The organism is Microcoleus sp. PH2017_35_SFW_U_B (assembly GCF_020737865.1).
GTDB lineage: Bacteria > Cyanobacteriota > Cyanobacteriia > Cyanobacteriales > Microcoleaceae > Microcoleus.
The window spans coordinates 1-57671 of the sequence record NZ_JAEQDE010000023.1; the positions used below are offsets into that span (position 1 = coordinate 1).

At 44.4% G+C, this 57671-nt stretch carries 53 protein-coding genes (1 of these 53 running past the window's edge); 30 read left to right on the plus strand and 23 right to left on the minus strand.

Translation table 11 applies throughout. From position 1 onward, the window contains the following. From JGK36_RS03895 to JGK36_RS03915, 5 genes are all read left to right on the plus strand, one after another. On the plus strand, positions 1-2176 hold a 2176-nt coding region (locus JGK36_RS03895), incomplete at its 5' end, for a CHAT domain-containing protein (protein WP_293196137.1). 195 nt (positions 2177-2371) lie between these two features. Next, positions 2372-2689 (plus strand): hypothetical protein, encoded by a 318-nt coding sequence (locus JGK36_RS03900; protein WP_293184294.1) that lies wholly within the window; start codon positions 2372-2374, stop codon positions 2687-2689. A gap of 16 nt (positions 2690-2705) precedes the next feature. Continuing rightward, complete coding sequence (locus JGK36_RS03905) at positions 2706-4109, plus strand: hypothetical protein (protein ID WP_293184297.1); 1404 nt, start codon at positions 2706-2708, stop codon at positions 4107-4109. A 248-nt stretch (positions 4110-4357) separates the two neighbouring features. Then, positions 4358-5368, plus strand: coding sequence for a tryptophan--tRNA ligase (gene trpS, locus JGK36_RS03910; RefSeq protein ID WP_293184300.1), 1011 nt, complete (start codon positions 4358-4360; stop codon positions 5366-5368). 179 nt (positions 5369-5547) lie between these two features. Further along, the gene (locus JGK36_RS03915) at positions 5548-6438 is read left to right on the plus strand and encodes a methylenetetrahydrofolate reductase (RefSeq protein ID WP_293184303.1); all 891 of its coding nucleotides are present in this window, start codon (positions 5548-5550) and stop codon (positions 6436-6438) included. Between the two features lie 204 nt (positions 6439-6642). Here JGK36_RS03915 and JGK36_RS03920 read toward each other — a convergent pair whose 3' ends face one another. Then, a complete protein-coding gene (locus tag JGK36_RS03920; RefSeq protein ID WP_293196139.1) occupies positions 6643-6825 on the minus strand; it encodes a hypothetical protein in 183 nt (60 codons plus the stop codon). A gap of 294 nt (positions 6826-7119) precedes the next feature. On the opposite strand from JGK36_RS03920, the gene JGK36_RS03925 reads away from it, so the two are divergent. Continuing rightward, on the plus strand, positions 7120-8556 hold the full coding sequence (locus JGK36_RS03925; RefSeq protein WP_293196141.1) for an alpha/beta hydrolase: 1437 nt from the start codon (positions 7120-7122) through the stop codon (positions 8554-8556). 425 nt (positions 8557-8981) lie between these two features. Next, positions 8982-10646, plus strand: a complete 1665-nt coding sequence (locus JGK36_RS03930) for a mucoidy inhibitor MuiA family protein (protein WP_293196143.1) — start codon at positions 8982-8984, stop codon at positions 10644-10646. Positions 10647-10898: 252 nt separating this feature from the next. Here JGK36_RS03930 and JGK36_RS03935 read toward each other — a convergent pair whose 3' ends face one another. From JGK36_RS03935 to JGK36_RS03965, 7 genes are all read right to left on the minus strand, one after another. Then, positions 10899-11879: an SGNH/GDSL hydrolase family protein gene (locus tag JGK36_RS03935; RefSeq protein WP_293190812.1), complete on the minus strand. Its 981-nt coding sequence runs from the start codon at positions 11877-11879 to the stop codon at positions 10899-10901. Positions 11880-11883: 4 nt separating this feature from the next. Beyond that, positions 11884-12375 (minus strand): YajQ family cyclic di-GMP-binding protein, encoded by a 492-nt coding sequence (locus JGK36_RS03940; RefSeq protein WP_293184314.1) that lies wholly within the window; start codon positions 12373-12375, stop codon positions 11884-11886. Between the two features lie 215 nt (positions 12376-12590). Continuing rightward, positions 12591-13007 carry an MAPEG family protein gene (locus tag JGK36_RS03945; RefSeq protein ID WP_293184317.1) on the minus strand — a complete coding sequence of 139 codons (417 nt, stop codon included), beginning with the start codon at positions 13005-13007 and terminating at the stop codon, positions 12591-12593. Between the two features lie 15 nt (positions 13008-13022). Then, a complete protein-coding gene (locus JGK36_RS03950; RefSeq protein ID WP_293131869.1) occupies positions 13023-13526 on the minus strand; it encodes a DNA recombination-mediator protein A in 504 nt (167 codons plus the stop codon). Between the two features lie 314 nt (positions 13527-13840). After that, positions 13841-14938, minus strand: coding sequence for a phosphotransacetylase family protein (locus tag JGK36_RS03955; protein ID WP_293184320.1), 1098 nt, complete (start codon positions 14936-14938; stop codon positions 13841-13843). Between the two features lie 1217 nt (positions 14939-16155). Then, complete coding sequence (ebsA, locus tag JGK36_RS03960; protein WP_293184323.1) at positions 16156-16530, minus strand: type IV pilus biogenesis protein EbsA; 375 nt, start codon at positions 16528-16530, stop codon at positions 16156-16158. Between the two features lie 100 nt (positions 16531-16630). Further along, the gene (locus JGK36_RS03965) at positions 16631-16834 is read right to left on the minus strand and encodes a hypothetical protein (protein ID WP_293184326.1); all 204 of its coding nucleotides are present in this window, start codon (positions 16832-16834) and stop codon (positions 16631-16633) included. Positions 16835-17057: 223 nt separating this feature from the next. Between JGK36_RS03965 and JGK36_RS03970 the strand changes: the two genes are divergently transcribed. The 3 genes from JGK36_RS03970 to JGK36_RS03980 all read left to right on the plus strand — a co-directional run bounded on the left by JGK36_RS03970 (position 17058) and on the right by JGK36_RS03980 (position 21465). Next, a complete protein-coding gene (locus tag JGK36_RS03970) occupies positions 17058-18581 on the plus strand; it encodes a glycosyltransferase family 2 protein (RefSeq protein ID WP_293184329.1) in 1524 nt (507 codons plus the stop codon). A 673-nt stretch (positions 18582-19254) separates the two neighbouring features. Next, entirely contained in the window at positions 19255-20484 is a 1230-nt protein-coding gene (locus tag JGK36_RS03975) for a succinate--CoA ligase subunit beta (protein WP_293184331.1), read from the plus strand. A gap of 84 nt (positions 20485-20568) precedes the next feature. Beyond that, positions 20569-21465, plus strand: coding sequence for a CoA-binding protein (locus tag JGK36_RS03980; protein ID WP_293184334.1), 897 nt, complete (start codon positions 20569-20571; stop codon positions 21463-21465). A gap of 427 nt (positions 21466-21892) precedes the next feature. On the opposite strand, the gene JGK36_RS03985 is transcribed toward JGK36_RS03980, so the two are convergent. After that, positions 21893-22468, minus strand: coding sequence for an alpha/beta hydrolase (locus JGK36_RS03985; protein WP_293184337.1), 576 nt, complete (start codon positions 22466-22468; stop codon positions 21893-21895). Between the two features lie 261 nt (positions 22469-22729). Between JGK36_RS03985 and hpsL the strand changes: the two genes are divergently transcribed. Continuing rightward, positions 22730-24394 carry a hormogonium polysaccharide biosynthesis protein HpsL gene (gene hpsL, locus JGK36_RS03990; protein ID WP_293184340.1) on the plus strand — a complete coding sequence of 555 codons (1665 nt, stop codon included), beginning with the start codon at positions 22730-22732 and terminating at the stop codon, positions 24392-24394. Between the two features lie 352 nt (positions 24395-24746). Here hpsL and JGK36_RS03995 read toward each other — a convergent pair whose 3' ends face one another. The 4 genes from JGK36_RS03995 to JGK36_RS04010 all read right to left on the minus strand — a co-directional run bounded on the left by JGK36_RS03995 (position 24747) and on the right by JGK36_RS04010 (position 27969). Beyond that, a complete protein-coding gene (locus tag JGK36_RS03995; protein ID WP_293184342.1) occupies positions 24747-26018 on the minus strand; it encodes a DPP IV N-terminal domain-containing protein in 1272 nt (423 codons plus the stop codon). A 101-nt stretch (positions 26019-26119) separates the two neighbouring features. Beyond that, positions 26120-26572 carry a hypothetical protein gene (locus tag JGK36_RS04000; RefSeq protein ID WP_293184345.1) on the minus strand — a complete coding sequence of 151 codons (453 nt, stop codon included), beginning with the start codon at positions 26570-26572 and terminating at the stop codon, positions 26120-26122. After that, complete coding sequence (locus JGK36_RS04005) at positions 26569-27441, minus strand: ParA family protein (RefSeq protein WP_293184347.1); 873 nt, start codon at positions 27439-27441, stop codon at positions 26569-26571. The genes JGK36_RS04000 and JGK36_RS04005 overlap by 4 nt, the downstream gene beginning before the upstream one ends. Before the next feature lie 303 nt (positions 27442-27744). Beyond that, positions 27745-27969, minus strand: coding sequence for a helix-turn-helix transcriptional regulator (locus tag JGK36_RS04010; protein WP_293184349.1), 225 nt, complete (start codon positions 27967-27969; stop codon positions 27745-27747). A 223-nt stretch (positions 27970-28192) separates the two neighbouring features. On the opposite strand from JGK36_RS04010, the gene JGK36_RS04015 reads away from it, so the two are divergent. The 3 genes from JGK36_RS04015 (at position 28193) to JGK36_RS04025 (ending at position 29080) form a co-directional block, all read left to right on the plus strand. Beyond that, a complete protein-coding gene (locus tag JGK36_RS04015) occupies positions 28193-28426 on the plus strand; it encodes a hypothetical protein (protein WP_293184352.1) in 234 nt (77 codons plus the stop codon). A 136-nt stretch (positions 28427-28562) separates the two neighbouring features. After that, positions 28563-28913: a hypothetical protein gene (locus JGK36_RS04020; RefSeq protein WP_293184355.1), complete on the plus strand. Its 351-nt coding sequence runs from the start codon at positions 28563-28565 to the stop codon at positions 28911-28913. Further along, positions 28910-29080, plus strand: coding sequence for a hypothetical protein (locus JGK36_RS04025; protein ID WP_293184358.1), 171 nt, complete (start codon positions 28910-28912; stop codon positions 29078-29080). Before JGK36_RS04020 ends, JGK36_RS04025 begins: the two co-directional genes overlap by 4 nt. Positions 29081-29297: 217 nt before the next feature. Here JGK36_RS04025 and JGK36_RS04030 read toward each other — a convergent pair whose 3' ends face one another. Next, positions 29298-29513, minus strand: coding sequence for a hypothetical protein (locus tag JGK36_RS04030; protein WP_293184360.1), 216 nt, complete (start codon positions 29511-29513; stop codon positions 29298-29300). Between the two features lie 106 nt (positions 29514-29619). Here JGK36_RS04030 and JGK36_RS04035 point away from each other — a divergent pair, with 106 nt between their 5' ends. The 3 genes from JGK36_RS04035 (at position 29620) to JGK36_RS04045 (ending at position 34309) form a co-directional block, all read left to right on the plus strand. Beyond that, positions 29620-32784 carry a HEAT repeat domain-containing protein gene (locus JGK36_RS04035; RefSeq protein WP_293200807.1) on the plus strand — a complete coding sequence of 1055 codons (3165 nt, stop codon included), beginning with the start codon at positions 29620-29622 and terminating at the stop codon, positions 32782-32784. Beyond that, complete coding sequence (locus tag JGK36_RS04040) at positions 32739-33836, plus strand: HEAT repeat domain-containing protein (RefSeq protein ID WP_293200809.1); 1098 nt, start codon at positions 32739-32741, stop codon at positions 33834-33836. Before JGK36_RS04035 ends, JGK36_RS04040 begins: the two co-directional genes overlap by 46 nt. A 149-nt stretch (positions 33837-33985) precedes the next feature. Further along, on the plus strand, positions 33986-34309 hold the full coding sequence (locus tag JGK36_RS04045; protein WP_293184365.1) for a hypothetical protein: 324 nt from the start codon (positions 33986-33988) through the stop codon (positions 34307-34309). 20 nt (positions 34310-34329) lie between these two features. On the opposite strand, the gene JGK36_RS04050 is transcribed toward JGK36_RS04045, so the two are convergent. Continuing rightward, a complete protein-coding gene (locus tag JGK36_RS04050) occupies positions 34330-34632 on the minus strand; it encodes a hypothetical protein (protein ID WP_293184368.1) in 303 nt (100 codons plus the stop codon). Positions 34633-34738: 106 nt separating this feature from the next. Beyond that, positions 34739-36529: a translational GTPase TypA gene (gene typA / locus JGK36_RS04055; RefSeq protein ID WP_293184370.1), complete on the minus strand. Its 1791-nt coding sequence runs from the start codon at positions 36527-36529 to the stop codon at positions 34739-34741. Between the two features lie 313 nt (positions 36530-36842). Here typA and JGK36_RS04060 point away from each other — a divergent pair, with 313 nt between their 5' ends. The 7 genes from JGK36_RS04060 (at position 36843) to JGK36_RS04090 (ending at position 43306) form a co-directional block, all read left to right on the plus strand. Beyond that, positions 36843-38522 carry a hypothetical protein gene (locus JGK36_RS04060; protein WP_293200811.1) on the plus strand — a complete coding sequence of 560 codons (1680 nt, stop codon included), beginning with the start codon at positions 36843-36845 and terminating at the stop codon, positions 38520-38522. A gap of 99 nt (positions 38523-38621) precedes the next feature. Further along, on the plus strand, positions 38622-38969 hold the full coding sequence (locus tag JGK36_RS04065; RefSeq protein WP_293184420.1) for a type II toxin-antitoxin system RelE/ParE family toxin: 348 nt from the start codon (positions 38622-38624) through the stop codon (positions 38967-38969). Further along, positions 38953-39306 (plus strand): transcriptional regulator, encoded by a 354-nt coding sequence (locus tag JGK36_RS04070; protein ID WP_293184375.1) that lies wholly within the window; start codon positions 38953-38955, stop codon positions 39304-39306. Before JGK36_RS04065 ends, JGK36_RS04070 begins: the two co-directional genes overlap by 17 nt. A 440-nt stretch (positions 39307-39746) precedes the next feature. After that, positions 39747-40547, plus strand: coding sequence for a D-alanyl-D-alanine carboxypeptidase family protein (locus tag JGK36_RS04075; RefSeq protein WP_293200813.1), 801 nt, complete (start codon positions 39747-39749; stop codon positions 40545-40547). A gap of 215 nt (positions 40548-40762) precedes the next feature. Then, entirely contained in the window at positions 40763-41341 is a 579-nt protein-coding gene (gene coaD / locus JGK36_RS04080; protein ID WP_293184379.1) for a pantetheine-phosphate adenylyltransferase, read from the plus strand. Next, the gene (locus JGK36_RS04085) at positions 41224-41910 is read left to right on the plus strand and encodes a DivIVA domain-containing protein (RefSeq protein ID WP_293184382.1); all 687 of its coding nucleotides are present in this window, start codon (positions 41224-41226) and stop codon (positions 41908-41910) included. The genes coaD and JGK36_RS04085 overlap by 118 nt, the downstream gene beginning before the upstream one ends. 343 nt (positions 41911-42253) lie before the next feature. Next, entirely contained in the window at positions 42254-43306 is a 1053-nt protein-coding gene (locus JGK36_RS04090) for an acyltransferase (RefSeq protein WP_293184384.1), read from the plus strand. A 14-nt stretch (positions 43307-43320) separates the two neighbouring features. Here JGK36_RS04090 and JGK36_RS04095 read toward each other — a convergent pair whose 3' ends face one another. Then, positions 43321-44052, minus strand: coding sequence for a TIGR04283 family arsenosugar biosynthesis glycosyltransferase (locus JGK36_RS04095; protein WP_293184386.1), 732 nt, complete (start codon positions 44050-44052; stop codon positions 43321-43323). Between the two features lie 93 nt (positions 44053-44145). Here JGK36_RS04095 and ubiG point away from each other — a divergent pair, with 93 nt between their 5' ends. The 5 genes from ubiG to JGK36_RS04120 all read left to right on the plus strand — a co-directional run bounded on the left by ubiG (position 44146) and on the right by JGK36_RS04120 (position 49576). Beyond that, on the plus strand, positions 44146-44991 hold the full coding sequence (ubiG, locus tag JGK36_RS04100) for a bifunctional 2-polyprenyl-6-hydroxyphenol methylase/3-demethylubiquinol 3-O-methyltransferase UbiG (RefSeq protein WP_293184388.1): 846 nt from the start codon (positions 44146-44148) through the stop codon (positions 44989-44991). 349 nt (positions 44992-45340) lie between these two features. Beyond that, positions 45341-45667, plus strand: coding sequence for a cupin domain-containing protein (locus JGK36_RS04105; protein ID WP_293184390.1), 327 nt, complete (start codon positions 45341-45343; stop codon positions 45665-45667). 162 nt (positions 45668-45829) lie between these two features. Further along, positions 45830-46342 carry a flavodoxin FldA gene (gene fldA, locus JGK36_RS04110; protein ID WP_293184392.1) on the plus strand — a complete coding sequence of 171 codons (513 nt, stop codon included), beginning with the start codon at positions 45830-45832 and terminating at the stop codon, positions 46340-46342. Positions 46343-46613: 271 nt separating this feature from the next. Further along, positions 46614-47351 carry an alpha/beta hydrolase gene (locus JGK36_RS04115; RefSeq protein WP_293184395.1) on the plus strand — a complete coding sequence of 246 codons (738 nt, stop codon included), beginning with the start codon at positions 46614-46616 and terminating at the stop codon, positions 47349-47351. A 230-nt stretch (positions 47352-47581) separates the two neighbouring features. Beyond that, a complete protein-coding gene (locus JGK36_RS04120; protein ID WP_293184397.1) occupies positions 47582-49576 on the plus strand; it encodes an ATP-binding protein in 1995 nt (664 codons plus the stop codon). 97 nt (positions 49577-49673) lie between these two features. On the opposite strand, the gene JGK36_RS04125 is transcribed toward JGK36_RS04120, so the two are convergent. The 5 genes from JGK36_RS04125 to JGK36_RS04145 form a co-directional block, all read right to left on the minus strand. Continuing rightward, entirely contained in the window at positions 49674-51887 is a 2214-nt protein-coding gene (locus tag JGK36_RS04125) for a cation-translocating P-type ATPase (protein ID WP_293196148.1), read from the minus strand. Between the two features lie 240 nt (positions 51888-52127). Beyond that, positions 52128-52394, minus strand: a complete 267-nt coding sequence (locus JGK36_RS04130; RefSeq protein ID WP_293184402.1) for a FeoC-like transcriptional regulator — start codon at positions 52392-52394, stop codon at positions 52128-52130. Between the two features lie 119 nt (positions 52395-52513). After that, positions 52514-54853 (minus strand): Fe(2+) transporter permease subunit FeoB, encoded by a 2340-nt coding sequence (gene feoB / locus JGK36_RS04135; protein ID WP_293184405.1) that lies wholly within the window; start codon positions 54851-54853, stop codon positions 52514-52516. Continuing rightward, entirely contained in the window at positions 54850-55095 is a 246-nt protein-coding gene (locus JGK36_RS04140) for a FeoA family protein (RefSeq protein WP_293184408.1), read from the minus strand. Before JGK36_RS04140 ends, feoB begins: the two co-directional genes overlap by 4 nt. 428 nt (positions 55096-55523) lie before the next feature. Beyond that, positions 55524-55892: a FeoA family protein gene (locus JGK36_RS04145; RefSeq protein ID WP_293184410.1), complete on the minus strand. Its 369-nt coding sequence runs from the start codon at positions 55890-55892 to the stop codon at positions 55524-55526. A gap of 503 nt (positions 55893-56395) precedes the next feature. Between JGK36_RS04145 and JGK36_RS04150 the strand changes: the two genes are divergently transcribed. Next, on the plus strand, positions 56396-57295 hold the full coding sequence (locus tag JGK36_RS04150) for an alpha/beta hydrolase (protein WP_293184412.1): 900 nt from the start codon (positions 56396-56398) through the stop codon (positions 57293-57295). A gap of 87 nt (positions 57296-57382) precedes the next feature. Here JGK36_RS04150 and JGK36_RS04155 read toward each other — a convergent pair whose 3' ends face one another. After that, positions 57383-57671 carry the 3' portion of a DUF4079 domain-containing protein gene (locus JGK36_RS04155; RefSeq protein WP_293196150.1) on the minus strand. The gene runs 155 nt beyond the window's last position, so only the last 289 of its 444 coding nucleotides appear in the window; its start codon lies off the right edge, out of view — the gene reads right to left on this strand; its stop codon occupies positions 57383-57385.

Consider the following 57671-nt stretch of genomic DNA (forward strand, 5'->3'; position numbering starts at 1 on the left):
AGCTTATCTGGCATCCTTGGAGATTTACACCCGCGACGCATTTCCCGAAGACTGGGCAAGGAGTCAAAATAATTTGGCGAATGCCTACCTCTACAGAATTAGAGGGGAAAAAGCAGAGAATCTCGAAGCCGCGATCGCAGCTTTTGAGGCATCCTTGGAAATTTGGACCCGCGACGCATTTCCCGAAGACTGGGCAAGGAGTCAAAATAATTTGGCGACTGCCTACCTCTATAGAATCAGAGGGGAGAAAGCCGAGAATTTGGAACTGGCGATCGCAGCTTTTGAGGCAGCCTTAGAGATTTACACCCGCGACGCATTTCCCTTTGAATGGGCAAGGAGTCAAAATAATTTGGGGATGGCCTACCAAAACAGAATCAGAGGGAAAAAAGCCGAGAATTTGGAACTGGCGATCGCAGCTTTTGAGGCAGCCTTAGAGATTTACACCCGCGACGCATTTCCCTTTGAATGGGCAACGTGTCAAAATAATTTGGGGATGGCCTACCAAAACAGAATCAGAGGGGAAAAAGCCGAGAATTTGGAACTGGCGATCGAGGCTTATCTGGCAGCTTTAGAAGTTCACACTCGCAAGGATTTTCCGATCGAGCATGCTACAACTTTATATAATCTCGGAGTTGCCTACTGGGATAATTCCCAACTCCCAGAAGCTTACAATACCCTTAACTCTGCCATCGAGACAGTCGAATTAATGCGGAGTGAAATCATTATCGGCGGCGAAGCAGACAGGCAGAAATTAGCCGAAGAATGGAATGACCTTTATCAGGTAATGGTAGAAGTTTGCCTAGCAATGGAAAACTCCACCGCCGCCCTAGAATATGTCGAACGCAGCAAAACCCGAAACCTCGTAGAACTGTTTCACAAAGCCCGCAGCCTCCCCGATCGAGTACAGCGGATTAGTTTTGCAGAAATTCGCAGCCTGCTAGCTGAAAATGAGGCAATTTTGGAATGGTACATTACCCGATACAACTTTAAAGTTTTCATTATTACCCGCGACTCCACCAAACCCGATGTCTGGGAATCTTCCGATGCAGGCTTGCAAGCATTAGAAGAGTTTCAGCAGGAATATATCGATGACTACACCGACGAGGAAACCGACAACTGGGGAAATCAACTAGAAGCCCGCCTGGAAAAATTAGCCGAGATTCTCCACATCAATGAAATAATCGCCCGCTATATTCCCGAAAACTGCCAAAAATTAATCTTAGTTCCCTTCCGATACTTGCACCTATTCCCCCTACACGCCCTCACCAGCAGCCGACAAAAAGCAGACAAAACCGTAGAAACTGGATGTCTTCTCGAACTTTTCCCAGGCGGCGTGAGATACACACCCAGTTGCCAACTTTTGCAATTATCTCAGCGGGAAAACTTGACAGCCGAAGACACATCACCCAGCAAATTTTTTGCCATCCAAAACCCCACAGAAGATTTAGACTTCACCGACATCGAAGTCGAAGCCATTGCCAAATCCTTCAATCCCGCCGAAGTATTGATTCGGGAAAAGGCAAGTAAAGCAGGATTGCAACAACAAATTGCCAGCTTGCAAAATGCCGATATCGCCCACTTTTCCTGTCACGGCTTCTTCGACTTTCTCAATCCCGAAAAATCATCCTTAATCCTAGCCGGCGCCAAAATTGCCACCGATGGCGTTCCCTCCGAAGAAAAGCGTTATATTCGTTCCCGCCGAGGCGAAACCTACGACATCGCAGAATGCCTGACTCTGACAGAAATCTTCGATTTGCAGTTAAGTAAGTGTCGTTTAGTAGCCCTTTCTGCCTGCGAAACTGGGTTAACCGATGCCAGGAATAGCACAGATGAGTATATCGGATTGACTAGCGGTTTTTTGTACGCCGGAACCACGAATGTGATTAGCACATTATGGGCTGTCAATGATGTATCTACGGCGATTTTAATGATAAGATTTTATGAGTTATTTCGTTCAGAAAGTCGGCCCGCTGTGTCGATTGCTTTGCGGGAGTCTCAGTTGTGGCTGCGGAGTTTGACTGTTAAAAGTTTGCTAGAATGGGTGGAAGTGTCGCAGTTGCTGAGTCACGAACATAAACAGACAATTCAAAACAGATACAATCGCGGTTACAAACAAGATTATCAACCTTATGAGTCTCCCGTATACTGGGCCGCTTTCTGTGCAGTTGGACAATAAGGGTGGGTATCAGAAACCGGGTTTCTGCGGAGATTTTTTGTTCCCGTTGAGATTTATCATAGAAACCCGGTTTCTTTTCGGCAATAAGTGTGGGTATCAGAAACCGGGTTTCTTCCGAGATTTTTTGTTCCCGTTGAGATTTATCATAGAAACCCGGTTTCTTTGACCTTAGTATAATGAAAGGAGAAATTAGCAATGACAGATGAACAATTTATTGCAGGCTTCCTAAAAGTCTTTGAAACCAAACCCGAAATATTTGAACAAGGCGGGGCGGTTGACGCTTTAGCAAATCTCAGCAACACGATATCCCAGATGGCGGATTCATCCAACAAGGAAGTAGCCGATGCCATTGGTAATTGGTGTGCAGACTATCCTAAAATAACAGATGAAATCAATTTAACGGCTAGAAAACTAAAACCAGAAGCCACCAAGACAGAAGGAGTAAACGAAAGACTATCAAACCGCTACCCAGAATTACCGGAAAATCTCAAAAAACGCCTTCCCAAATCCTAGCCACCGCGCCAATAACATGAGTGATATAATTTCTGCCCCCAATGTTTATTTATACGCTTTCCAACTGCAAAGAAACAGTAAGGGCAGCAATAATCCTCTCTGGAAACACTGCGACAATATCCTCGCCAACTTCACCGATGAAAGGGTAACACCCAATCTAGTTTTTCCCCAAAATTCCCACAGCAACCGCAACGATTTACTTCCCAATGTCTCCCTAGGATTCAACAGCTATCCACCCATAGAAGGTTTTGTACAACCGCTACAAATTCAAAAAGATAGCTATGCTTTCTGCTTAAACATCGGTTGCCCGGAAGATGGCACGGCTGATAATGTAGATGTCGATTTAATCCAGAAATTTAACCCAAATCAAGCCTTACTTATCGATGGCGATGACAACTTTTTAGGTCAAACTCTCCTGATTACCGCATGGCTTCCCGAAAACTCATCAGATAATTTAGATGCCCTCAAACCTCTTGCTGATAATTGCCGCAATGCTTTATTCCAAGGCGATTCACTACCTCCATTCTACTGTTCCGGGAAATTATTCGGCAGTCCAATTTTTGAATACGGTTCAATTATCGATATTGCGAATTACCGCCATTTGCTTGTCTGGCTGCTTGTTGACAAACAAACCGACGAAAATTTTAACACTTGCCAGGAAGAAATATTTGACCTACTATTTTACCGCAACAAAATCATCAAAGTTTTTCAAGACAGCCGCCTGATTTACGACGAACTCGATCGCGAATACGGCATTATTGAGAAAAATGTGGAGATATTGCAGGCTCAATTTTCCAGAGGAACCCTCTTAACTGCCGCCCAATTGCAAGAATTTCAGGAACAGCTAAAGCAACTCTTCAGCAAAGCTGTAACTTATACTCGCCTGCTGCGGAAACTCGAAGATTATGACAATACAATTGCCCTAAATCTTAACAATTACACTGACATTTTGCAGAAAATATGTGATATACTAGGAACCGATAAGGAAGAACTATCAATATTAAATAACTTCAGTAGAAAAACGGCTCCTTATATGCGATCGCAAATAGCAGGCGACTTAGGATATTTCCGCCACGGGACAAACTTAATCGACCAGGCGATCGCCTCAATTCGCGGCATAGTAGAAATAGAACAAGCCAGGAGCGATCGCACCAACCAACTCGCACTCCGCAACAGCGAGGACAAAGAGAAATATCGGGACGATCGCCTACAAAGCACAGTACAGGCGATCGGCGTCGGTTTAGCAGCCGGAGGTATCGCAGCATCAAGTGGCACTGACCAAGTATTCCAGACAGTTCAAAACCATCAAATCCCAGTGTTAATGCAGTGGCATCCCTTTGTATTTTCCTTTGCCTTGAGTTTTGCGATCGCCCTTTTCGCAGCCGGCATCACTTGGTGGCGCACTAAACCGAAAAAATAGTTGATCGTTGATAGTTGACAGTTGACAGCGAACTCTTTAAGACTGGAATTTAAACCTATTTCTAAAAACAATCCACCTTAAATACCCCGTTAATTCTTCAGTCCGCGAAGGCGGACTTCGTTTGTGTAGACGCGGTTTCAACCGCCGAGTCATCTTCCCCAAATTTTTTATAAATTTCAACAAAAAGTATCTTAGATCGAAATAACGTGTCAATATAGAGAATGTGACTTCAATTCCCTTCTTTCCCCATGAGCAAACAGCGCGTACTTTCAGGAGTTCAGCCAACAGGCAATCTTCACCTCGGTAACTATCTCGGTGCCATTCGCAACTGGGTAGAAGGTCAAAGCCAGTACGAAAATTACTTGTGCGTAGTCGATTTGCACGCAATTACGGCACCGCACAATCCAGCAACCCTAGCCTCCGACAGTTACACACTCGCCGCTCTCTATTTAGCTTGCGGCATCGATTTAGAATATTGTACTATTTTCATCCAATCCCACGTCTCGGCTCACGCAGAACTAGCATGGCTGCTCAACTGCATTACGCCGATTAACTGGCTCGAAGATATGATTCAGTTTAAAGAAAAAGCAGTTAAACAAGGAGAAAATGTTAACGCCGGCTTGTTGAATTATCCCGTGTTGATGGCAGCCGACATCTTGCTTTACGATGCCGACAAAGTGCCTGTGGGAGAAGACCAAAAACAGCATTTGGAACTCACCCGCGATATTGTCATCAGATTAAACCACCAATTCGGTACACCAGAAAAACCCATTTTGAAACTGCCCGAACCGTTAATTCGGACTGAGGGCGCGAGGGTAATGAGTTTGACAGATGGTACGCGTAAAATGTCAAAATCTGACCCTTCAGAACAAAGTAGAATTAATTTGTTGGATTCGCCAGATACAATTAGCAAAAAAATCAAGCGCTGCAAAACCGATGCCGTGCGGGGCTTAACTTTCGACGATCGCGATCGCCCAGAAGCGAGAAATTTGCTAACACTTTATCTCCTGCTTTCCGGCAAATCGAAGGAAGAAGTAGCAGCGGAATGTGAAAATATGGGTTGGGGAGATTTCAAACCATTGTTGACAGAGACGACAATTAATGCCCTCAAACCTATTCAGGATAAATACAAAGAAATAATGGACGAACCGGGATATTTAGAATCTGTACTCCGTCAAGGAAGAGAACAAGCAGAAACTATTGCCAACCAAACTTTGAATAAGGTTAAAACTGCTTTTGGTTATTCTCTACCTAATTAGTCAGTAGTTATTAGTTATTGGTTATTGGTTATGGGTTATTAGTTATTGGTTACTGGTTATTGGTTATTGCAAAACTTCAAAAACAACAAATAACAAATAACAAATAACAACTAACAAATAACAACTAACAACTGTCAACTGCCAACTGTCAACTGTCAACTGTCAACTGTCAACTAACTATGAACCGTTTTCGCACAGCCTGTACAACTCCCGGAGAATTCATAATTACCGCCGAAGTTGCCCCGCCCAAAGGTGGCGATATGGCGCACACCTTGGCAATGGCTGAACTTCTGAAAAACAGAGTGCACGCCATTAACATCACAGACGGAAGCCGCGCAGTTCTGCGAATGTGTCCCCTAGCCGTTTCCGCAATTCTATTGCAGCGGGGAATTGAGCCGATTTGTCAAGTTGCTTGTCGCGATCGCAATCAAATAGGCCTGCAAGCCGATCTCATGGGAGCGCACGCCTTAGGCATCCATAATATCTTGGCACTCACCGGCGATCCAGTCAAAGCAGGCGACCATCCAAAGGCCAAAAGTGTATTCGATTTAGAATCAGTGCGGCTGCTACAAGTCATTCAAAAAATGAACGGCGGCCTTGACTGGAATGACAAAGCTTTAACAGACGGAGTTACCGATTTATTTGTCGGTGCCGCTGTCGATCCGCAATGCCCCAGTTGGTCGGGTTTACAAAGCCGATTTGAGAAAAAAGTCGAAGCTGGAGCCCAGTTTTTTCAGAGCCAATTAATTACAGATTTTGACGTTTTAGATAAGTTTATGCAGCAAATTGCTGCTGGCTGCAACAAACCAATTTTAGCAGGAATCTTTTTGTTTAAATCAGCTAAAAATGCTGAATTTATAAAAAAATACGTACCGGGAGTTCACATACCGCAAGAGACGATCGACCGTTTGGCAAACTCCCCACAACCCTTGCAGGAAGGCATAAGAATTGCAGCCGAACAAGTCAAACTAGCGCGGCAATTGTGTCAAGGAGTGCACATGATGGCCGTCAAGCGAGAAGATTTGATTCCGCAAATATTGGATTTGGCTGGTATCGAGCCGCTGAGCTAAAATTGAGTTACTGCTAGCATTTTAAAATCCACAGGACAGTCATGGTTCGGGAGCATCTCAGTTTTGCATTTACAGCGCTGTCCCCGCGTGCTTCTACACGCGAGCGGGGACAGCACGGAAGATAAAAAATGCTTCTTGCAAAACAGAGATGCTCCCCGCACGACCTCCGTCAATATGAGATTATAACTAATAACTTATATCCGGTCACGGTTCGCCCTCTTTAAAAACCAGATGCAGCCCTCCGCCAGAAGTCGCACCACAATAATAAACCCGTAGTACCAGCCATTTACTTGCAACAAAGCCGATCGCATTTCTCACTCTCAACTCACAGAATCCCGTTTGCAGCACTGAAATTCTAGGAGTGCCACTCAAATGAGTGTCACTCAAATGAGTGTCACTCGAAAATGCGACTGGGCGATCGCTCGGTGCGATCGCTACAACAGTTGTAGATGCTTGGAAACAAAGGGATTGAGATATTCAGGCTTTGTTTATTTGGTACATCAATCAAAAAAAAAGCTTCTTTATGGAAAAAATCACAAATTGATTTAGGAAATCTCTGAATAGTAACTTGTAAAAAAGTACAAAAGACAATGAATGATTAAACAATTAACCCAAAAGGCTTAGTTGCTCACCTACTAATATATAATCGTCGAAACTACGTTCAAATTAAGGACTTAAGTTATGCCGCGCCCCATAGTTCTCATACACGGTTACTCAGCTAATTCAACGGCTTTTAGTGAGTGGGAAAAAATTCTTGAAACTCACTACAAAAACAGAGAGATTATAGTCCTCCATACAGCTAGCTATAAATCTCTTACTAATGAGATAACCATCAAAGATATTGCTGAAGCATTTGACCGAGTGCTTCGCTCCTATATTGAAGATGATGAATTTGATGCCATTGTTCATTCAACTGGAATGCTAGTTATTCGCGCTTGGTTAACTACTTACGCCTATGCTGCTAATGTCAATCGTCGGAGTCGCCTCAAACACTTGATTGGATTAGCACCAGCAACTTTTGGCTCTCCTTTAGCCCATAAAGGAAGAAGTTGGTTGGGTTCGGTTATAACCGGACATAAAATACTTGGGCCTGATTTTCTCGAAGCTGGAAATCTGATTTTGGATAATCTTGAATTAGGTAGTCGTTTCACTTGGGATCTTGCTCATCTTGACTTAATTGGCTCTGCCCAAAATAAACCCAAAAATGAGCCCTACTATGGCGAAGATAACAAGACGCCTTATGTGTTTATTTTCTGTGGCAATCAGGGATATGACGGATTGAGGGGATTAGCTAATACTGCTGGATCTGATGGTACTGTGAGATGGGCAGGTTGCGCTCTTAACAGCCGCAAATTAATTCTTGATTTGACGCAAGATCCATCTCAAAATAAAGACAAGCCTGTAGAAGAACGAGGCAAATCAGACGAACATCCAGAACACCAGATTGATATTCCACTGGTGCTAATTGATGGTCACAATCACAATACAATTGTGCATAATCCTAGAAAAAATCCAGACTTTATTGAGTTGGTTCTACAAGCTTTAGATGTTTCTGATAAAGACAGTTTTGGTAGCTGGACAGCTAAGGCTCAAGCTCATATGGAGAGCATGAAAAATACAAAAGGAGAGCAATGGGAAGAATGGCAACAGTTTATTATTCGTGTTGTAGATGAGCGTCTCGATCCAGTTACAGATTGGAATGTTCAGTTTTTGATGAAGGATAAAGAGGGCAAAGAATTTTGGTTAGATGACAAGTCATATTTAGATGTTCATACCTACACTAAGGACAAAAGTTTGCGATGTTTTCATGTCAATTTAAGTAAACTGAAGCCGGAAAGCCTTTCTGAATTATGTATGAAGTTGATTGTTTCATCTGGAACTAGCCTTGTGGCGTATTACGGTTGTGGAAGTGGAAAAATTACTCTAGAGGGCGAGCCACAACAGTCAGATGGAAGATGGGATGCAGAATTGAACTTAGATCATCTTCTAAATGCAAAAGTTAAATTTTTCTGTCCTTTTACAACTACTCTTATTGAGATTCGTCTGAATCGCGAACCAATGCCAATAAACAGAGCGAAAGAAAATTCTATTTTAACTTTTGTAGAGAAGCCAAAGTAAGGTTTGTAGAGCAAGAAAGCGATGCTCTCACTTTAATCTGGTTCTTACCAAAAATATAGCGGGACTGCTATTGGTATATAGCGATTCTCAAAAATATGAGGTACGTTGTTGGGAAGAGAGCCCTATACGTTTCAGTCGTTATATAACCTGTCAGTCATACCTCACCTTTTTGAGAAAGGCTATAGGTAAGTAGACAGGAAAATTTATCGTGGAAACAAGGCAGATGGCCGAAGGGAGAACGGAAAAGGGTTTTAGTTAAGTTTACTTTTCGTTACATATTTCTATTTATTGGGGCGTTTCTACTGATGAGGGAATTGCTAGCAGCGAATTGCTGCCTGAGTTAGACTTATCTTTATGGAAGCGCTACATTTTGTTGGCGCCGCCATTGGAACCATTAAAAGAGTTTCGTAAAGGCATTAGTAGCAATGACTGATTCAAATTTGCTCGATCGCGATAATATCAAAATAGTAGAATCGCAAATTTCAGAAGTTACTGTGTACACCGATCGCGCTTTGATAACCCGCCGTGGCACAGTAGCCCTGACGGGAAACGAGTGCGAATTAACTGTAGCCTCTCTCCCCACAACCCTCGAAACCGAGTCAGTCAGGGCTACCGGTGCAGGTACAGTCGCCGTGCGATTGCTGGGAGTGCACACCGAAACTCTGTTTCACAGCGAACCTACGGGCGATCGCATCGCCGAATTAACCGCACAAATCCAAGAGTTAGAAACCCAAAAACGCGCCATAAAAGACCAAATCGCCTCCCGAAAAATTCAACTCAACTTTGTTGAAAATTTGAGCGAAAAAAGCGTCAGTTCCTTTGCTAGCAGCATTTCCAAGCAGCAGATCGGTTTGAACGAAGCCGGCGAATTGCTCAATTTTTTAGGCAGTAATTATAAAAAGTACATAAGTGCGATCGCCCAACACGAAAGACAGCAGCGAGACTTAGACAAGCAAATAGAAGCATTGCGCCAGCAGTTGCGCCAAGTACAAACTCCCTATTCCCAGCAAAGTTTTAACATCATTGTGGCGATCGAACCCAGCGGCAGCGGCAATTTTGAACTAGAAGTTTCCTATGTAGTAACGCGAGCCCGTTGGACTCCCCTGTACGACTTGCGAGTCAATACCACCAACAACCAAATCAATCTCAATTACCTAGCCGAAGTCAACCAAAACACAGGCGAAGATTGGACGGGAGTAGCGCTGACTTTATCCACAGCCAAACCCGGAATGGGAACTTTGCCACCAAAACTCCAACCCTGGTTTATCGATATTGTTCGCCCAAAACCTGCTCCAACCCCAGAATTTATGAAAGCACGACGCGTACAGACTGAGGATGCAGAAATAGGAACAGATTATATAGAATTAGAGATGGAAAACGAGCCACAATTTGCAATGATGGCTATGCGAAGTGCTGCTCCCGCACCAGAACCTATAGCAGCTCAAACGGCGACAGCAAGAGTATCTAAAGAAGGCAGCACCGTTTCATTTCAAGTCGGAGGAAATACCAATATTCCCAGCGACGGCACACCGCACAAAGTCACTATTTTCAGCGATAATTATCCCTCTAAACCTGAATACATCGCCATTCCTCATTTAGTCAGTTTCGCTTATTTGCAAGCAATTGTCACCAATCCGACGACAGGTGCAACTCTGCTGCCCGGTAAAGCCAATATCTTTCGCGACAATACTTTTGTCGGTAATGTGCAGTTAGAAAATGTTTCCCCTGGCGAAGAATTTAAGCTTAATTTAGGAATAGATGAAGGCTTAAAAATAGAGCGAGAATTAGTGGAAAGACAAGTCGATAAAAAACTGATCGGCAATCAGCGGCGCACGACTTACGCCTATCGGTTAATTTTGACCAACTTGCACCAAGTGCCTGCTAAGTTGACACTAAAAGAGCAACTTCCAGTCACTCGAAAGGAGCAAATAAAAGTGCGGTTGACTCAGACTAATCCGAAGATAGTAGCAGGTGAAATGGGACTCTTGGAATGGATAATCTCTATGCCACCGCAAGCCAAGCAAGAGTTATATTACCAGTTTGTGGTCGAACATCCTCCCGAGTTAACAGTCATCGGTTTAGATATTTAATTAGGATTTACACTCTCAAGCTGTAGCGCCAGCTACAGCTTATATCAATTATGCAAAATATTGCTAAATATCAGTTAAAAGCGAGCATTTGTACGGAAACGGCTGAGATTAATACTAATTTAAAAAAATGATGCAACACTCTTCCATAGTCTTGTAAGGGCAATCCCACGCCCGATCGCCCGATAGATATGGGGTAGGCTTTCTTGGCACTACCCCTACAAATTTTGTGAATCATTTAGGATTGCTGTAGCACTATTTTTCAGAATTGGTATTGGTTAATGAGCAAGCAGCTAATTTTTTCTCAGTACACAACTGCTGAAACAATAAATCTGCGATTGATTCATAAGCTGGGGCTGTGGGGTGTACGCCATCCCGAAAATAACTTTCTACCGTGGTTTTCGGCAATTTTGACCAGGCTGCGTGAGTGTCTATGAGTGGAATTTTCAAAGCTTTTAGCCGATCGACAAACTGGGATTTAAACCTCGGCTGATTCGGTACCGGCAGTAAATCGGAGCGATCGCAAGTATACAACACAAACAACGGAATATTCGACTCTCGCACCAAAGCCACTATTTGCTCAAATCGCTGCATATTTTCCCTAAACCGTTGCGTTTCCGGCACCGGCACACCCCCCACAGGGGAATTCGGCACAAAAACACTGGAAAATCGGGGCATAACGTATCTGTCAAACACTTCTTGAATTGCCAATAACGGTTGGCGATTCGGCATCAGGGGGTTATTTTTGAGTCCCGCGCTGGTACTTGAAGGTTGTAGCAAATCGTGAGTACCAATTTGCAAAATCACAGCATCGCTTTCAAAAGTGCCAAACTTCCGAATATATCCCAATTGATTGCCAATTCCCCAAGATCCCGCAGAAGCATTTAGCACCTGAACCTGCTTTTTGATGCCCAACAAACGCGCTGCCAACAATTCTGTAATAGTTTCTGCCTGATCCGTGCTATTATTGCCATTGAGAACCGAGTCTCCTGTCATCAAAATTCTGATAGTACCTTCAGGCTTGGCTGAATCGATTTGTTCAGACCGTTGAGAAAATTGATTGTACTGAAGTCTATTGCCAAAACGATATACAAGTTGATTTGGTGCAAATATATACCCAGCCTCAGCATCAGCTTGCAGCAAAGCAGGATTTCCGAATCCCAGCAAGCGCAACGTAAGTTCGATCGCGCTCAAAGATGCGATCGCACAACCGGGCATCCAATACCTAGCTTTCACAAACCTACCTGTAATTGGTAAACTGCAAAGCCATCGGATAATCTTCTTGCTTCAAGCGTTGAATTACCAACTGCAAATCATCCTTATCCTTGGCAGAAACGCGGACTGCATCACCTTGAATCGAGCCTTGAATTTTTTTAAATTCATCTCGAATTAATTTAGTGATTTTTTTGGCAATTTCCTGATCAATCCCTTTTTTGAGTTTGATTTCTTGGCGTACTCTAGTACCACTAGCAGCTTCAATTTTGCCGTAATCAAAAATTTTCAGAGATAAATTCCGCTTAGCGGCTTTTGTTTGCAAAACAGTGTGAATGGCATCGAGAGTAAATTCGCTGTCCGTATTGACAGTAATCGATTCTGCGCCCAATTCCACGGTGGTTTTGGTATCTTTCAAGTCGTAGCGGCTTTGAATTTCCCGCACTGTTTGGTCAACGGCGTTAACTAATTCTTGCCTGTCGAACTCGCTGACAATATCAAATGAATAATTAGCAGCCATAAATTAGTAATTGGTAAATTGGTAATTGGCCCGCGCAGGTCATTGGCCCGCGCAGGGCATTGGGGAATGGGGAATGGGGAATGGGGAATGGGGAATGGGTGGTTGGTAGTTAGTAGTTCGTAGTTGGTAATTAGTCATTAATTAAGCGTCTCTCAACTAATGACAACTAACAACTAACAACTAACAACTAACAACTGACAACTGACAACTGACAATTACCCATTAACAGCCATCAAACTGAAATAGAATAAAGAGAAAGTGCAAGTAGAACTAATCGCAAACATGAGCGATCGCCCCAGAGGCACATTCAGAATATAGAAAACCGAAAACAACAATCGGGCTACAGGAAAAGCGATTCCAGCCCAGCCCGCCGCCTCCGAATCTATTCCTGTCACAAAAGCCATCAAAGCCGCCGCTGAAAACAGCATAAACGTCTCAAACGAATTTTGGTGAGCCCAAGTTGCCCGCTGAGCGTAACCGGGCAACCTATCAAACATAGCGCGAGGTGCTGCTTGGTCATAGCCTAGCTGCAACCGAGCAAGGGCAACCACCAAAAACGGTGCGTAAACCAGCGCAGCAGCAGCAGCAACAGAATCAAGCAGAATAACCGACACAGGCAATCCCAACAGCATTATCCACCTCGCATTTCAATCAAAATAGAACAGAGTAACAACTTTGCGCTGTTCCTCCGCATCCTGGCAAGTTTTCAGCAAAGTGTGGCTTTCGTGAAAAGCAAAACAGATCAGTTGCTGACAGCGAGAAATAATCTCCTGATTGCACATGGCGCTGGCTTCCGGGAGAGACAAGCTGTCATTTTTGGGATTTTCTACCAAATGTATGACTTGTTCGAGCTGCTCGCGGGACTCCCGAGGCTGGCGGCTCATGCTTTGTGGCAAAATCACCGTCAGCAGATTAGGATCTGCTCGCATTGCTCCCCGAATTGCGGCTGAATTGGTGCCTGTAGCCCCGGATGTGATGAGCTGGTTGCCTCCCAGAACTAAGGCGTAGCTCAGCATCTCAATTAGCTGCTGGTGGGTAATAGGAACGTGGCGAGAACCCAAAAGAGCAACCCGCTTGGAGCTTGTTTGCTGGATCGCCGCAAGTTCTTGTAAAAAATCATCAACTCTGGGTAGCTCAATTGATTGACTCAAAGAATTTATTAAATTAAATAAAACTACGTTGTGGATTCTAGCAGACTAACTAGCAATTGCCACCAAAAAGAAGTTAAGAATTGCTGATTAACGGTATCTGACTAGAGGAGCGGGAGATTTGAGGAACCCAGAAGGCAGAATGTCTAAAAGCATTCGGCAGCCAGAGCAGAAGGTACGATTCAATAAAAATTGAGGATTTAAGAATTTTGAGTTTTTATTTTTTAAACCAAAAATCCTCTCTGCCTTCTTGCCTCTGCCGAATATGTTGTTCGCCCAGTTCCCGCTGCCGAATACCTTCAGATCCGGTGGCCTTGTTAATGAACTCGATCGCCCAAACCCAATGATGCCATCATGGCCTTAAGGTCAAAGTGTTCTGCCATTAGCTGAGTAACGCATTCCACCTTGATGCGTTCGTGCAGGCGCACGCTGCCAAAGGTGCTGTCGATAATTTCCACCGTGGTTAAGGTATCCAAATCAACAGATAAAACTGGAATTTCCATTTCTTCTGCTCTGCCGATTACCAAGGGAGAAGGAGGCAAGTGGCCTGTGAGAATTAAGCACTGAGTCGAGCTTTCCAGAGCCGCGAGCTGAATGTCCGTGCGATCGCCCCCGGTGACTACCGCCATATTTCTGGCTTTGCGGAAATACTTCATAGCTGAGCTAACATTCATCGCACCAATTGTCAAGGTTTCCACCATCAAATCCAAGCGGTCTCGACGGCAGAGAACATCAGCTTTCAATTGGTGGACTAATTCTTTGACGCTGACACTCCGCAGCAAAGCGCTTCTCGGCAGCATTCCCAAAACTGGAATACCGCTAGCTTCCAGAAAAGGGCGCACAGTCGCAGTTACGGATTCAAGTTTGTCGGAGGGAACATCGTTGAGCACGACGCCTATCAAGCGCGAGCCCAAGCGCCGCTTCGCTGACAGCAAATCGTCTATATAAAGATCGATCGGGCGCACTACCAGCAGCACAGAGGCATCAATGGCATCAGCGATTTGAGACAAAGACAAGTCAAACAGACTGCCTTCCTCCAAATTAGCAGGGCCTTCTAACAGCACCAAGTCTCCGCTGGGATTTTGCAAATATTGCGCCAGAGACTGGCGGTAATCTGTCTTGTCTTCTTGGCGCAAACGCTTGTGAACCGTCTCTTCGTCCAAATACAGCAGTGTTGACGGCATCTGACTTTCTGAGAGTTTAAGCGTCTCTACCGCGAACCGCACATCTTCCTCCGCCACTCCAGCTCCCTCCGAGCTGAAACAGGTTCCCAGCGGTTTGCCGTAGGCGATTGCCATTCCTTGTTCCCGGAGTGCCAGCGCCATCCCCAGGGCGATCGCGGACTTGCCGCTGTAAGCTTTTGTCGAACCGATCAGCAAATATTTAGTCAATTTGGGTACGCCTTCTCTCCTCAATTTGCACCTGTCTATTTAAATAAATTTAGTTTATTCAACAGTATTTTCGCACTGCGAGTCAATTTCGCAATATGATTATACTCGATTTTGTCACTTTTGTGCAGAGCGTTTTTTTGAGGGGAACTTTTATTCATTTGTTCGCCACCCTTTTGTTAGCTTTTTTTACATCTTTATTTTCATGTTTTTTCGATTTTCGGTTGTTAAGAACTATTTGTCAACAGCATTTAAAAATAATAATTTTATAATAAATATTTGAGTGATAAATAAACCTATCGATCAAGGCAGATGCAACGTATATAATAGACGCAGAGGCCTTTCAATATAGGAAAGCAATTTTTGCACTCTTGTCTAATGATGCAATAACTCAGTTATAGCGATTCTCAATTTCCGTAAGGTACACGGGATCCTTAATTACATGGCTTACAAACAAACCTCAAGAAACTGGGTTTTTCACAAAATGTGAGTTTTTTGGGCTAGTATTTTCGTAAAAAAGCCCGGTTTCTGCCAACACCTACGTCCAGGACTAAGGAGCGCAAATTAAATAATTTACACATATTTGTGGAATGGGCGTCCCGCCCGTTCAGAAAGGACGGGCGGGACGCCCATTCCACAAGAATAATAAAAATTGTAAGTTATTTAATTCTCATTCCTAAGTTACCAATTACGAAAAATTCAAGCGTCGATCGCTGTTGTTGAGCAAGGCTATAGTACAATACGGTTCACTTAACACTTTTTATGCCCCGGATATCCCCCTAAATCCCCCTTAAGAAGGGGGACTTTAAGAGCTTTCTTGTCCCACCCCCTACTCCCCTTGGGAAGGGGGGTTAGGGGGGATCTGTCTTAAGTGAACAGTATTGGGCTATAGTATTGCGCCTTCTGAAATACAAGGCTTGCGCATGGGAGGCGAGAAACTCGGTTTATTCGTAGATTTCTCGTTACTAAGGAATGAAAATTAAATAACTTCCACTCTTGAAAGTGGGATGGGCGGGACGCCCATCCCACCATAACAATTAAAATTGTAAGTTATTTAATTCGCGATCCTAAACACAAAATCTCGTAGAAACCGAGTTTCACTCTTGTCGCAAGCGCGTAACTCCTCAAAATAGAAATAGCGCACCAATAATATAATCTCGCCGTCCCGATGGCATTACATTATTAGCGCGCATTTTAGGGCCGCAATCAATTACAAACTTTTGGGAGCGCGGGTGCGGTGAAAATTAGTCATCCATACGCATCAGCTTGCGGTAAAACGTTTTAGAAAAATCGACGGTACGAGTCCGCTGAAAAGTTAGGAGTACCTCAATTAAACAACTGACAAACTCAGAACTTTGCATAGTCACTTCGTAGCTGAGTTCAGCATTACCGTCAAACAACACCCGACAGCGGGTCAAATCCATCGGCAGCGACGAGATATTCCAACTAGCGACAAAGGGTATATCTTCGCCGCCGTCAATTTTTCTTGCCCCCTCCAAGCTTTTGAGCTTGTAGAGGCCAATAGCGTGGGGCAAGAACTTGCGCCTGGGCTCTTGATAGAAAGGCGCGTAGACTTTCACTTCTTTGTCGTCGGCTGGTTTCAGTTGAGGAAGAGACATATTTCCGCATCCTGACAGTGGGTTGAGATCATCTGCAAAAACTAGCAGATATTCCTGGTCGATCGCAAGCAAAACTCAGTCTATTTTGGATTTGGGGATTTTAGATTTTAGATTTTAGATTTACAAGAACAGATGAATCTGCTGAAGTGGCGAGTTTGAACAGGAGTCTAAAATTTGGCGTGGCGAATGACTTAAGTCGCTGGCTGGTATCCGTTTTTGGATGAATCATCCCCAATACTCTATGCAATTCCAGTTTAGCAGTGCCGTACTCTTGGGCGATCGCGCACAAACGAGCTCCGGTCAATCGATTTTAGATTTTAGATTTTAGATTTTAGAGGCCACCCCACGGATAAATTCGGGGGAAAAGAGGATTTTCGATTTTCGATTTGGGATTGATTCCACGGATAAATCACGTGGCGGGTACCATCAATCAATTCTTGGTCAGCTTTCGACAAAAGCCCAGAAACTGGTACAGTGGATACTTATCTCTAAAATCAAAAACTATTGGTGGTTGAATCAAGTAACTTATGCAGGAGAGTTCTTGGCCGGAAAACGACACTCGCAGCGAGCTTAAGTTGGACATCCCCGATCTAGCTCAAGAAGAGCTCAAGAGTTTGACCTCGAACTCCAAGCTCGGCAAAATATTTGGCATCCCAGACATTGGCGACAGGGTGTTTGACGCGGAAACTTCATCAGAGCTCCCGGTGGCGGTGTCTGTGCCGGGATCTCCCTCTTTTCCTCAAAATCTGTACCGGGGACGGCGGGGAAAAGCCGCCGCGTTGCTGACTGCGATTTGGGGTGGCACGATCGCCCTACACTTGATTTCTTGGGGTGCGTGGGTAGTGTGGGGTTTGACGGGACTGCTGTGGATGCAAGCATTTCGAGTGTTGTTTGCCCATCCCAAGCCCGCACTGCCGCCTCTGGCCGATGAAAATCGAGAGGATTGGCCCTACGTGTCGCTGCTGGTGGCAGCGAAAAATGAGGAAGCGGTGATTGCCCGATTCGTACAATCAATCTGCAATCTAGATTACCCGATCGACCGTTACGAAGTTTGGGCGATCGACGATCGCAGCAGCGACGGCACGGCGCTAGTATTGGAACAGCTAACCAAACAGTACCCGCAGCTCAAAGTATTTAGCAGAGGAGCAAATGCCAGCGGTGGCAAGTCGGGAGCCCTGAATGAAGTTTTGCCGCTGACTCGCGGGGAATTTGTGGGAATATTTGACGCCGACGCGACGGTAACGCCGGATTTGCTGCGCCGGGTGCTGCCGGTGTTCGAGAGACAAAAGGTAGGGGCGGTGCAAGTCAGAAAGGCGATCGCCAATGCAGCAGTAAATGTGTGGACTCGCGGCCAAGAAGCAGAAATGGCTCTCGACAGTTTTTTCCAGCAGCAACGGATTGCGATCGGCGGCATTGGAGAATTGCGCGGTAACGGCCAATTCATGCGCCGCACTGCCTTAGAAAGCTGTGGCGGCTGGAACGAGGAAACCATTACCGACGACCTGGATTTGACCGTGAGGCTCCACCTAGACCAGTGGGACATTGAATTTCTGGCTTTCCCAGCCGTGTCAGAAGAAGGAGTTACCAACGCTCGCGCCCTGTGGCACCAGCGCAATCGGTGGGCAGAAGGTGGCTATCAGCGTTATCTTGACTACTGGCAGCTAATTTTGCGGAACCGGATGGGAACTGGGAAAACTTGGGATTTATTTGGATTTTGGGTATCTCAATATTTCTTGCCGACAGTAGCGCTGCCTGACTTTTTGATGTCAATTGCGCTGCGCCGGATGCCGATCGCCAGTCCCATAACTGTAATGACTCTTACCTTGTCAGTGGTGGGAATGTTTGTCGGTTTGCGCCGCACTCGCAAAGAGACTAAATTTGACATTAAAAGAGTTTTTGTCACCTTGCTGCAAACGCTGCGGGGTACTGTGTATATGTTGCACTGGCTGCTGGTAGGGATTGTGACGGCTCGGATTTCGGTGCGTCCCAAGCGGCTGAAATGGGTTAAAACTGTTCATCAAGGCACTGCTAAGTTGACAGTTGACAGTTGACAGTTGGCAGTTGAAAGTTGACAGTTGGCAGTTGAAAGTTGAAAGTTGAAAGTTGACAGTTGACAGTTGACAGTTGACAGAAGGAAGAAGTCATTAGTCATTATTTATTGGGAAGGAGTCATTAGTTATTGGGAAGGAGTTATTAGTTATTGAGGAAAAGGGATAAAATACACATGACAAGCTTAAAAGCAAGTCGTATTTGATGCTTGATTAGATTAATTTACTTGTAATCAATTGATAATTAGCTCCCAGAAATATCTGGAAACAGTATTGCCAAAACTCCGAAGAAAAAACAACTACTAACCATCTCCCTACTCTGTCCCGCCCAAGCTAGTCAAATCTTGCAATTGTCGATCGCAAAACAAAAAGTACAAAATAGCGTAATAAGTGATATAGCCTTTCTCAAAAAGATGAGGTATAATTGACAGCTTATAAACCACCCAGACGTATAGGGCCTTCTTCCCAACAACGTCCGCGAATCTTTCTGGTAACAAGTGATATGCCAGGAATACTACATAAGTAATCGGCAATATACAAAGTTGAGAATCAAAAGAGATAAAAACCATAACTTTTAATTTTTAACTTGACATAAAGCCAATTATTATCTATTAATAATGAATTGCCAAAAACGACGAATTGCTTGTTGCCAAATACCCGTCACCCGTTATTAAAAATGGATTTGTTAGAGTACCAAGCCAAATCTTTATTTCGTCAGATGGCAATTCCGATTTTGCCGTCGCAGCGGATTGACAAACCCGCCGATCTCAAAGGGCTGAAAATTCCTTACCCAGTTGTCCTGAAGTCGCAAGTGCGGGCTGGGGGACGAGGCCGGGCGGGTGGCATTAAATTTGTGGAAAATACGATCGACGCAGTTGCTGCGGCTCAAACAATTTTTAATTTGCCGATCGAGGATGAATATCCGCAAGTCCTGTTAGCAGAAGCAAAGTACAACGCTGACCAAGAATTGTACTTAGCCGTACTCCTAGACCCGATCGCCCGCCGCCCGGTACTTCTGGGCTCCAGACAAGGAGGTATGGATGTCGAAGGGTCGATCGACCAAATGCAGCAAGTTGCCGTAGATCAGGAATTTTCGCCTTTCTACGCGAGGCGTCTGATGCTGAAAATGGGATTGCAAGGAGATTTGATTCAATCGGTGAGTACAATTGTCGAGAAAATGTATCGGTTGTTTGTCCAAAAGGATTTAGATTTAGTGGAAATCAATCCTCTCGGCATCAGTCCAACAGGAGAGTTAATGGCTTTAGACGGTAAAGTCAGCGCCAACGACGATGCCTTGGGGCGGCATCCAGACTTGGTAATACTCTCGGGTAAAAAGCTCTTCAGCGGGTTGGGAGGGGACAGCAGAAATGCCTATGGGGGCGATCGCCGGAATTCCAACTCAAAGTCGCAGCAGTCGCCGGATCAGTTTGACTCCAAACCTCAATCCCCAATCTCGAATTCCGCATCTCTGGAATTAGTGGAACTAGAGGGGAATGTCGGGATTTTGTGCAACGGAGTGGGCCTGACAATGGCAACTCTGGATGCTGTAGCTCACCAACGAGGAAAACCGGCTAATTTTGTCAACCTGGGTTCTTTAGATCGTTACGATGCAGTAAATGCCCTGCGCGATCGCACCGAGTTGGGTCTGGAGTTGGTCGCTCAGGATAAAAGCGTTAAGGTGATACTTGTAAATATTTTGGACAGTGCTTCCAAGAGTGAGGAAATCATCACCGCCATAGCGGGCTATTTGGAACGAAAAGCTCGCGCCAACCGGCACATTCAAGTTGTGCTGCGCCTGGTAGAGCTCGATGCTGATGCTGTTAAAAAGCGTTTCGGACAGTTGCCCGTGCAGCTAGCTAGCACTTTAGATGAAGCTGCGGCTCAAGCTGTATCATCTGCCAAGTAGCGACAGTCGATCGGCAAAACGAGAACTCTGGACAACATATGAAAGCCTTCTGCTTTTGAAAGATCGAGTTTTAACTAGGAAAAAATGAATTTAACTCCTGAAAGCAAAGTCCTAGTACAGGGCATTACAGAATCTCCCGCCTCAACGCGCGCCGCCCTGATGATGAAGGCATACGGCACTAATGTAGTCGCCGGTGTCAGTCCCGGTAGGGGAGGGCAGGAGTTGGAGGGAATTCCTATTTTTGATTTGGTAGAAGAAGCTGTGGCGGCAGTGGGTCATGTTGACACTACGGTAATTTTGGTAGAGGCTTACTGGGTGCTGGATGCGGCTCTAGAAGCGATCGCGGCAGGAATTCGGCAAATCGCGATCGTCACTGAGGGAGTGCCTCCTCTGGATATGGTGCGCTTAGTCAGAAAGGCAGAGGCCACAGAAACTTTAGTGATCGGGCCCAACAGTCCGGGGATTATTGTCCCTGACAAACTGCTGCTGGGAACTCACCCCAAGGAATTCTACACTCCGGGTTCGATCGGGGTAATCAGCCGCAGCAGCACTTTGACTTACGAAGTTGCTCTCGAACTGACTGAGGCAGGTTTGGGACAGTCGATGGCGGTTTGTATTGGCTGCGACGCGATTGTGGGTTCTTCTTTTATGCAGTGGCTGCAACTTTTGGACGAAGATGACAGTACGGAGGCGATGGTTTTAATTGGGGAAGTTGGCGGTTGGAGCGAACAAGCTGCTGCTTCTTACATCGCTTCGGCGATCGACAAACCTGTGGTTGCTTATTTGGCAGGCCGCTACGTTCCCAAGGGCCCGTCCTTGGGCCATGCCGGCATCCTGATCAGTTCTCGGGCTGCTGCCCAGAAAGCCTTTGGTGTTACGGTAGAGAACAAAATGGCTGCCTTTGAAGAGGCGGAAATACCCGTAGCTGCTCGGCCTTCGGAGGTTCCCAAGTTGCTCAAGAAGTTGCTCAAGAAAAATTAATTGCTTCTTGGTTTGTAGTAAGGACTTTAGTCCGCGTTTTTTGGTTTGTAGTAAGGACTTTAGTCCGCGCTTCTTAGTTTGATCGTTCGGAGTTTAGTCCGCGCTTCTTAGGAACGAAAATTTAATAACTTACACAAGTTTGTGGGATGGGCGTCCCGCCCGTCTTTTCGGGACGGGCGGGACGCCCATCCCACAAGAACAATAAAAACTGTAAGTTATACCAATTTAAAAAAAGAATGCAACAGTATTCTTGTCCCCCCCGCAAAGCAGCGGGGGGGCTAGGGGGGGTCGAAGAGTGTTGCACAATTTTAGATAAATGGTATTATTTAATTTTCATTCCTTAGTTTGATCGTTCGGACTTTAGTCCGCCAAAAAAGTCTGAGGACTTTAGTCCTCACTACAAACCTGTGCGATCGAACTTTCAGTGCTATTTTGTCTGAGTTGTGCCCTTTGTCTCGCCCTTGGAATCTTGCAGTAGGGTGCCCATATTTCCAGCCAAACCCTGAATTTTCCCAACAGTCGCAGCAATGCTGGCAACATCTACGTAAACCTCCGGGAGAGGATACTTTTTCAAGATTTCCAACAGCGACACCTTACCATCGTCGCCGGCTGCCAGAATCAGCGCAGCCCGCATGGCTTTGCCACCTTCTGTGCGGCGCTGAGTCCGAATTGCTTGACCAATTTCATCAGTAATTTTTTCGCCTGGAGTGCTGTAAACTATCCGGGCGAGATTAGCTGGCTTTAAACCGATTTGTAAACCGATCAACCCCTGCAATGTTTTTGGATCCATTTTGGAGAACCCGATAATTTGTTTGAGGGTTGGCGTCGTCGTGCCATCTTTAGCAAAGTCTTCTAAGTCGCTGATATTGACGGCTTGGCGGATCGGGCCAAATGTCAGGACAACTTTTTCGGCCCCGAATGCTCTACTGCTGCTAGATAATATGCTCGCGCTTGCTCCTACAACTAGGGCAATGCCGATCGATACCAATTTGTTTAACTTCATATCCAGTTTCTGCGATCGATTTGAGCGATCGATTAAAATTATGCTTTCGAGATTTGTACATTATAGATGCAGCAGTTATATTCTACAAGGTTGCGAGTGTAAGTTTTGCCCGCCTCGCACCCAGCATCTTGACCCCAATTTTTCGGCGTTTTGGACGTTAAGAATAAGTAACCACATCTACCGCAATATTTTTTCTGATATACATTTTGCCTTCTACCTGTGAGTGCCTTCTGCCTTCTACATAAGTGCCTTTTATCAGTTATGTTTAAAACCAAGCGCAAATCTAAGAAGTCCAAACAAAAGCCCAGCGAAAAAACAACAACGTCCAGCAAAAAAGAAATAGCGGCACAAAAACGCAAAACTTCACAAAAGCGCAATGAATTAGCGCAGGCGATCGTCATAAGCTGCTTAATCAGTGTTGCTGTCAGCATCATCCTGTTGTTCGTGGTTCGCGCTAAGATTGCTATTGCCGGAGGCGCCGCCATAGCCATTTTGCTACTTTCCTACAAATACCCCCGTCCAGCTTTCTGGGCTTTTTTTATTTACCTGCCTTTAAGCGGTACAGTTACCTACGCAATTGGTGGCGGGAATGCTGCATTTCAAGTAGCCAAAGACGCCTTCTACATACCAGCCCTCATCGCCCTCATTCAAAGCTGCAAAAAGAAACAGTTGCCTCTGTTCATTCCCAAACAAATGCTTTCTACCTTCAGCATCCTGTTGATGATGGCAATGCTGACTTTAATTTTTGTCAACGGGGAGATGCAGCTCAACCCGATGAAGGGTGACAAACCAATTCTACAAGGAATTCTCGGCTTAAAAGTATTGATAGGTTACATACCGCTGATTGCTTGTACCTATTATCTGCTCCGCACTAAGAAGGATTTGGTGTTTTTTGGTAGAATGCACGTAGTTTTGGCGATCGTTTGCTGCATTCTCGGTTTGATTCAGTACCTCTTGCTGCAAAGCGGAAAATGTGCGGGTACCCGAGGCATGATTGGAGAAGAATTATATAAAGCAACTCTGCAAGCTAGATGTTTTGTCGGCGGTTCTTTGGTATTCAGTCCAGAAGTCAAGTTTATCCGCTTGCCGGGAACATTTGTCGCACCTTGGCAGTGGGCGTGGTTTCTAATTTCTAATGCTTTTTTAACCTTTGCCTCTGCCTTTTGCGATCCTTCATTCTGGTGGAGAGTTATCAGTTTATTTGGCATGGCCTTAGTATTTGCAAATGCAGTTATTTCGGGTCAAAGAGCTGCGTTAGTTATGGTTCCAGTTGCCACAGCCATCCTGCTAATTCTTACAGGTCAATTAGTTAACTTAAAACGATTTATTCCCATCGGTGCAGGACTGGCAATTCTGCTCTTTGTCGGTGCAGCAATTAACCCAGGAATAATCGAACAGCGGTGGGATAGTTTTGTTAACCGCTGGAACGCTGCACCGCCCCAACAGTTTATTTTTAATCAGTTCGAGCAGAGCAACAATTTTATCATTGACAGACCTCTTGGTAGAGGTGTGGGACGAGCGACTAATTCAACGCGGATCTTTGGTGCTACACAGCTAATTGAAACTTTCCAACCTAAGTTGATGTACGAACTCGGTTATCCGGGAATGATTGCTGTTCAAATCATGCTTTTACACTTGGCTTTTCTAACTTTTAGAGCTTACCGTTCTGTCAAGGACAAAAGTTTGCGGAGTTACGGAGCTAGTTTTTGGGTGTTTGTGGGATTTATTAGCATCTATCCTCAATACTATCCGCTGGATGTAGATCCAGTGTGTGTGTATTACTGGGTTTTGGCTGGGGCGATTTTAAAGTTGCCCAAAATTGACAAACAGGTGCAGGATGAGAAACACCAGGAACTTGAGGGACATGAATTGGAAGTTCACCAGCAATTTAAGGAGAAAAAGATTATTGCATCGGCTCCAATTTGACAAAAAAGGTACGTTGTTGCGCTTTAGCGCTCTTTTCGAGAATTAACAAGAGCGCTGAAGCGCAACTACATACCTAAGAATTAACCCCAATGTTATGCAAAGGTACGTTGTTGCGCTTGGGCGCTCTTTTCGAGAATTAACAAGAGCGCTGAAGCGCAACTACATACCTAAGAATTAACCCTAATCTTATGCAAAGGTACGTTGTTGCGCTTCAGCGCTATTTTCGAGAATTAACAAGAGCGCTGAAGCGCAACTACATACCTAAGAATTAACCCCAATGTTATGCGACTTGTGTAAGTCCAGAAAAATTTGTAGTGTTGTAGTTTCAACGGACATGATATAAATTGTAATTTTACTGTGGTTTCCAAACAGGACTCCCAGCATTTAAATCCTTGTCGCTGGTCAATTTATTTAATCCCGAACCGTCGCGATTAATTACATACAAATTACTTTTGTTACCTGTATTCTCATTCAAAGTAAAAGCAATTTGCTGACTGTCATAAGACCAAGCTAATTCAGAAATTCCAGACATTCCTAGGCGGGGAGCTAGTTGATTTAGCTGGGAAGTTTCCGCATTTATTGTGTATAATTTTTGCTGGTTGAAGTCTCCGCCAGTGAAGGCGATAAGTTTGCCATCGGGCGACCAGGAAAGTGCATCGTAGTTTTGGGGTTTTTGGGTGAGATTTTTGGCGGTTCCGCTGTTAATGTCGATCGCCCAAATATCCTGCTTTTCCCCGCTCAAATCGCCCGCTTTCCCGTGATAGTAAGCAATCCGGCTGCTGTCGGGCGACCAAAATAGCTTGACGTTGTAGACTTGATGTTGCGGGTTGTTGGTCAAATTTTTGAGGTTTGTGCCGTCGGCATTAATCGTGTAAACTTGCTGTTGGGGATAGGTACCGGAGAAAAAAGCGATTTTTGTGCGATCGGGCGACCAGACAAGTTCGCTACCGCCGGATATATACTCGCCGGGACTTTTGGTTAATTTAGTCATGCCCGAACCGTCGGCATTCATTTTATAAATATTTTTATCCTTAACAAAGGCTACCTGTTCACCATCAGGAGAAAGATAGAATTCTGATGAAATTTCTGTTTTAGCCGGTTGTCCTCCTACTTCCCAATTGCGAACTAATTTAGTTCCTTTAATACCCGAAGTATCGCTAGTATAAAGTGATTGACTGCCGGGAGAATCCGAGGTAAAACCATCGCAGGAACGGGCAAAAACAAGTTTTTGGCTGTTGGAAAACCAAGCTATTGCAAAATTAGCTGCTTTGCAAGACTCCCCAGCAAACTGTTTCGTTAACCCGGAACCGTCAGCGTTGACTGTATAAATGTCCGTGTCTGTGCCAACGAAAGCCAGTCGATCGCCCTTGGGCGACCAAACTACGGTATAGCTAACATCTATATTGGGTGCAAGTTCGCGGCGGGCTAAACTGGTAGCGTTGACGGTAAATAAACTGTTTCTCACCTCGCTCTCGCGCTGTTGGAGAGCTGTAAACGCCAGTATGCTTGGGGATTTTTGGGCTGCGGTTGTCGGAGGGCTTTGCAGGCTCGAAAACAGGGCGAGAGCGAGTGTTAGGGCGATAAGGGCGATCGACCAAAACCTCCATAATTTATGCAAACGCATTTTGTTAGTTGATCCTCTTGACAATGGAAAGTGGAAAGCAAAAAAGACAGCTCGAATTTTCGCTATCACAGGTCAACTGTCAACTGTCAACTGTCAACTGTTTAAAGTGTTTGGCGATCGATATGTCGCGACAGCATCAAACTCTGCTTAATTCTACCAATAATTAGCTCGAACATTTTTTTGCGGGACGGATTCTTGCTTGTGGGCGGCATCCCTAACTCGCAACACATCAAATTCAAATCAGTTGCACTCATAGCCGACAATTTTTGCCTCACCTCTAATTCATGACCCTTCTTAGCTTGCAAGCGCAGTTCTTCATAAACTTCGAGAACATTTTCAGTAGATAAATTAGCAGGTTTCTCAACATCAGCAACAGCAACAGCAGGCAATTCAGAAGTTTTAGAACCAGCAGAAAGCCCTCCCCGCTTGACTTGAGCCTCAATCCTGGTTAATTTTTTAGAAACCTCGCGCAATATCTCCTTAAGTTCGCCAATTTCATCAACCAACCCTCCGCTTTTTTGCTCGCCAGCAGGCAACATATCTTTTTTAATCATTTCAGATACTCCTCACACTCGCGCCAAAGTTGCTCAAACTCTCTAACTAATTCTCGCGGCAATTCTCCCTCATTAATAGCCCGCTTTAGCCCAACACTTTCCCGAATTGTCGATTCTAAAAATCTCACTTCTATGTTATTGTCTTTTGAGATTTCAGCGCAAAGCCTTTTGACTTCTCTCATGTAAAACTGAACTTCATTTGTCAGCAATCCTCCATATATTTTAGCTTTATTCATAAACACTGCAATCTTGGGAAACGGGTAAGGCTCAATCCGTTTTTGGAGCGAGTTTAAAACTAAACTCAATCCCCGAGAACCAAAATAATCTGGGTTGACAGGAATCAGTATTAAGTCGCAGCAAGAAAGTACGCTATAGGTGAGGAGACTGAAGGAAGGCGAACAGTCAAACAGCATCAAATCGTATTTGGGGAGATTGGGAGAGTTAGCGATTTTGCCACTGAACTGACGGATGAAGTCTTTAACACTTTTCCCCTCAAATCCATCGAGGTCTAACCAATACAATTCTTCAACTGAAGGTATAAAATGCAACTGTTCGTCAATCTGATAAATGGTGTCGAAACCAACGGGAAATTTAAAGTTTTGTCCGGCTTTTTTAAAGACTTCGAGGGCGTCGTAAATTGTGAGTCTGTGTTTGAGAGATTTTTCGTACCACTTACCAAATTTATCATCTAAATGACCTGTATTTTCGTTAAGCCCGATCGCCTCTGTGAGCGACATTTGCGGGTCTAGGTCTAACATCAGGACTTCTAAGTCGGTTCCTTGGGATATAATATTTCCCAGACTCCAGGTGACGGTGGTCTTTCCAACACCGCCTTTGAAGTTGATTACTGCTATGGATTTGGGACTCATGGCTGGGTTTGCTTAGGTTTTGCTCAATTTTTTATTAAAACATATTGTGGATGTTAATTGAAAGGGCGATCGCATACCAGAGTCACGATGTGTCAACTGAGATGAGAAGGAAAGTGCGATCGAGAAAATTATCATAAAATAAACATGAACTGATGTCAAATCAACCTTTGTTCTTACCGTTAGATGCCTTGAAATCAAATACAATTTGTCTAGATATTGAATCAATTCTAAGTCATTTTAAGCCATCATAATTTCCTCTTCATACACCATTAAATTCCTCGGCTGACAATTCAGATTTCCAAGTCATTTTAAGGCATCGGGATTGTCCTCTTCATATACCATTAAATCCCCCGGCTGACAATTCAGAGCTTTGCACAAAGCGCTGAGAGTTGCTTCATCGATTCGGGTGAGTCGGCGACGGGTTTTGATTTTAGACACAGAAGTGGGGTGCATCCCAATTCTAGCCGCCAATTCTTTATTGCTGATATTGCGATCGGCCATCACAACTGCCAATTTCCAACGGATCACTACTGACTCTCAACTGCTAGTCATAACTTTGCAAGCTGATGTTAGCATTCTGCAACCTTGACTTTCTCTTAAATTGCCGTTACGACAATTTATATTGTCTTAACGCTTGACAATCGACCGCCGTTGAACTAGACTCAGGATGTACAAACGAAAAAGCGATCGCCCCCTGGCCTAGAAAACTTAAGGGCGATCGCAATTCCACTACTTCTGTAGTTCAAACCCCATGATATCACAACCAAAGTCTGTTCCCGAACTGCTCCGGGAAGAAATTCCTGATGTACCCGCTGGTAAACAACCGATTCGTTTGCTAATTTGCGGCGTTCCGAAAGCGGTAGAAAGTATTGTTAATCTGCTGCACGTTTTAGGTTTTGCGCAAGTTGGAGAGTGGAGCCCGCCTCTACCTTCGCCTCTAGCGGGTGAGGTGATTAGGATTTTAACTCGTTACTGGAAAGAATAGTCTTTGAGGTCGAGCGCACTTTTTTGCGTGAAGTGCGATCGACCTTTGTGTCTCATTGAAGGGCGATCGTTATTTGTCAAGCTGAAATAGCTTCTTTTTTTTGAAAAAGATTATAATCAATAGTAAGTTGTATCATATGTCAATTCCATCAGAAATAACCGTTCTAGTTGAGCGCATAAAGCAGGAGCTAACTCAAATTGAGCAGGAAGCAGGTGAGGGACTAAATATTTGTAGAGCAATCCTAGAGAGCTTTCCAAACAATTTTACCGTAATTCAGCTTTCGGGATTTTTAAACACCTGTATATTTTTCGCAAACACATCGAAATCACAGATTCAGGAACGGATAGAATATCTCTCAGCAGTTGAAGTCCTGACAAATGATAGAATAGAAGAGGTGGGGGAAGACTTGGCAATGGAGCTAGGCCGAGTGCTGGAAACTAAAATAAGAGTTAGTAGTGTTAAAGCCCGTTTGGAGAATTTACAATGACACAAAAAGAACTAGATGACAAGGAACTGCTAGAAATTTTGGAATTAACCAGAGACACCGAACAGAAAGCTAGAGAAATGTGTCAAATGATCTCGGCTAATACCGCTAAATACCAAAAATGGTCTGAAGCTAAAGCTAAACAAACCGAAAAACAGAAGCAACTCTAATGAGTAAGTTGTGAAAAAGGCGATCGTATCGACCTTTGTGTCTCATTTAGAACTTACGCATGAATACCAAAGAAACCGGGTTTTTCACGAGAGTTAAAGGCTCTAATGCAATATTTCGGAAAAAACCCGGTTTCTGCCTCCACGACTATCATTTTACCTCTTAGTCTGCGGAGGCAGACTTTGTTTGTGTAGAAGCGGTTTCAACCGCCGAATTATACTATTGTGATGACATCCGGTAGCGCGTCCAAAAACAATACAATACAACCAAAACCAACCATCCCGACACATAGCAAAACCCAGGAAGCGCAACATCAATATTCGGTAAAGACTGCGTGCTGACTTCAATCAACTGATCGATATGCGGTTGCACAAAGTTATCATGGATATCTTCCAATGCTTCGCGTTGTTTGATTCTGTCTTCCTGGGTAGCCATAATTCACCTCGTTTTGTGCTTATGAGGTAAATTGTTTTTTTGGGCTTTTACCCAAGCAAGCAAAAAGCAAAAATTCTGAAACCCTTGTATAATCGGGGTTAAGCGCTTGGGCAAACCAACTGGTTTGGGCAAACTCGCCCAAGCGACGATGAATTTTACTCAAAAGGTAGCGATGGCACGAAAATACGGGAAAAACGCCACCACAAAAAACAACGTCTTAACACTGGTTGAGGCGTTACTCGCCCTCGCGGATGGGGAAATTGCCGTGCCGGGGGATAAGCTGAAAGCTACCTTCAACGTGGAATGGGTAAAGGAAAATGAGTTGCTGGTATCGGGGAAAATTCAGCAAAAACGCAACAACAGAACCCAAACCGTTGACAAAGGCATCACTAAAGATGATTTATGGACGTTGGTGGAATGTTTCGGAAAGGTGTTAGAACTTTCTCAACCCAAGGATGAAAAGAATGTCGATAACGCCCAGAAAAGAGGAGAGGCAATCCAAGATGTTTTCGACTGTCTGAAAGACTTAGGTATACTTGAACTCAAAGACAGTCCAAGAAATCAAGGATTTTGGAAATTTCACCTCAAACTGGATCATCAAACTAAGCCTAAAAAAAATTTAGAAGTAATTGAGGAAAAGTGGAAAGATATAATTGGATCTCTCACAGTCGAGATATCCCATGAAACTCCTAAACCTAAAGAAGCACCCATAAACTGGCAAGAAATCTGCCGCCAAAACCTCGCCCAACAGCAACTCACCACCAACCCCTTTACCAACGCCTGCGGGATGACGCCGCAACTGGATGCGGTTTATGTTCCCTTAGCGATTGTCGAACGCCAAAAACCCAAACCTCAGCCAAGGAATCAGCAGGAAGAAAAGGAAAAGGAAACAGAAAAACTCATTCCCATTGCTGAAGAACGCTTTTTTGAGGATGTGTTGCGACAAGGGAAAAGCGACATCAGTCAAGGGCGAAAAATTGCGATTATTGGCGAACCGGGTGCGGGGAAAACCACGCGGTTGCAGAAGATTGCGGATTGGATTTTAGAGAAAGATTTGGGATTGCCGATTTGGATAGATTTAGCTGAATTAGGTGCGCAAAGTATCTGTGAGCATTTGGAAAAAGTGTGGTTGTATGGGTGTCCAGGAGGAGTGACGCGCCGCGATTTAGAACCACAAATGAGTCGGGTTTGGTTGTTGCTGGATGGTGTGGATGAAATGACGCACACTCAAGGAATGCAGCAGTTGGGGAAAGACTTATTAAGGACATGGGTGCAGGCGGCGCGGGTGGTAGTGACTTGTCGGGTGAATGTTTGGGAGGCGGATAAAAATGCTTTTTCGGGGTTTGATGTGTTTCGCAATTTGGAGTTTAATGCCCAACAAGTGACGGAGTATATTCGCCGTTGGTTTGCGGGGATGGGGGATGCTGCGACGGGGGAGAGTTTGGAGGCGGAATTAGCAGAGTCGGAGAATTCCCGTCTGAAGGAGTTGATTCAAAATCCGTTGCGGTTGTGGATGTTGTGTCAAATTTGGAGTTTGAGACAGGGAACTTTACCGGATACTCAGGCAAAATTATATGCCAGTTTTATTAAGTATTTCTATCGCTGGAAAGAGCAGATTATCGAAATATATGAAAAGCTATGTGGCAAAACTGAGAAAGAGTGTCAGAAACTTTTACATGAAGGGTTAGGAGAATTAGCAAAAGCAGCAATTGATGGCAAATCGAGTCGTTTTCGCTTGTCCTATCAGTTAGTGAGTCAGTATTTGGGAGATCGAAGCGATGAAACTTCTTTATTATCATTGGCGTTATCTCTGGGATGGTTGAATCGGGTTGGTATCGATTTTGATGAACCGGAAGAATCTGTTTATGCGTTTTATCATGCGACGTTTCAGGAGTATTTTGCGGCGTTGGCGGTGGATGATTGGGATTATTTTTTACCTCGGAATCATGTTAATTTTTCGGTGGTGGGGAAGGAATATCGGATTTTTGAAGCGCAGTGGAAGCAGGTGATTTTGCTGTGGTTGGGGCTGGAGGGTGTGAATCGGAAGCAGAAGGAAGAGTTTATTGAGGCACTGGTAGAGTTTAAGGATAAGTGCAATGATTTTTATGGATATCAAGCCTTTTTTCTAGCTGCTGCGGGGATAGGTGAGTTTAAAGATTGTTCGCGGGCTGATGAAATAGTACCAACAATCATTAAGTGGGGATGTGGTTATTTCAACATTGAAAAACAAGAATGGCAGACATTTTTAGAGCCAATTGCAGAGGGAGCAAGAGCAGCACTGTTACAGACTAACCATAGTATAGCTGTCAACCAACTCATTCATTTACTGAAAAATACTGAACATAACAATACCCTTCGGATAGTCGCTGAGATTTTGGGTAAAATTGCGGTAGGCAACCCAGAGGCGATCTCTGCTTTAATCAGAATTATCTCAGCGACTACTGATGATGATATTCGTAAGACAGTCGCTTCTAGTTTGGGTAAAATTAACCCAGGCAATCCAGAGGCGATCGCTGCTTTAATCCAACTTCTCTCAACGACTAATGAGTCTACCCGTTGGGGTGTGGCTGACAGTTTGGGTCGAATCGACTCAGGCAACCCAGACGCGATCGCTGCTTTAATCCCAATTCTGTCAGCAACTACTAATGAGGATATCCGTCAGAGTGTCGCTAGGAGTTTGGGTGAAATTGCCAAAGGGAACCCAGAGGCTATCGATGCTTTAATCGCACTTTTCTCAGCGACTAATGATTGGCATACCCGTCGGATAGTCGCAGGAAGTTTGGGTGAAATTGCGATAGGAAACCCGGAAGCTATCGCTGCTTTAATCAAAATTCTATCAGCGACTAATGATGAAGATATCCGTCGTAGAATCGTTGACGTTTTGGGTAGAATTGCGACAGGAAACCCAGAAGCTATCGCTGCTTTAATTAAAATTGTTTCAGCGGCTAATGATTGGCATATCCGTCATATAGTCCCAGAGATTTTGGGTGAAATTGCGACAGGAAACTCGAAAGCTATCGCTGCTTTAATTGGGATGATCTCAACAACCAATGATAATTATACTCGTTGGATCGTCGCTGAAAGTTTGGGTAAAATTGCCACAGGCAACCCAGAGGTTATCGCTTCTTTAATCAAACTTCTATCAACTACTAATGCTGAGGATATCCGTTGGAAAATTGCTGAAATTTTGGGTAAAAGTGACCCAGTTGGAAAATTGCTGAAATTTTGGGTAAAAGTGACCCAGGAAACCCAGAGGCGATCGCTGCTTTAATCGAAATTATGTCAACAACTAATGATGAGGATACCCGTTGGAAAATTGCTGAAATTTTGGGTAAAAGTGACCCAGGAAACCCAGAGGCGATCGCTGCTTTAATCGGAATTCTCTCGGCGGCTAATGATGCGTCTACCCGTTGGAGAGTCGCTGAAATTTTGGGTAAAATTGACCCTGGCAACCCAGAGGCTATCGCTGCTTTAGTCAGAATTATGTCAACAACTAATGATGAGGATACCCGTTTGATAGTCGCAGAAAGTTTGGATAAACTTGACCCAGGAAACCCAGAGGCGATTGCTGATTTAATCAAAATTATCTCCACAACTAATGGTGAGGATACCCGTGGAATAGTCGCTGACATTTTGAATAAAATTGTGGAAAATGACCAGATGCCTTCAGTTGTCTCTGCTTTGCAACACTTTCTGTGTGATAAAACCCGTGAAACCAATTTTGACCTCTACGAAAACAGCTTTAAAATCATCTGGAACTGCGCCCAAAATCTGCCTTACCCAACTTTCTATCAAGCATGGCACCATCAACTCACCACACCCCATCCAGAAGTCCCAGAAACAACAGGAGTCGGTTCTACCCCCTTCACCCAAAGCCTCAATTTAGCAGATTTACCCAACATCCTTGAAGCCAGACTTGTAGAAACACAATTAATCGATTCCCTACAGCTAATTTGCATCGACACCAGCAAATTCATCGACACCCATAACCCCGCCCTCGAAATCTACGAACAATTCCTCGACCAAAACTGTCCCCAACGCCCCAACGGCGAACCCGAAACCCTCCCCCAACTCAAATCCTACTGGAATCAACTCCGCCGCCACAGCGACAAACACCCCATCCTCATCTTCTACCAAGACCCCACATCCCCCGCCGCCCAAGGTTTGAGCCCTACTTTCCTCGATGCGCTTACCCGCTTCGACGGTACTATCTGTCTCGTCACCGACTCGCCACATCCACCCCTGCAAACCTTCTCGCCCCATGACTCCGATTTACTTCAAAGTGTCGTAAATTGGCTCAAAAGAGTTGATTTAGAGTCTTAAAGAAACCGGGTTTTTGGCCACTTCTACGAAGCGCAGCGAATAATTCTTGAAAAAACCCGGTTTCTGGCCACCCGCGAACTAAAGTTGGCTAAATTTGCCCCGTTTTGTGATATAATTAAAACCTTAAAAAAAATAGCACAAAAAAAGCTATGTCTGAAATTACTCAAGACGAAACTAAGCTTAAAGAATTGCTCAAAGCAGCTATTTTTGAGTTAGTAAAAGAACACAAAAAAGTATTTTCGGAAATTTTAACAGAAGCCCTAGAAGATATAGGCATGGAAAATGCTATCAAAGAAGGCGAAAATACTGAAACAGTCAGTCGTGATCGAATCTTTAAAATTTTGAAGAGACAACACAGTAAATTAGCAGTTCTTTTGGAGTCCTTTAGAACCGATGAACTTTCTTTGGAAACGATCGCCCAAGAAGTAGAAGCAGTTAGAAGCGAAATTCATGCCAGAAAAACAAACAATTAAACTAATTATAGACACTAATCTTAATTATCTGCTAAAACCTCTTGTAAAATTTCTGGTGTTAAGCCTCGCTGCTGGGCCCGATCGGAAATTTCTGCCATAACTTGCATTAAAGTTTTATCGACTTCAACTAAATTTTGCCTGTCTTTAATATTTTCAATAGCTTTTAACAGTTTGTTTTTATTGACTTCCGATTTCAAAAGATATTCGGTTTCATCGCATTCTGAGACAATTATTTCAATCTCTTTATTTCCAAAAGTCGCTTTGATTTGTTCTAAAAAATTAAGATCGAGTTCGCTGGCTTTTAAACGATAAACCGTTGACATCGTTTTTACCTATTTTTGATTGCGTTAAAATGCTTAATATTGCCTTTAAATACAGTAGTTTGAAGTTGACACTAAGGGCTGGCAAAATTGCCAGCCCTTAATTTTTTTAGCGTTTGACCAACTTCTTAGACACCTTCCGCAAGCGAATTGATTTCGGTGTTACTTCCACCAATTCATCCTGCCCGATGTACTCCAAAGCACGTTCCAAACTCATATCGACTGGTGCTTGCAATTGTGCCAATTCTTCACCGCCAGATGCGCGGTGGTTTGTCAACTGCTTTGACTTGCAAATATTGAGTTCCATGTCGTCATCTCGGTTGTTTTCTCCGATAATCATCCCTCTGTAAACCTTGGTTCCGGGGGTAATGAAAAATACGCCACGGTCTTCAGCATTTTTCAGTGAATAAGTAGTTGCAGTTCCTTCTTCAAAGGAAATCAATACTCCGTTGCGACGGGCGACAATTTCTCCACCGAGGGGGCGATAGTCGAGGAAGCTGTGGTTCATAATTCCAGCGCCGCGAGTCAAGCGCATAAACTCGCCTCGGAATCCAATCAAACCGCGTGCGGGGACTGAAAATTCGATTTGAGTACGGCCGGTGCTGCTGACGTGCATATCTTGCATTTCTGCTTTGCGCTGACCGAGGCGTTCGATGCAGCCACCGACGGCTTCTTCGGGTACGTCTAAGACTAAACATTCAAAGGGTTCGCAGGGACGACCGCCGACTTCGCGGAAGATTACTTGCGGCTGGGATACTTGGAATTCGTATCCTTCGCGGCGCATATTTTCGATCAGGATTCCGAGGTGGAGTTCGCCACGACCGGATACGAGGAATTTGTCGGGAGAGTCGGTTTCTTCGACGCGCAAGGCGACGTTGGTTTGGAGTTCTCGCATTAGCCGATCGCGAATTTGACGCGATGTTACCAAACTACCTTCTTGACCGCAGAACGGCGAATCGTTCACAGAGAAAGTCATCTGCAAAGTTGGTTCGTCTACCTTGATTAAAGGCAGCGCTTGCGGGTCGTTGGGACAGGTAATTGTCTCGCCAATATAGGCATCAGCAAAACCAGCAACGGCGACAAGATTACCAGCAGAAGATTCTGCGATATCAATCCGCTTCAGGCCTTCAAAGCCCATCAATTTGCTGATTTTTGATTTGACAAGCGCGCCGCTTTCGGTGATTAAGACTGCTTGTTGACCGATTCTAATCGTGCCGTTGTGGATGCGGCCGATGACGATGCGACCGACGTATTCGGAGTAATCTAAGGTGGTTACTTGCAGTTGCAGCGGCTTGTTGGGGTCGCCTACTGGGGGTGGTACGTGGTCGAGGATTTCTTCAAACAGGGGCTTCATATCTAGCCCTTCGTCTTCGAGGTGTTTTTTGGCGTAACCGCTTAAGCCGGAACCGAAGAGGTAGGGAAATTCGCACTGATCGTCGTCAGCGCCTAGTTCGAGGAACAGATCCAAAACTTTATCGACGGCTTTGTGGGGGTCGGCTCGATCGCGATCGATCTTGTTGACAAATACGATCGGGCGCAGTCCTTTTTCCAGGGCTTTTTTGAGCACGAACCGGGTTTGCGGCATCGGGCCTTCATTGGCGTCTACGATCAGCAAACAACCGTCTACCATGCCGAGAACTCGTTCGACTTCGCCACCGAAGTCGGCGTGTCCGGGGGTATCGACGATGTTGATCAGGGTTTCTTTGTATCGGACGGCGGTATTTTTGGAAAGGATGGTGATGCCACGCTCGCGCTCGATATCATTGGAGTCCATGACGCAATCTGGGATTTCTTCCCCTTCGCGGAAGACCCCGGACTGTCTGAGAAGAGCGTCCACAAGGGTGGTTTTGCCGTGATCGACGTGAGCAATGATGGCGACGTTGCGAATGGGAAGACTCATAATGCGTCTGGGACGTTAAACGGATTTAACTAAAGATTTCTTAATAATTGTAGCGCATGAAGTCAAGGGGCGATCGGGTAATTTGCGGGATTGGCATCTTGCCCGACTTACTGATGCCCACATTTTACCGATCTTAGCTATAATAAGCACCAGCATCTGCGAATTGCGAGCGCTAAACTGGGCACCGCCATAGAGCTTGCACAATAATCGGAGCGAAATCGATCGCACACAATGTTTTTTACCTTTCTGCTGTCTGCTGGATAATGAACAGATGGAAGCTGTAATAAAACTATCTAATCCAGGGGAGTCAACTATGAGAGATGAAATTAACGCCTTGAAAAATCGCAATGATTGGGAAGGTATATATAATAAGTTTTCCCCCTTAGAGCGTCTCAGTCAGGGCAAAATATGGAATGATGCTGCAATTTTGAGCGAGATAGGATTTGCCTGCGGAAAATTAGCCGAGGTTTCGGCAGAGGATTTTCCTAGAAAAGAACCAGAAAAGACCGCATTTTTAAATAGCAAGAGTAAGTATCGCCGTGAATCAGAAATGCTGCGCCAGCGGTGTGTAGAATTAATGCCGAATAATCCTACTTATTTAGCAAATTTAGCATATTTACACTACCAGAATGCGTTCGAGCTAAAAACACCTAGAAATAGGCGCGATGGAAACCTTAGACAAGAGGCAGAGCGAGCGATAGAATACTACGATCGGGCAATCTCAATAGCTCCAAATCGCATCAAAGATCACTATCGAAAGGGATATTTACTTGCAGAAGTTCTACCTAACACCTATTGGAAAGATCGGAATTTAGAACTTGCAAAACAAAAACGTCTAGAAGGAATTGAATCTTTCGAGAAAGCTCTTCAAATTTGGGAATCACTCGATCCTACCCATCCACAGCAAAGTAAAGAGCGCAAACGCTGTAGCAATGAATATATCAAGTCGCTATACAATATCGGCTCTGCCTACTATCAAATGATTGTCAATGAGTGGGACACAGCAGTTTTTGCGTTGAGATTGCGTCGCAATGTTTGTCAGGAAGATTGTGTTACTTACGTTCCCAAAGATTTAGAAAATGCCAACAATGCGTGGCAATACTTTTATAAATGTTGGGAATTAGACAGACCGGATGGTGAATCTGCCACAACAGCAATAAATGGTGTTTGTGAGGGTGTTGATAAGTTGTATGCTCTGGGGAAAACGGCATTTGTTCAATACTGGATTTTGAGCGGTTACGGTCAGCTAGATAAACCAGAAGCTATTCGCTATCGCAAGCTAGCAGAACAGTATTTAGAGCAGTCGCTGACCTTTCCTCGTTCTCAGGAAAAGCAAAGGCAGAAAAAAGATTATATTGCTGAACGGCTGGCAAGACTTTACATCACAAAACAAGACCATAAAAAAGCTATTGAAGTCATTGAAAAGTACAGAGTTCGTAGATTGGATTCCTATCTAATTCATACTTTATCTCTGGGACTAATGCTGGTCGGTAGATATGAGGAAGCAGAAAAAAAATTAGAAGAAGCGCTAAATGACAAAGGAAATGTAGATCGAACCACTTCTAAGTTTTTAATGGGTTGTTCTTTTTTAGGCGGGGGTAAATTTGAGGGGGCAAATCAAGTATTTAAGGAACTAAAACAGCAAAAAGAAAAAGATATATTTCTGATTGGAGAAGCATTTGCTGCTGCGAAGTTAAACAGAACTGAAGATGCGATCGAGTATCTAAGGCAAGCTAATGAAATGAATCCTTGGCGGGTTTCTGTAGGTAAAATCTTAGAGCAATTGTCTAAGGGAAAGGTTCGCGCCGTGAAACCCTCTAGCTCGCAAAGGGCATCAGATGTGGAAAGTTGTAGGGACGTAAATGTGTACGATCGCAAAAATCATGGTTTCGACGACGCTGAAGTTAGAGCGGCAAGGGAGGCTGTTTTTGGCTATGATAGCGATGAAACAGACGAGACTTTTGAAGAATATTTAGATACTCATGGATATTAGTAGATTCAATCTTCTTAGCTCCATAAATGAAAATATTCGTAAGGTTTGATTTTGGGCGATCGCCCGTATGATGATGAGCGAGTAGTTGCGATCGCATTTATGGAAGTACAACTGAGGGAAATTCGGCGTTATATTACCCCAGACGGTAGAAATCCTTTCGCAGAGTGGCTTAGTTCCCTGCGAGATTTGAGTGCAGTAGTTAAAATTGAACAAAGGCTTGATCGAGTTCGCTTGGGGAATTTAGGAAACAGCAAGTCTGTTGGGGAAGGAGTCTGCGAATTGAAAATTGACTTTGGGCCTGGGTATCGGGTGTACTTCGGACAAGTTGGGTCAACAATAGTGCTAATCCTCTGCGGTGGAGATAAAAGCACTCAACAACAAGATATCCGTCGAGCTAAGGAGTATTGGAAAGAATATGGAGAACGCGAAAATGCCAACGAGCGATAGTTATCAAGATTATCTGATTGAAGCCCTCAAGGATAAAATACACGCTGCTGCTTATCTAACAGCGCATTTGGAAGACGAAGAGCCTGAAGCAGGTTTGCTTGAACTCGCACTTAGCAATGTATTTGAGAGTTTGGGAAAACCAAATATGTCGGCTGATGATGCTAAGTTGCATTTGGAAAAGTTAGATACTTTGTTGTCGGGAGACGGAATTGCGACTATTTATGGTTTGGCTAGTTGGCTGAAGGCTCTGGGATTGAAGTTAACAGTTGCGGTTGATGCAGGGGATGAGGAAATTCCTGCTAATGTTGCTGAGTTGGCAGAAGTTGGTAATGTTTGATGGTGGTCGATCGCCCGTATGATGATCGACAAGTAGTGGCGATCGACCTTATAGAACTACAACGAGACAGCTATTCAGCGTTACCTCAAGTCAGACGGTCAGATTCCTGAAGTGAATATGCCCGATCGCCCTAAACACGCAATGACTGACATCAGTGCTGGTAAAATTGGCGCGGATGTTTGATGTGTCGATCGCAGATAATATTCTTAGATTTTGTGGAACAGTAACAAATTACACTTAAAATAAACCAGCGCCACCAGCCTCAACCAGTTTGGCCTCGCATCGGCGATTATCTCGCCCAAATATTATAGATACGAGAGTTGGCGGATGGGACGGGGCGAAGTCAGGAAGGTATCATATATTCTCAATGGCAAATGTAGCTGCTCGATCGCCCAGATAGATATACAATTTGTAACGTTGAGCCTTATTGAAGTGCAGGAGTGGAGCTGGCTTGGATAACGCTAGTCTGTCGAGAAATTCCAGAAGCAGTACGAGACCACCCATATCTAGAAGCAGGAGGGAGTCAGTCCAAGAAAAAAGGACTGATTTGGAAACTGGTAGGATTGGCCGCAGTCGCCTTTGGCGTCAGCATCTGGCTGCACCTCAACTTTAACTTTTTCCCAGCCACCAGTCGGGCACAGCCAACTCAAAAAAACCCAGCAGCAGCGACTTTGGCCCCTGGAACTGCTCCGAGCCCAGCTACCAACTCAAAAGCCGCCACCCCAGACAACCTGCTGGGACACTTGCCTTACCCAGAAGCACCAGCCGCCGACTTGGTAAATGTCACCTCCGACGGTAGCATCAAACTCCGCACTTCAGCAGCAGCAAAATATCAGGAAATGGCCAACGCTGCCGCCGCATCAGGCATATATTTTGCTCCCATATCAGGCTTTCGATCCGTAGACGACCAACAACACGTATTTTTTGATGTAAAAGCTGAACGCAGGCAAAATGCCAGCAAGCGAGCCGAAGTCAGCGCTCCTCCAGGTTATAGCGAACATCATACCGGTTATGCGATCGACCTTGGTGACGGTTCCTCCCCGGATACCAACCTCAGTCCCAGCTTTGAAAATACCCAAGCATTCAAATGGCTAGAAGCCAATGCCACCGCTTTCAGCTTTGAAATGTCCTTCCCCAAAAACAATCGCCAAGGCGTCAGTTACGAGCCTTGGCACTGGCGGTTTGTGGGCGACAGGCAAAGCCTCGAAACTTTCTACAAAGCTCATTCGCTAAAAAAGTAGAAGACAGTTGACAGTTGACAGTTGACAGTTGACAGTTGACAGTTGACAGTTGGCAGTTGACAGTTGGCAGTTGGCAGTTGACAGTTGGCAGTTGACAGTTGACAGTTGACAGTTGACAGTTGACAGTCAGAAGGAAAAAGGAAAAAGGAAGGTTTTCCACATCTCCCCTCTCCCCGTCTCCCCCTCTCCCCTCTCCCCCCTCTCCCGCCAAACAAGTGATTGCAATCTATCCAGGCAGCTTTGACCCCATTACCTTCGGTCACGCAGATATTATCGAGCGGGGATCTAAACTGTTCGATCGCATAATTGTTACCGTAGTCAAAAATCCCAGCAAAACCCCTCTGTTCACCGTAGAAGAACGGATTGAGCAGATCCTGCGCTCTACCAAACACCTGCCAAACGTAGAAGTAGACAGTTTTGAGGGTTTGACAGTAAACTATGCTAAGATTCGACAAGCCAAAGTGCTGCTGCGGGGACTCCGGGTATTAACGGATTTTGAAATGGAACTCCAGATGGCCCACACCAATAAAACCCTTCTGGGCGAAATTGAAACAGTTTTTTTGGCAACTTCTAACGAGTACAGCTTTTTAAGTAGTAGTGTAGTTAAAGAAATCGCCAAGTTTGGTGGCTCCGTAGATCATCTTGTTCCGAAACACGTCGCTCTAGATATTTACAAATGTTACGCCAACAGGAACCAAATCGCATCGAACCCGACACTACCGGACGCAGCACTGAGAACGAATCACCTCAGAACACCGCCGCCTTCGGAGACGAGACCAGAACCGCAGGAGTAGACATCCAGCGGGAATTGAACCGGCTTGAGGAAATTGTTCTCGACAGCCCGCGCATTCCCATGACCAGACGCACTCTGGTGGATGAAGAACAGTTGCTCGATCAGTTAGACTTGGTGAGGCTAAATTTGCCGATCGCCTTTGGGGAAGCCGAAACGGTCATCCGACACAAAGACGAACTGCTCCAAGAAGCCCAACTCTACGCTCAAGAAGTGATAGAAGCAGCAGAACAGCGAGCAGCAGAACTTTTAAACGATATGGGCCTGCTACAGCAGGCGAAGATAGAAGCAGATCAGTTGCGACAGCAAGTTTTGCTCGACTGCGAAGCAATTCAGCAGGCGACGCTGGCGGAAGTGGAACAAATTCGCTACCAGGCTCAAGAGGAACTGGAAGAAATGAGAACCAGGGCGATCGCTGAATGCGAGGAAATTCAAAATGGCGCCGACGATTATGCTGACCAAGTGCTCGATAATATTGAGCACAAGCTGAGCGATATGCTGCGCGTGATCCGCAATGGGCGAGATCAGTTGGATAGTGTTTCTGCGTCGCACATCCATCACAACAACGGTTAGTTAACTTGCTTTAATCAAAGTGTGACTTACCGATAATTTTGTGAATTTACGGGCGATCGCGCGATCGAGTGGCAGGGAAATGGCCCAGCATCCTTACTGGGCGGGGAGCAGATAAATAACCTCATGAATAGAGCCGATACCCGTTAAGCATAAATGCTTTGATTCCCGTACTGTGCAACTGTCAACTGTCAACTGTCCACTGTCCACTGCTATAGCAAGACTTGTTTGAATATTGATAATTTTTGTGAAGATAGGAGCAAATATACCATTTTTTGCTATGGTGAAAATCCATCAGGCAGAAAAATTCTGATTTGACCATAATTTTTGCAATCTACTTTTTATCATGCAAAAAGCTTCTAATCGGTTTGCGGAATTTGACTCGATCCGAGCTTTAGCCATAGTCAGTGTTGTGATTACTCATGCTGGGTTTGCGGCATTTCGCGATCGCCGAATTTTGTTTGTCTCCATCGATACATTTCAACTGTTCTGCGTACCAGCTTTTTTACTCCTCAGCGGTTTTTTCCTCACTAACAAACTCGACAATCAAAATAATCCCGGACAGGTAGTCAAAAAAAGACTGTCAAGAATTATACCACCCTACCTGTTTTGGTCAGTAACTTTGTACATCTTAAATAATTGGAACTCACTCCAAAAAATAGATTTACTGTCATTGCTCAGAAATATTCTGACAGGCTCCGTGATGCCTCCCTATTATTTCATCGTTGTAATTATTCAATGCTACGGTTGGTGGTGGCTGCTAGTGAAATCACGATTTTTAGAACCCATCAAAGTTTTGGGATTGGGTTTAACAATTCAAACAATTTTTACCATATTCTTTTACTTGAGCGCTCTCAAATACATATCAATACCTCTACCTTTGATGGAGCGCTGGATTTTTAGTTGGATTTTACCATTTTCAACAGGTCTATTTTTGGGCGCAGCCTATGACAAAATTCAACCAGTTCTCGAACGCAGAAAAATGCTAGTTTTAGGAGCAACAGTCCTCTTTTATCTAGCGAGTATTTGGGAATATTACCTGCTCAGCGGAGTTACGGCGGAGGGATGGTTTTTCCGCTCGTTTTTTAAACTATCTGCCCAAGGATACGCAATTTTGTTCGTCTTGTCGATCCTCGCATTTTCTAAAAATATCGCACTTCCCAGTAGAGTTTCGGGGTTAGTCAAACTCTTGGCTGCGTATTCATTCCCGATATATCTGCTGGATTCAACTGTCGTGCAATATGTATTGTTAGTGTTTTATAAATTTATCGATCCCGTACATCCGCTACTGAAGCTCAGCTTTTTAGTGACAGGGACTTTGTGCGGTTGTTTGGCGATTATTTACCTGTTGCAGAAAGTTTTGCCCAAAAAATACAGCCAGTACATTCTGGGAATTTAATCAGATTTTGTGTTTCAGCGGATGTCTTCATAAAACTGCTTGAGATACTTCGCTGAAACGCCAAACCCCCACAAAAAACCGATCGCAAGATAGATGGCAGTTGCTTTCAATTCGCCCCAATGCGCCACTCGGCGATCGCTACTTTGCACTATTCGATTAACCAACTTAATTTTACCACGTCGCACTAACTTTAAACACAAATCTGCCTCCTCCATAATTGGCAGTGCGGCATCGAAACCATCACATTCCCAAAAATCTGTACGCCGGCAAAAAATAACTTGATCCCCAAACAGCAGGCGCAATCCTTTAACAAACAAATGAGGTCGAAATAACAGCGGCGCGTAGTAAGTTTTAAGGTAATTGTGCAGCGAAACACCCCATCTTGTGTGCTGCGAACCAGCCATCAGGGAGATAAACCCGCCCCCGACAATTTCGGCATCGGATAATGTGTTTTGGATGACTGTTACGATGTCGTCGGGAACTAGAGTATCGGCGTGGAGGAAGCACAAAATTTCGCCTGTGGCGGTTTTGGCACCTAAATTCATTTGCACGGAACGGCCCGGCATACTGCTAAAAATAACACGGGTTGTGGAAGTAAGGGCGATCGCCACTGTTTCATCTTGACTGCCGCCGTCTACCACCAAAACCTCCCAAGCCGGAGGATTGAGAATGCTGAGTTGGCGGAGGGTACGTTCTAGACAAGTCGCTTCATTCAGGGTTGGGATGATAATAGAAACGCGATCCATCAGATTGAATTTTATGCCAAAACTATTATAATAAAAAACTGTGGCGATTGACAACTGCTGCTAGAGCTTCCACTAATCAGGACTAAAAAAATCGTGCAGAAAACAGAAGTAAAAAACGATTTAGAATTTTACGATGAAAATGCTGATAATTGGTGGGACGAAAATGCTAAAATCTATGCTCTCTACCATCTAAACAAACCCAGATTTGAGTTTTTCGACAGACACGCGACCAATTGGCGAGGGCTGAAAACCTTAGATGTTGGGTGCGGCGGCGGTTTTTCCTGCGAGTTTATGGCCGAGAGGGGCGCTGTGGTTTCGGGAATAGATCGATCGCACAAATGTATTGTAGCAGCCCAGAATCACGCAGTTACTAGCGGTTTCGAGATAGACTACAGACAAGGCTTTGCCGAAAATATGCCCTACACGGACAATACCTTCGATGTAGTAATCTGCGTGGATGTTTTAGAACACGTTGCCGATTACAAACAAGTTGTGTCAGAGGTTCACAGAATTCTTAAGCCCGGGGGAGTGTTCTTTTTCGATACAATCAACCGAACTTTTTCCTCGCAAATTGTGATGATTGGACTGATGGAAAATACCTTGCAGGAAATTAAACGAGGCGTTCACGATTGGGAAAAGTTTATTACCCCGGAGGAACTGTCTGCGGTAATGCGGGATACGGGTTTCGACAAGATTGAAATTAAAGGTTTTGATATGTTTGGAGAAATGGGGGCTGTTTTAGGCGAGATGCACGGTTTTTGGGAAAATCTTACAAGTGGAAAGCAACTATTTCCTTCTCCGGCAAGTTTCCAACAAGTTTCTCAAGTGCTAATCTCTAATATCGCTAACTATGTGGATTACAAAAAGTCTGGGTTGTTTAAAATCAAAATTAATGAGGATAGATCGATTATGTATGTTGGGGTAGGGGCGAAGAATTAGTCGGTTAATTGTTGATAGTTGACTGTTGTGATTAGGGGGCGGGTTGTAGAGAGATTTGTGCGATCGACCAAATCCCTCTACAACCCGCCCCATTTTTTTTAGGCACAATTGCATATTATTTGCAATTATTTTGTAATTTTACCGATCGCCCATTCCCGCTACATCGCCCAAAACCACCGCTCTGTCTAAATTTAAGGCTGTATTCTCTTCCACTATAGCCCATATAGCCAGCTTTCTGTTACAAATCTTAATATTAAATTATTGATATTTTACAGGAATTGCATGGTAGCTTATTGAATATAAATTGCAATAAGTACCGGAAGTTAACAGTACCTGGAGGTCAATCACCGTGACAGCAGCAATAGTTTCCGCGTCAGCCTCGCGAATCAGCGAGGGGCAACCTGCCGACAGCCAAAAACTGATGAGTTTGGGTCAAAATTCCGAAATACCCGACCTCGATCGCTCCAAAGATGTCACCATAGCCATCTTAGAAGGAGTAGGAACTCTCACGGTGTGCGATCGAACAGTCACTTTAACACCGGGAGTATTTGTGTTTGTACCCGCCGGCATCCCGCGCAGTCTAAAAGTAACAACGACACTGAATTTGTTACTAATTGACTGCGAACCAGACCCCGATATGAGTGATTCAGCTTGGTTGATGAATTTTCAACTTTAAGTAGATGAAAAAACAGTGTCCTTGCTGCCTTGACTCCCTAATTTCTCAGATTAACCACAATCGCGTTTACTGGTTTTGTCTGAATTGCAGGCAAGAAATGCCAAGTTCTGACTCAAAAATCAGAAATCTCAAGCACTATCAAATTTCACATTCGGAGTAAAAATGTCAAAAGCAATTGGTCTTTTCTACGGAACTACAACTGGCAAAACCGAGTCTGTAGCTGAAATTATTCGAGATGAATTTGGCGGCGATATCGTAACTTTGCATGACATCGGTCGCGCTGAAAATGATGATTTCGCCGAATACGAATGTCTGATTATCGCTTGTCCGACTTGGAATATCGGCGAACTACAAAGCGACTGGGAAGGTTTTTTACCTGAAATTGAAAATATTGATTTTAGCGGCAAAAAAGTAGCTTATTTGGGAACTGGCGACCAAGAAGGTTACCCGGATAATTTCATGGATGCAATGGGGATTTTGGCTGAAAAAATATCGGAACAGGGCGGTGAAACTGTTGGCTATTGGCCGACAGATGGCTATGATTTTAATGAATCTAAGGCCGTGGTTGATGGCAAGTTTTTGGGTCTTGCTATTGATGAAGACAACCAATCTGAAATGACGGAAGCGCGCGTCAAAGCTTGGGTATCTCAACTCAAAAAAGAATTTGGGATATAGGATTAACGGTAGGGCAGTTTGGTAAACTGCAAAATACCTGTATTTTTGGGGCGGATACTCTGAACCCGCCCCACAACCAGCTAACCTATGAGCATCTCTTGCGTCCTCTGCGTCCTCTGCGGTTCAAAGAAATAAGTTTTGTTTGTGCCAAAACATCCAGACTTGCTATCTCCATCTACATATTTATTCAGGGTAAGTGGGCAATGCCCACGCTACATTTTAACGTTATGTCTACTAAGTTCTAAATAACTTTATATCTAACTTAAAATTGATGAAATTCAGTTCAGATGACGTACTTTGGTTAAGTGTAAGTCCGAGTTTACATTGGTTCGATCGCTCTCTACTTGCCTATTTAAATCATTCTGTCCCCGTGCAAATATGGGAATATGAACAAACTGAAGACGAAGGTTGTTCTTTGGATATGGCTGTTGAGCTTTTGCACGACTTTTTAACAATGCGCGATCGCCCAATTCACCTCCTAGGCCACAGTACCAGTGGATTAGTTGGTTTAATGTATGCCCGTCGCTATCCTCACAAAGTAAGTTCTTTGGGACTTTTAGGTGTGGGTGTGCCATCTGCGATTAATTGGCAAGCACATTACTACACGCATCTTTCAGCTTTTCCCTGGAGTGGCAAACAAGTTTTAAGTCAAATGGTTGGCGATATGCTGGGATTCCAAAATCAAAGTATCAATCAAAAATTTATACCATATTTTGAGGATGACTTAGCCTGTTCTCCCTGTCCTCACTCTTTATTTAGGGTGATTAATTCTAGCGATAAAGGTGTAGAAGTACCTTTGTTGATATGTAGTAGCAAAACGGATTTTGTGGTATCTCCTATTGTCATGCGCCGCTGGTCAAAATTTCTCAAAAAAGGCGATCGCTTTTGGGAATGTCCAGACGGGCGGCATTTTTTTCATCACTTCTATCCGGAAGAAGTCGGGGAAAAAATACTGAATTTTTGGCTATCTATACATAGTCGCCAACCGATTTTAGACTTGAAGTTCTAGATGATCGATCGCCACTATTGATATAAATAAATAATATCAATTCCGCTTACACCGGAATGATATAGAGGAGACGGCAGTGCCGTGTCCCTACCCCGATTAATTGTAGGGAGACGGCAGTGCCGTCTCCTAATTTCGGTTAATAATTCCTATGCTACCGGATTTGATATAAATTACAATTTATGGTTAATGTATTATCATATATTAATGAGTCTTATTTTCAATAACTACTTGTGAAAAATTCAAAAAGTGCGATGGCTACGCCCCGGCTTGCGCCTACGAACCCGACAACAGCTCAACCAAAAGCCCGCCGTTTTCGAGTACCGCTAAGCCTCAAAATTATTGTGCCATTTCTAGGTGTATCCGTCACTCTATTGTTGTTAGTGATACACACAGTCAAAATTGGATTTGCCAACACTCTCGAAAAAGGAGTGCGCGATCAAGTTGAAAATCAAGCAGCTTTAGCCGTGCGAGACTTCAAAGGTCGATCGACTCAATTGACAAAACAAGCCAAATTATTATCAGAAGAACCAGAAGTTATTCGTGCAGTAGAACAAAAAGACACAGACATCTTGCGTCAAGATATATTATCTCTACAAACCACTTTTAAATTGGATTTAGTCAAGGTAGTAGACGCGCGCGGCGAAATGGTAGCAGAGTTGCGAGAAGAGTGGCTCACAGGCAAGAACTTGATCAATAGCGCAGCGATAAATTCAGCACTTAAAGGCTTAGAAAAGTCAAATTTCGTCAGTATTGATGGCAAACCGCAAGCATTGCTAGTAGGATTTGCACCAATTAGAAACAATAATACGATAATTGGTGCTGTACTCGTCGGTTACTTAGTGACAGACGAACAATTGCAGCAAATCAACATTGATACTAACAATATAAATTACTTTGCCATCTTCAAATCCGGTGAATTAATTGCTACTAATTTTCCCGAAATTCGCTCAAAATCTTGGCAAGTACCTGCACTACACACATCGACCACGAAAATCGATATTGAGCGCCAATCTTACATCATGAAAACGGTAGAAATGTCAGACATAGGCGACAGCATAAATCTAGCAGTGTTTAGCCCAATGGCAACAATGCAGCAGACGCAATTAACCTTATCTAACAGGCTTGATAGTTTCTTTTGGGCAGGAGTAATTCTAGCCGCGATTGTTGGTGGTGTAGTTAGCCGAATCATCGGAAAACCAATCCTTGATTTAACTCAAAATGTGAATTGGATGGCAAGCAATGAATATTTTTCTGATAAAGTACCCATTCCTTCCGGCTATGAATTAGGTCAACTTGCAGAAGCTTTCAACTGTATGATAGAACAAGTAGAAAAGCGGGATGGTAAACTCAATCTACAATTGCACCAACTGAGACAAACGCTTCACGATTTAAAAAATGCCCAATCTCAACTAATTCAAGCCGAAAAAATGTCCAGTTTGGGATTGATGATGGCTGGTATCGCGCACGAAATAAACAACCCAGTTAACTTTATTTATGGCAACCTCTGTCACGCCAATCAATACACCACAGATTTGCTCAAACTTCTCACACTTTATCAGCAGGAATATCCGAATGCAACAGCGCCGATTCAAGACTGCATAGAAGAAATTGAACTCGACTTTTTATCAGAAGATTTATCTAAGTTGCTATCTTCTATGAAAATGGGAACCGAGCGCATTCAGCAAATTGTTTTGTCGCTACGGAACTTCTCTAGGTTGGATGAAGCTGAAGTGAAACCAGTCGATATTCATGAAGGAATTGAGAGCACTCTGTTAATTTTAAACAGCAAGATTAAAACAGCCATTAAAGTCATTAAAAAATACGGAAAATTGCCCTTAGTAGAATGCTATCCATCGCAATTAAACCAGGTATTTATGAATATCGCATCCAATGCTGCTGATGCACTGTTGAGCAATCCAAATCTGCGAAACAAGGAGATTGAAATTATCACAGAAATGGCAGGAGTAAATGAAGTGGTGATAAGAATTAGAGATAACGGTAATGGAATTGACCCTGATACGATTAATCGGTTATTTGACCCATTTTTTACGACTAAACCTGTGGGTAAAGGGACTGGTTTAGGGTTGTCGATTTCTTACCAGATTATCGAGAAGCATCACGGTAAAATAGAAGTGAATTCGGAAATAGGTGAGGGAGCAGAGTTTGTGATTTATTTGCCGATTAAATCCCGAATCAGAGAAGCCACTTGTTTGTGTGGTAGTTAATACGGATTTCTGAATTTAAGATTAGTTAATCTGTAGGGTGCGTCAGAAACTAGCTTTTGATTCATCGCAAATATCTCGACTGGCGCACCCTACCTATCTAATTCAACTTGGAGCGAAACAGTCGCATTCCATTTGCTGTGACAATTAAAGATGTTCCAGTATCTGCCACCACTGCAATTGCTAACCCGACAAATCCAAAAGTTCCCAATAACAAAAATAGCGCTTTTGTGACTAAGGAAAAAATTACATTCTGCTGAATTACGGCTACAGTACGGCGGCTCAAATCGACTGCATAGGCGAGTTTTCTTAAGTCGCTACCAACTAGCACTACATCAGCGGTTTCTAGTGCAATATCAATGCCGCCAACTGCAAAGCTGATATCGGCGGCTGCTAAAGCGGGGGCATCATTAATGCCGTCGCCCACCATTCCTACAGCCCCAAATTTTCGCAATTCTTGAATCTGTTGCAATTTGTTTTCTGGTAGCAATTCTGCTTTATACTCAGATAGGTTGAGTTGTTGGGCTATTTGCTGAGCTACAAAAGTGCGATCGCCCGTCAGCATCACCAGATTGTTCAAACCCATCTGTTTGAGCAAATGTAGGGCTTCGGCAGCTTCCAGTCGCAAGCCGTCAGCCAAAGCAATCACTCCCAACAAACCGCGGCTGCTGCCGACTAAAACGGGAGTTTGCCCTAATTTCTCGATATCATCTAGCAGAGATACTGCTGATTGTGACAGTTCGATATTTTGGTCGGCAAATAAGCGGCGATTTCCGACAAAATAGAGGTTGTTTGCAAAATTAGCAGCAATTCCTTTACCCGGATAAGCCGTAAAATTTTCGGGAGTTTCTAACTCGATTCCTGCTTCCTTCGCTTTGGTAATAATTGCCTTAGCTAAAGGATGTTCCGATTTTTGTTCCAAAGAAGCTGCAATTAACAATACCGTGCTGGCGCTCAATTCTCCCAAGTCGTAAACCTTTTGCACAACGGGTTTACCTTCAGTCAAAGTTCCGGTTTTATCAAAAGCCAGACTCTTGATTTTTCCAGCATTTTCTAAGCCGTTTCCGCCCTTAAATAACACGCCTTGACTGGTGGCTGCACCGATGGCGCTGACAATGGAAACCGGAGTGGAAATTACTAAGGCGCAGGGACAGGCTATGACTAACATTACCAGGGCGCGGTAACACCAGACGCTGAACGGTTGACCAAAAATTAAGGGCGGAATTAGTGTAAGGGCGATCGCACTTACAATCACAATAGGAGTATAAATCTCTGCAAATTTGTCCACCCACTGCTGAGTTGGGGCGCGGCTCGATTGCGCTGACTCGACTAAGTGCACAATTTTCGCAACCGTGGTATCATTCGCAGTGTGGGTAACTTTGACTTCCAAAAAGCCAGTTTGATTTAAAGTTCCGGCAAAAACCCGATCGCCCGTTTCCTTATCTTCAGGGATAGATTCACCCGTAATTGGCGATTGGTCGATCGCCGAATTCCCCGATACAACTATCCCATCTAATGCTACCCTTTGCCCGGGACGAATTGTCAGAATTTCTCCAATTTGAATTTCCTCAACCCGCACCGTCACTTCATCGTTATTGTCGCGCTTGACAGTTGCAGTCGGTGGTGTTATGTCCATCAAACTAGCAATAGCATGGCGAGTGCGGCTGAAAGTGAAAGTTTGCAAAGTTGTTCCCAGACTAAACAGGAATACAACTAACGCCGCTTCAAACCAATCGCCTAAAGCCACCGCCCCAATTACCGAAATTGTCATCAACAAATTCATGTCGGCGCGGCGCAATCGCAACTCCATGAGGCCCGCGCGGGCGATCGCAAATCCGGCTACAATAATACCGATACCATAAAAACCGCGCGACAGCCAAATTGCGATTCCTAAATACTGAGTTAGCAATCCCAGAACTAATCCCAAGCCTGCTAAAATTACAGTCTGTCCCCGGCGATTGCGAATCCAGAATTCCCAGTTAGTGGGATTTGTCTTTTGAGTTTTCTGGACTGTTGAATGCTGGTGATGATGGTGTTCATGTTCGTGCGAACAACCGGAATTCTCCGATGATGGTATTGCTGTGGTAGTCTGTTCGATCGTGTAGCCTAAAGTTTGAATGCGATCGAAAATAGCTTTTTCTGTTACTTGTTGAGGATCGTAATTTAACCGCAAACTTTCTGTTGCAAAAACTACATTGACTTCGGTAAGTCCGGGCAGTTTTTGCAAGCCTGCTGCTACTGTTTTGGCGCAGTTGCCGCAGTCCATTCCGCCAATCTTAGTTTGTAGCGTTTTGAGGGAAGGAGTTTGAGTCATTATTCAGTATCCTTTTGAGATTTTAGAATGATTATCATCATTGAACATATATTCAGATGTTTAATAAAATCATATACCAAATTGTATAATTTTAACTGGTTAACTGGTTCCCAGGCAGAGCCTCCGGATCTGCGTTATATCAATTCCGGCTGCGCCGTCAGGTGACAAGCGAGGAGACGGCAGTGCCGTTTCCCTACAATTAATCACGGTAGGGACACGGCACTGCCGTCTCCTGATTTCTTAATGGCAAGTTGCAGAAACCGGATCTTTTGCTGACACCGACTCGCCCGGATTTACCCATACATAAATCTCGGTGGCATCGTCGGCGCAACTGTGACATCCACCACACTTTTTAGCTTCTGCCATTTTACTGATTCTGCCTTTGCGAATTAGGCGATTTAACATTCCGCGCAAAGCATCACCATCCATGCGGAAGTGAATTTTTAGATCCGCGATGGAGGCTCTTTTGTTGTCAGCAATAAATTTTTGGATGTCGCTTAAAATCATGGTTTTTCTCCTTTGTTTGATTCTTAAACGCAGATGAACGCTGTTATTGGTTAATGCTTATTAGTTACTGGTTATTTGCTGGCTGCTATGAATAACTAATAACTAATAACTAATAACGACTAACTACTGATTGCTTCCCGTCGCTTTGCTCGTTTTCCACCAGCCAGTTTTAATGCCACAAGAGTCAAGCCCATCGCTATGATTAGTCTGACAATGCAAACCAGAGATGAGTCTGGATGCTCTGAAAATGTGGCTATTTGATAGTATCCAACTGCTGTAAAATAGGCGACACCAGTAGTCCATAGACCTGCGAATACAGTCCACCCCAAGTTAGTTTCGCGGTAAAGTGCGGCCGTTGCAGAGACGCAGGGAAAGTACAGTAATACGAATACCAAATAAGCAAAGGCGGCTTTATCAGAACCGAACCGCTGGGACATTTGTCCGTAGGTGTTACCAGAAATACCTTGCGCTTCTGCTGCTGATTTTTGGTCTGTAATATTGGCAGAACTTAAGCCGAGGGGATCGAAAATTTGACCGGGAAGTTTTGTGAGATTTTCTGGGATGCTAAAAAATGCTTTGCCGATATTTCCCCAGAAGCTAAATTCTTCTTCTTTCTCCGGTTCTCCACCTGCTGCTTTTTGTTCGTCTGCTAGTTGAGTGTATAAGGAATCTAAGGTTCCAACCATGACTTCTTTGGCAAATACTCCTGTTAGTAAACCGACGGTGGCGGGCCAGTTTTCTTGGGTGATTCCCATTGGTGTAAATACAGGTGTTGCCGCGCGGCCGACGGCGCTAAGAATTGAGTCTTTGCTGTTGTCTTTGCCGAAGGAACCATCGGTGCCGACTGAACCCATAAATCCTAGTATAACGACCATAATTACGATCGCAATTCCGGCCTTTTTGATAAAAGCCTGCAATCTGTCCCAAGTCCGCAGCAGCACGCCTTTAAGCTTAGGAATGTGGTAGGGCGGCAGTTCCATCACAAACGGTGCAGCTTCTCCTTGCAGGATGGTGTTTTTTAAGATTAGCCCGGTGAGAACTGCTGCTAAAATGCCTAACAGGTAAAGCCCCAACACCATGTTTTGACCGCCGACTTGGAAGAATGCGCCGCAAAACAGGGCGTAAACTGCTAATCTGGCACTACAAGACATGAATGGATTCATCATAATCGTCATCGTGCGATCGCGCTTATTTTCTAATGTCCGCGTCGCCATGATTCCGGGAATATTGCACCCAAAACCGATCATCATCGGTACAAAGGATTTGCCGGGAAGTCCGACAAATCGCATTAATCTGTCCATCACAAAAGCTGCCCGTGCCATGTAGCCGCAGTCTTCGAGGGCTGACAAACACAAAAACATCATCCCAATTTGGGGAATAAAAGTAGATGTAGTTTGAATCCCCCCACCAGCACCTTTTGCCAGCAGTCCGATCGACCATCCAGGGGCTTTGATAGTTTCTAAAAGGGCGCCGAAACCATCTACAAAAATTGTCCCGAAGAATTGGTCAAAGAAGTCGATAAACACTCCCCCAACGTTAATCGAAATGGTGAACATTAAGTACATCACCATCAAGAATACGGGAATGCCTAACCAGCGGTTGAGCACAATTTGGTCGATTTTATCGGAAAGATTGGCTTTGACTTCTCTAGAAGATTCGGCGACGCCTTGAGTCAGGGTGCGGATGAAGGTGTAGCGGCTGTCGGCAATGATAATATCTAAGTCGTCATCGAGGGTTTCGTGGACTCGGCGGCGGTGCGGGACGACTATTTTTTCTAACTCTGTATTGGCGAGTTCCGGGGCGACTTCATCCTGGTATTCTAGGAGTTTCAGGGCTGTCCAGCGGGCATCTATACTGCGGTTGGGGCTATGCTGTTGGATATGCGGGATTAGTTGGGCGATCGCATCTTCGATGACAGCCGGATAAGCTACACAGGCAGATGGTACGATCGGCTTAACCAGCGCCTTATTCACAGCATCGCGCAACAAAGGCACCCCGTCATTTGACGTAGCACTCATCGGCACTACCATACAGCCGAGGCGTTCTGCGAGTTTGCTAACATTAATTCGGATGTCTCGTTCCTTGGCAACATCCATCATGTTTAGCGCGACTATCATCGGCACGCGCATCTCTAAAATTTGCGTTGTGAGATACAAATTTCGTTCTAAGTTGGAAGCATCAACAATATTCACAATCACATCAGCTTCGCCAGATAGCAAATAATCTCGCGCTACCAATTCATCGAGTCCGGTATCTCCATCTTCGGCATCGATAGAATAAACTCCCGGCAAGTCAACAATAGTAATTACAAAACCGTCGTGAGGGTATTTTCCCTCTTTGCGTTCAACTGTTACTCCCGGCCAATTACCGACTCGCTGGTTAGCACCTGTCAACGCATTAAATAAAGTAGTTTTTCCACAGTTGGGGTTGCCCACCAATCCAATGATTTGCTTAGTCATTCTTCTACTTCCTGTACAAATAAGATATTGGCTTCATCTTTCCGCAAACTGAGTTTGAAACCCCGCACTAGGATTTCTACGGGATCTCCTAGGGGTGCGTGGCGGGTAACAGTAAATTCTGTTCCCGGCGTCAATCCCATTGCTAACAATTTACTTTTGTAACCGCGGGCTGTTTTCTCATAGCCAACTACTCGGCCGATGCTGCCAACAGCTAAATCTCGCAGTTGTTTTTTATCGTTCATTTTTTTCTATTGTAATGGCTAGTTATTCAGTTAACAGTTAACAGTTGACAGTTGACAGTTGACAGTTGACAGTTGACAGTTGACAGTTGACAGTTGACCGCTTGAGGGCTACCTCTCCATAAAAGGAAGAGGATTGAAACAGTAAATAATTTTGTTTTATTTCCCCCTAAAACGAGGAGGTTTTAAACCCATTCTTCTTGGTAATTGGTAATTGGTAATTAAGTGCATTGGTCATTGTTCATTGGTAAGCTGTTGTGGCATTTAAACTGTATGTCAAGAAATAATCAAACTCTTGCGGGGTGGATTCGCAGTACCGCCCCGAATATTGCAGTTTAAATAAGCAACAGCTTAATAACTTTTTTTCATGTCCAATGCCCAATGCCCAATTCCCAATTCCCAATTCCCAATTTCCAATTCCGCTAATTCCGTTAATTCGTACACATAATTTTTTGTGCCATACCCGCCCCCAAACCAATGCGGTTGTCGCCAATTCCCACAATCACCGAGCCCCCAGAATTGCTGACTATTTGAACTTCTATGCCGGGGACTAATCCCATGCCGATGAGGCGTCGCACAGTGCCTTCTGAACCTTTGAGTTTGACTATCCGCAGCTTGTCGCCAACGCTTGCCATTGCTAGCGGGAATGATTTACCTTGAGCTGAGTCTGGCTGAATTTCTGTGCTATCCTCTGCGGTTTGAGAGACTTCTGGTGTCTCGCCGTAAAAGGTAAAAGCCCCGAACTGTCTGGGGTTTAGCTGTTCGTTTTGTTGGCTGTATTCTTGGGTGTTTTCTTTCATCTTTTCTGGTTGTCGATCGATTTTAGTAACTTTTTGCTTTGGCTTGCTTGTGCACCAGACTTGAGATTAATTCTCAATACTGGCAGCGCACAATGGTATACATCGCTAAATTTCCAGTTTCAGCGAACTCTTTCCCTGTTAATATTTCGGACGCAGCCATCCAACCAGCCCAGAAAGACGATTTTTTGGCGAGTTCGTAGTTTTAATCTCTCTTGCGTTAGATGCCAATGTGCGCTTTAACCCCCACGAAGCAATATCTACTGCTCTTAAGCATAGTAGATTAAAAAGGAATTATTAGCAACTATTCTCAAATATTTTAACATATAGTTAACCAACTCAGCCTTAGCCGAGACACCACGAGACTAAATATAGATCCTGGTTTCAGAGGTCGATCGCCCTAAATCCTCAAGTAGGAGGCGATCGAGCATATATACTTAAATATTTGAGGGGAAGGGGCGATCGCGGAGGCATCGGCCCTACCGATTCACACTTTATCAAGAATTATGCCAGCAAGTTTTCTCCCAAAGTCGATCGCACAACTCACAGAATCTACCTCAATTGCCTTAGCTAAAAGCATTCAAGTAGAGGCAATTACAACGAGTCTCAACCAGCAGCCAATTGCCACAACCTACGCGCGCCAAGGCAGCGGAAACACCCCCATTTTGTTAATTCACGGCTTCGACAGTTCCGTATTTGAATACCGCCGCCTGTTGCCGCTGCTTGCCGAAAAAAATGAGACTTGGGCGGTTGATTTGTTGGGTTTTGGCTTTACAGAAAGAGCCGCGGATTTGCCATTCAGTCAAAAAGCGATTGGAAGTCACCTCTACTATTTCTGGAAAACCCTTATTTCGCAGCCTGTAATCTTAGTTGGCGCGTCGATGGGAGGTGCCGCAGCAATAGATTTCACTCTCAATCATCCCGAAGCCGTCAAAAAATTAGTGTTAATAGACAGTGCTGGTTTTGCGGTAACATCTAATAAAGGAAAATTTTTAATCCCTCCTTTAGGATATCTAGCAACTTCATTTTTACGCAACCCAATAATTCGCCAAAAAATTAGCGTCAATGCTTATTTCGACAAAACTTTGGCTTCTGTTGACGCACAAACCTGCGCGGCTTTGCACTTAGAAATGCCCAACTGGAATCAAGCTTTAATTGCATTTACCAAAAGTGGAGGTTACGGCGGTTTTGGGCAAAAACTATCGCAAATTCAGCAGCAGACGCTGATTTTGTGGGGAAAACAAGATAGAATATTAGGGACTGCGGATGCAGAAAAATTTAAAAGTGCGATCGCAAATTCCCAACTAATTTGGATACCGGATTGCGGACACGTTCCCCACTTAGAAAAACCACAGATTACCGCTCAACATATCTTAGATTTCATAGCTAAAGTAGCAGGTTCGTAGTGAGGACTTCAGTCCGCATCTCAGGTTCGTAGTGAGGACTTCAGTCCGCATCTCTTATCAGAGGACTGAAGTCCGAACAATCAAACGTTAAACTTTCGGTAAATACTTTTGTACAATCGTCCATCCTGTGAGCAACACAATAACAAATCCCCCACACAAAGCCAAATTAGTGCCAATGTGTAGCGGACGCGCCCAAGGATGTTTAGGGCCAATTTGCAGCCCGCTTCCTACAGAAACCAACACCAACGCCACCACAGCCAACCCCGCCGGTAAATGAGCTGAGTGACCCAAATTGCCATAGTATCCGAGCGTACCGACTACGCCAATTAAGAGCAGTAAAATTACCAGAGTCGCCATCCCCGCACCAGTCCCCAAA

What these genes read in the sequence shown, in the direction of transcription:
- JGK36_RS04025 (WP_293184358.1), top strand. Translation starts at nt 28,910, where the DNA reads ATGACACAAAAAGAACTAGATGACAAGGAACTGCTAGAAATTTTGGAA.
- JGK36_RS03925 (WP_293196141.1), top strand. Translation starts at nt 7,120, where the DNA reads ATGCCGCGCCCCATAGTTCTCATACACGGTTACTCAGCTAATTCAACG.
- JGK36_RS03900 (WP_293184294.1), top strand. Translation starts at nt 2,372, where the DNA reads ATGACAGATGAACAATTTATTGCAGGCTTCCTAAAAGTCTTTGAAACC.
- JGK36_RS03930 (WP_293196143.1), top strand. Translation starts at nt 8,982, where the DNA reads ATGACTGATTCAAATTTGCTCGATCGCGATAATATCAAAATAGTAGAA.
- ebsA (WP_293184323.1), bottom strand. Translation starts at nt 16,530, where the DNA reads ATGTCTCTTCCTCAACTGAAACCAGCCGACGACAAAGAAGTGAAAGTC.
- JGK36_RS03905 (WP_293184297.1), top strand. Translation starts at nt 2,706, where the DNA reads ATGAGTGATATAATTTCTGCCCCCAATGTTTATTTATACGCTTTCCAA.
- JGK36_RS04020 (WP_293184355.1), top strand. Translation starts at nt 28,563, where the DNA reads ATGTCAATTCCATCAGAAATAACCGTTCTAGTTGAGCGCATAAAGCAG.
- fldA (WP_293184392.1), top strand. Translation starts at nt 45,830, where the DNA reads ATGTCAAAAGCAATTGGTCTTTTCTACGGAACTACAACTGGCAAAACC.
- JGK36_RS04085 (WP_293184382.1), top strand. Translation starts at nt 41,224, where the DNA reads ATGTTACGCCAACAGGAACCAAATCGCATCGAACCCGACACTACCGGA.
- JGK36_RS03970 (WP_293184329.1), top strand. Translation starts at nt 17,058, where the DNA reads ATGCAGGAGAGTTCTTGGCCGGAAAACGACACTCGCAGCGAGCTTAAG.
- JGK36_RS04005 (WP_293184347.1), bottom strand. Translation starts at nt 27,441, where the DNA reads ATGAGTCCCAAATCCATAGCAGTAATCAACTTCAAAGGCGGTGTTGGA.
- JGK36_RS03945 (WP_293184317.1), bottom strand. Translation starts at nt 13,007, where the DNA reads ATGCTGTTGGGATTGCCTGTGTCGGTTATTCTGCTTGATTCTGTTGCT.
- JGK36_RS03940 (WP_293184314.1), bottom strand. Translation starts at nt 12,375, where the DNA reads ATGGCTGCTAATTATTCATTTGATATTGTCAGCGAGTTCGACAGGCAA.
- JGK36_RS03975 (WP_293184331.1), top strand. Translation starts at nt 19,255, where the DNA reads ATGGATTTGTTAGAGTACCAAGCCAAATCTTTATTTCGTCAGATGGCA.
- JGK36_RS04060 (WP_293200811.1), top strand. Translation starts at nt 36,843, where the DNA reads ATGAGAGATGAAATTAACGCCTTGAAAAATCGCAATGATTGGGAAGGT.
- JGK36_RS04015 (WP_293184352.1), top strand. Translation starts at nt 28,193, where the DNA reads ATGATATCACAACCAAAGTCTGTTCCCGAACTGCTCCGGGAAGAAATT.
- JGK36_RS03980 (WP_293184334.1), top strand. Translation starts at nt 20,569, where the DNA reads ATGAATTTAACTCCTGAAAGCAAAGTCCTAGTACAGGGCATTACAGAA.
- JGK36_RS04045 (WP_293184365.1), top strand. Translation starts at nt 33,986, where the DNA reads ATGTCTGAAATTACTCAAGACGAAACTAAGCTTAAAGAATTGCTCAAA.
- JGK36_RS04090 (WP_293184384.1), top strand. Translation starts at nt 42,254, where the DNA reads ATGCAAAAAGCTTCTAATCGGTTTGCGGAATTTGACTCGATCCGAGCT.
- JGK36_RS04125 (WP_293196148.1), bottom strand. Translation starts at nt 51,887, where the DNA reads ATGACTCAAACTCCTTCCCTCAAAACGCTACAAACTAAGATTGGCGGA.
- JGK36_RS04150 (WP_293184412.1), top strand. Translation starts at nt 56,396, where the DNA reads ATGCCAGCAAGTTTTCTCCCAAAGTCGATCGCACAACTCACAGAATCT.
- JGK36_RS04095 (WP_293184386.1), bottom strand. Translation starts at nt 44,052, where the DNA reads ATGGATCGCGTTTCTATTATCATCCCAACCCTGAATGAAGCGACTTGT.
- JGK36_RS03995 (WP_293184342.1), bottom strand. Translation starts at nt 26,018, where the DNA reads ATGCGTTTGCATAAATTATGGAGGTTTTGGTCGATCGCCCTTATCGCC.
- JGK36_RS04145 (WP_293184410.1), bottom strand. Translation starts at nt 55,892, where the DNA reads ATGAAAGAAAACACCCAAGAATACAGCCAACAAAACGAACAGCTAAAC.
- hpsL (WP_293184340.1), top strand. Translation starts at nt 22,730, where the DNA reads ATGTTTAAAACCAAGCGCAAATCTAAGAAGTCCAAACAAAAGCCCAGC.
- JGK36_RS04050 (WP_293184368.1), bottom strand. Translation starts at nt 34,632, where the DNA reads ATGTCAACGGTTTATCGTTTAAAAGCCAGCGAACTCGATCTTAATTTT.
- JGK36_RS04140 (WP_293184408.1), bottom strand. Translation starts at nt 55,095, where the DNA reads ATGAACGATAAAAAACAACTGCGAGATTTAGCTGTTGGCAGCATCGGC.
- typA (WP_293184370.1), bottom strand. Translation starts at nt 36,529, where the DNA reads ATGAGTCTTCCCATTCGCAACGTCGCCATCATTGCTCACGTCGATCAC.
- JGK36_RS04130 (WP_293184402.1), bottom strand. Translation starts at nt 52,394, where the DNA reads ATGATTTTAAGCGACATCCAAAAATTTATTGCTGACAACAAAAGAGCC.
- JGK36_RS04000 (WP_293184345.1), bottom strand. Translation starts at nt 26,572, where the DNA reads ATGATTAAAAAAGATATGTTGCCTGCTGGCGAGCAAAAAAGCGGAGGG.
- JGK36_RS04030 (WP_293184360.1), bottom strand. Translation starts at nt 29,513, where the DNA reads ATGGCTACCCAGGAAGACAGAATCAAACAACGCGAAGCATTGGAAGAT.
- JGK36_RS04065 (WP_293184420.1), top strand. Translation starts at nt 38,622, where the DNA reads ATGGAAGTACAACTGAGGGAAATTCGGCGTTATATTACCCCAGACGGT.
- JGK36_RS03985 (WP_293184337.1), bottom strand. Translation starts at nt 22,468, where the DNA reads ATGAAGTTAAACAAATTGGTATCGATCGGCATTGCCCTAGTTGTAGGA.
- JGK36_RS04070 (WP_293184375.1), top strand. Translation starts at nt 38,953, where the DNA reads ATGCCAACGAGCGATAGTTATCAAGATTATCTGATTGAAGCCCTCAAG.
- feoB (WP_293184405.1), bottom strand. Translation starts at nt 54,853, where the DNA reads ATGACTAAGCAAATCATTGGATTGGTGGGCAACCCCAACTGTGGAAAA.
- trpS (WP_293184300.1), top strand. Translation starts at nt 4,358, where the DNA reads ATGAGCAAACAGCGCGTACTTTCAGGAGTTCAGCCAACAGGCAATCTT.
- JGK36_RS03915 (WP_293184303.1), top strand. Translation starts at nt 5,548, where the DNA reads ATGAACCGTTTTCGCACAGCCTGTACAACTCCCGGAGAATTCATAATT.
- JGK36_RS04115 (WP_293184395.1), top strand. Translation starts at nt 46,614, where the DNA reads ATGAAATTCAGTTCAGATGACGTACTTTGGTTAAGTGTAAGTCCGAGT.